General features: G+C 36.3%; 63 protein-coding genes and 1 tRNA gene (2 of these 64 cut by a window edge). 18 read left to right on the top strand and 46 right to left on the bottom strand.

Going from position 1 to position 57671, the window contains the following annotated elements; translation table 11 throughout:
• The 4 genes in view from OC533_RS04930 to OC533_RS04945 are tightly spaced (at most 12 nt apart) and all read right to left on the bottom strand, a layout consistent with a single transcriptional unit that may run on beyond the window.
• Positions 1 to 65: the start of a flagellar biosynthetic protein FliR gene (locus OC533_RS04930; protein ID WP_003724417.1), read on the bottom strand. It extends 697 nt beyond the left edge of the window; 65 of the gene's 762 nt are visible here — the first part of the coding sequence; it begins with the start codon at positions 63 to 65; its stop codon lies off the left edge, out of view.
• A 2-nt stretch (positions 66 to 67) separates the two neighbouring features.
• Positions 68 to 340, bottom strand: a complete 273-nt coding sequence (locus tag OC533_RS04935) for a flagellar biosynthetic protein FliQ (RefSeq protein ID WP_003718817.1) — start codon at positions 338 to 340, stop codon at positions 68 to 70.
• 12 nt (positions 341 to 352) lie between these two features.
• Positions 353 to 1120, bottom strand: coding sequence for a flagellar type III secretion system pore protein FliP (locus OC533_RS04940; protein WP_003760928.1), 768 nt, complete (start codon positions 1118 to 1120; stop codon positions 353 to 355).
• The gene (locus tag OC533_RS04945) at positions 1113 to 1427 is read right to left on the bottom strand and encodes a hypothetical protein (protein WP_003765560.1); all 315 of its coding nucleotides are present in this window, start codon (positions 1425 to 1427) and stop codon (positions 1113 to 1115) included. The genes OC533_RS04940 and OC533_RS04945 overlap by 8 nt, the downstream gene beginning before the upstream one ends.
• A 371-nt stretch (positions 1428 to 1798) precedes the next feature.
• On the opposite strand from OC533_RS04945, the gene mogR reads away from it, so the two are divergent.
• Both mogR and OC533_RS04955 read left to right on the top strand, forming a co-directional pair.
• Positions 1799 to 2719 carry a motility genes transcriptional repressor MogR gene (gene mogR, locus OC533_RS04950; protein ID WP_194319989.1) on the top strand — a complete coding sequence of 307 codons (921 nt, stop codon included), beginning with the start codon at positions 1799 to 1801 and terminating at the stop codon, positions 2717 to 2719.
• A gap of 20 nt (positions 2720 to 2739) precedes the next feature.
• Positions 2740 to 2949, top strand: a complete 210-nt coding sequence (locus OC533_RS04955; protein WP_003721793.1) for a lmo0673 family protein — start codon at positions 2740 to 2742, stop codon at positions 2947 to 2949.
• A gap of 40 nt (positions 2950 to 2989) precedes the next feature.
• Here OC533_RS04955 and OC533_RS04960 read toward each other — a convergent pair whose 3' ends face one another.
• The 11 genes from OC533_RS04960 to OC533_RS05010 form a co-directional block, all read right to left on the bottom strand.
• On the bottom strand, positions 2990 to 3412 hold the full coding sequence (locus tag OC533_RS04960) for a DUF805 domain-containing protein (RefSeq protein ID WP_194323271.1): 423 nt from the start codon (positions 3410 to 3412) through the stop codon (positions 2990 to 2992).
• 143 nt (positions 3413 to 3555) lie between these two features.
• Positions 3556 to 3966, bottom strand: coding sequence for a DUF805 domain-containing protein (locus OC533_RS04965; RefSeq protein ID WP_070753500.1), 411 nt, complete (start codon positions 3964 to 3966; stop codon positions 3556 to 3558).
• Positions 3967 to 5146: 1180 nt separating this feature from the next.
• Entirely contained in the window at positions 5147 to 5575 is a 429-nt protein-coding gene (locus OC533_RS04970) for a hypothetical protein (protein ID WP_185311508.1), read from the bottom strand.
• Positions 5576 to 5610: 35 nt separating this feature from the next.
• A complete protein-coding gene (locus OC533_RS04975; RefSeq protein WP_194323270.1) occupies positions 5611 to 6492 on the bottom strand; it encodes a hypothetical protein in 882 nt (293 codons plus the stop codon).
• 860 nt (positions 6493 to 7352) lie between these two features.
• Complete coding sequence (locus tag OC533_RS04980) at positions 7353 to 7529, bottom strand: DUF2188 domain-containing protein (RefSeq protein WP_003724412.1); 177 nt, start codon at positions 7527 to 7529, stop codon at positions 7353 to 7355.
• A 17-nt stretch (positions 7530 to 7546) separates the two neighbouring features.
• Entirely contained in the window at positions 7547 to 8431 is an 885-nt protein-coding gene (locus OC533_RS04985) for an SDR family oxidoreductase (protein WP_185481775.1), read from the bottom strand.
• 257 nt (positions 8432 to 8688) lie between these two features.
• Positions 8689 to 9459, bottom strand: a complete 771-nt coding sequence (locus OC533_RS04990) for an ABC transporter permease (RefSeq protein ID WP_003760909.1) — start codon at positions 9457 to 9459, stop codon at positions 8689 to 8691.
• Positions 9452 to 10387 carry an ABC transporter ATP-binding protein gene (locus OC533_RS04995; RefSeq protein ID WP_194323269.1) on the bottom strand — a complete coding sequence of 312 codons (936 nt, stop codon included), beginning with the start codon at positions 10385 to 10387 and terminating at the stop codon, positions 9452 to 9454. The genes OC533_RS04990 and OC533_RS04995 overlap by 8 nt, the downstream gene beginning before the upstream one ends.
• Before the next feature lie 112 nt (positions 10388 to 10499).
• Positions 10500 to 10877: a DUF423 domain-containing protein gene (locus tag OC533_RS05000; protein ID WP_033533299.1), complete on the bottom strand. Its 378-nt coding sequence runs from the start codon at positions 10875 to 10877 to the stop codon at positions 10500 to 10502.
• Positions 10878 to 10886: 9 nt separating this feature from the next.
• A complete protein-coding gene (locus OC533_RS05005) occupies positions 10887 to 11150 on the bottom strand; it encodes a DUF5327 family protein (RefSeq protein WP_194323268.1) in 264 nt (87 codons plus the stop codon).
• Positions 11147 to 11710, bottom strand: coding sequence for a maltose acetyltransferase domain-containing protein (locus OC533_RS05010; RefSeq protein WP_185561107.1), 564 nt, complete (start codon positions 11708 to 11710; stop codon positions 11147 to 11149). Before OC533_RS05010 ends, OC533_RS05005 begins: the two co-directional genes overlap by 4 nt.
• Positions 11711 to 11883: 173 nt before the next feature.
• Here OC533_RS05010 and OC533_RS05015 point away from each other — a divergent pair, with 173 nt between their 5' ends.
• From OC533_RS05015 to OC533_RS05025, 3 genes are all read left to right on the top strand, one after another.
• Entirely contained in the window at positions 11884 to 12750 is an 867-nt protein-coding gene (locus OC533_RS05015; RefSeq protein ID WP_194323267.1) for a Cof-type HAD-IIB family hydrolase, read from the top strand.
• Positions 12751 to 12775: 25 nt separating this feature from the next.
• Positions 12776 to 13591 carry a pyridoxine/pyridoxal/pyridoxamine kinase gene (gene pdxK, locus OC533_RS05020; protein WP_003760896.1) on the top strand — a complete coding sequence of 272 codons (816 nt, stop codon included), beginning with the start codon at positions 12776 to 12778 and terminating at the stop codon, positions 13589 to 13591.
• Positions 13592 to 13653: 62 nt separating this feature from the next.
• Positions 13654 to 13962 (top strand): carboxymuconolactone decarboxylase family protein, encoded by a 309-nt coding sequence (locus OC533_RS05025; protein WP_185505354.1) that lies wholly within the window; start codon positions 13654 to 13656, stop codon positions 13960 to 13962.
• A gap of 50 nt (positions 13963 to 14012) precedes the next feature.
• On the opposite strand, the gene OC533_RS05030 is transcribed toward OC533_RS05025, so the two are convergent.
• Together OC533_RS05030 and OC533_RS05035 are read right to left on the bottom strand one after the other, a co-directional pair.
• Positions 14013 to 16502: a LapB repeat-containing protein gene (locus OC533_RS05030; RefSeq protein ID WP_262265233.1), complete on the bottom strand. Its 2490-nt coding sequence runs from the start codon at positions 16500 to 16502 to the stop codon at positions 14013 to 14015.
• A 280-nt stretch (positions 16503 to 16782) separates the two neighbouring features.
• A complete protein-coding gene (locus tag OC533_RS05035; RefSeq protein ID WP_003770845.1) occupies positions 16783 to 17064 on the bottom strand; it encodes a transposase in 282 nt (93 codons plus the stop codon).
• 234 nt (positions 17065 to 17298) lie between these two features.
• Between OC533_RS05035 and OC533_RS05040 the strand changes: the two genes are divergently transcribed.
• Positions 17299 to 18195 carry an Rgg/GadR/MutR family transcriptional regulator gene (locus tag OC533_RS05040; RefSeq protein WP_033533301.1) on the top strand — a complete coding sequence of 299 codons (897 nt, stop codon included), beginning with the start codon at positions 17299 to 17301 and terminating at the stop codon, positions 18193 to 18195.
• On the opposite strand, the gene OC533_RS05045 is transcribed toward OC533_RS05040, so the two are convergent.
• Positions 18192 to 18821, bottom strand: a complete 630-nt coding sequence (locus OC533_RS05045; RefSeq protein WP_010990542.1) for an endonuclease III domain-containing protein — start codon at positions 18819 to 18821, stop codon at positions 18192 to 18194. The two genes, OC533_RS05040 and OC533_RS05045, sit on opposite strands and share 4 nt — an antisense overlap.
• A 161-nt stretch (positions 18822 to 18982) precedes the next feature.
• Positions 18983 to 19399 carry a hypothetical protein gene (locus OC533_RS05050; protein ID WP_070753510.1) on the bottom strand — a complete coding sequence of 139 codons (417 nt, stop codon included), beginning with the start codon at positions 19397 to 19399 and terminating at the stop codon, positions 18983 to 18985.
• A 120-nt stretch (positions 19400 to 19519) separates the two neighbouring features.
• Between OC533_RS05050 and OC533_RS05055 the strand changes: the two genes are divergently transcribed.
• On the top strand, positions 19520 to 20083 hold the full coding sequence (locus OC533_RS05055) for a DUF420 domain-containing protein (protein ID WP_003760875.1): 564 nt from the start codon (positions 19520 to 19522) through the stop codon (positions 20081 to 20083).
• 45 nt (positions 20084 to 20128) lie between these two features.
• Here the strand turns inward: OC533_RS05055 and OC533_RS05060 are convergent, their stop codons facing one another.
• Together OC533_RS05060 and OC533_RS05065 are read right to left on the bottom strand one after the other, a co-directional pair.
• Entirely contained in the window at positions 20129 to 20836 is a 708-nt protein-coding gene (locus OC533_RS05060) for a metallophosphoesterase family protein (RefSeq protein ID WP_003760874.1), read from the bottom strand.
• A gap of 73 nt (positions 20837 to 20909) precedes the next feature.
• Positions 20910 to 21119 carry an Lmo0654 family protein gene (locus OC533_RS05065; protein ID WP_003760873.1) on the bottom strand — a complete coding sequence of 70 codons (210 nt, stop codon included), beginning with the start codon at positions 21117 to 21119 and terminating at the stop codon, positions 20910 to 20912.
• 190 nt (positions 21120 to 21309) lie between these two features.
• On the opposite strand from OC533_RS05065, the gene OC533_RS05070 reads away from it, so the two are divergent.
• Together OC533_RS05070 and OC533_RS05075 are read left to right on the top strand one after the other, a co-directional pair.
• A complete protein-coding gene (locus OC533_RS05070; protein WP_194323543.1) occupies positions 21310 to 22347 on the top strand; it encodes a DUF975 family protein in 1038 nt (345 codons plus the stop codon).
• Positions 22334 to 22870, top strand: a complete 537-nt coding sequence (locus tag OC533_RS05075) for a GNAT family N-acetyltransferase (protein WP_194323265.1) — start codon at positions 22334 to 22336, stop codon at positions 22868 to 22870. The genes OC533_RS05070 and OC533_RS05075 overlap by 14 nt, the downstream gene beginning before the upstream one ends.
• An 8-nt stretch (positions 22871 to 22878) precedes the next feature.
• Here OC533_RS05075 and OC533_RS05080 read toward each other — a convergent pair whose 3' ends face one another.
• Genes OC533_RS05080 through OC533_RS05095 form a run of 4 tightly spaced genes read right to left on the bottom strand, consistent with a single transcriptional unit; the run spans position 22879 to position 27919 of the window.
• On the bottom strand, positions 22879 to 23526 hold the full coding sequence (locus OC533_RS05080; protein WP_010990538.1) for a GntR family transcriptional regulator: 648 nt from the start codon (positions 23524 to 23526) through the stop codon (positions 22879 to 22881).
• Positions 23527 to 23571: 45 nt separating this feature from the next.
• On the bottom strand, positions 23572 to 26262 hold the full coding sequence (locus tag OC533_RS05085; protein WP_033533303.1) for a YhgE/Pip domain-containing protein: 2691 nt from the start codon (positions 26260 to 26262) through the stop codon (positions 23572 to 23574).
• A 41-nt stretch (positions 26263 to 26303) separates the two neighbouring features.
• Positions 26304 to 26945, bottom strand: coding sequence for a GntR family transcriptional regulator (locus OC533_RS05090; RefSeq protein ID WP_003765783.1), 642 nt, complete (start codon positions 26943 to 26945; stop codon positions 26304 to 26306).
• Positions 26946 to 26968: 23 nt separating this feature from the next.
• The gene (locus OC533_RS05095) at positions 26969 to 27919 is read right to left on the bottom strand and encodes a magnesium transporter CorA family protein (protein ID WP_003760863.1); all 951 of its coding nucleotides are present in this window, start codon (positions 27917 to 27919) and stop codon (positions 26969 to 26971) included.
• 96 nt (positions 27920 to 28015) lie between these two features.
• Between OC533_RS05095 and OC533_RS05100 the strand changes: the two genes are divergently transcribed.
• A complete protein-coding gene (locus OC533_RS05100) occupies positions 28016 to 28300 on the top strand; it encodes a hypothetical protein (RefSeq protein ID WP_003765781.1) in 285 nt (94 codons plus the stop codon).
• Between the two features lie 82 nt (positions 28301 to 28382).
• Here the strand turns inward: OC533_RS05100 and OC533_RS05105 are convergent, their stop codons facing one another.
• The gene (locus OC533_RS05105) at positions 28383 to 29222 is read right to left on the bottom strand and encodes a VOC family protein (RefSeq protein WP_262265234.1); all 840 of its coding nucleotides are present in this window, start codon (positions 29220 to 29222) and stop codon (positions 28383 to 28385) included.
• Positions 29223 to 29311: 89 nt separating this feature from the next.
• Entirely contained in the window at positions 29312 to 30703 is a 1392-nt protein-coding gene (locus OC533_RS05110) for an amino acid permease (RefSeq protein WP_070753516.1), read from the bottom strand.
• A gap of 233 nt (positions 30704 to 30936) precedes the next feature.
• On the opposite strand from OC533_RS05110, the gene OC533_RS05115 reads away from it, so the two are divergent.
• Entirely contained in the window at positions 30937 to 32757 is a 1821-nt protein-coding gene (locus OC533_RS05115; protein ID WP_010990534.1) for an LTA synthase family protein, read from the top strand.
• 39 nt (positions 32758 to 32796) lie between these two features.
• Here OC533_RS05115 and OC533_RS05120 read toward each other — a convergent pair whose 3' ends face one another.
• From OC533_RS05120 to OC533_RS05140, 5 genes are all read right to left on the bottom strand, one after another.
• Entirely contained in the window at positions 32797 to 33447 is a 651-nt protein-coding gene (locus tag OC533_RS05120; RefSeq protein ID WP_194323263.1) for a transaldolase family protein, read from the bottom strand.
• A 143-nt stretch (positions 33448 to 33590) separates the two neighbouring features.
• Positions 33591 to 34319, bottom strand: coding sequence for a hypothetical protein (locus OC533_RS05125; RefSeq protein ID WP_003770816.1), 729 nt, complete (start codon positions 34317 to 34319; stop codon positions 33591 to 33593).
• 98 nt (positions 34320 to 34417) lie between these two features.
• On the bottom strand, positions 34418 to 36295 hold the full coding sequence (locus OC533_RS05130) for a heavy metal translocating P-type ATPase (protein ID WP_194323262.1): 1878 nt from the start codon (positions 36293 to 36295) through the stop codon (positions 34418 to 34420).
• Between the two features lie 265 nt (positions 36296 to 36560).
• Positions 36561 to 37478, bottom strand: coding sequence for an aldo/keto reductase family oxidoreductase (locus OC533_RS05135; protein ID WP_185484820.1), 918 nt, complete (start codon positions 37476 to 37478; stop codon positions 36561 to 36563).
• 64 nt (positions 37479 to 37542) lie between these two features.
• Positions 37543 to 38076, bottom strand: a complete 534-nt coding sequence (locus tag OC533_RS05140) for a DUF3267 domain-containing protein (RefSeq protein ID WP_185561098.1) — start codon at positions 38074 to 38076, stop codon at positions 37543 to 37545.
• Positions 38077 to 38160: 84 nt separating this feature from the next.
• Between OC533_RS05140 and OC533_RS05145 the strand changes: the two genes are divergently transcribed.
• Positions 38161 to 38250, top strand: a tRNA-Ser gene (locus OC533_RS05145).
• A 714-nt stretch (positions 38251 to 38964) separates the two neighbouring features.
• On the opposite strand, the gene OC533_RS05150 is transcribed toward OC533_RS05145, so the two are convergent.
• From OC533_RS05150 to OC533_RS05175, 6 genes are all read right to left on the bottom strand, one after another.
• On the bottom strand, positions 38965 to 39561 hold the full coding sequence (locus tag OC533_RS05150; protein WP_262265235.1) for a class I SAM-dependent methyltransferase: 597 nt from the start codon (positions 39559 to 39561) through the stop codon (positions 38965 to 38967).
• A 13-nt stretch (positions 39562 to 39574) separates the two neighbouring features.
• Complete coding sequence (locus OC533_RS05155; protein WP_194323260.1) at positions 39575 to 39991, bottom strand: Rrf2 family transcriptional regulator; 417 nt, start codon at positions 39989 to 39991, stop codon at positions 39575 to 39577.
• A gap of 111 nt (positions 39992 to 40102) precedes the next feature.
• Entirely contained in the window at positions 40103 to 40807 is a 705-nt protein-coding gene (locus tag OC533_RS05160) for an HAD family hydrolase (RefSeq protein WP_194323259.1), read from the bottom strand.
• A 75-nt stretch (positions 40808 to 40882) separates the two neighbouring features.
• Positions 40883 to 41419, bottom strand: coding sequence for a cysteine hydrolase family protein (locus tag OC533_RS05165; RefSeq protein WP_194323258.1), 537 nt, complete (start codon positions 41417 to 41419; stop codon positions 40883 to 40885).
• A 42-nt stretch (positions 41420 to 41461) separates the two neighbouring features.
• Positions 41462 to 41737: a hypothetical protein gene (locus OC533_RS05170; RefSeq protein WP_003724373.1), complete on the bottom strand. Its 276-nt coding sequence runs from the start codon at positions 41735 to 41737 to the stop codon at positions 41462 to 41464.
• A gap of 95 nt (positions 41738 to 41832) precedes the next feature.
• Positions 41833 to 46569 carry a Cna B-type domain-containing protein gene (locus OC533_RS05175; protein WP_194323257.1) on the bottom strand — a complete coding sequence of 1579 codons (4737 nt, stop codon included), beginning with the start codon at positions 46567 to 46569 and terminating at the stop codon, positions 41833 to 41835.
• Between the two features lie 302 nt (positions 46570 to 46871).
• Between OC533_RS05175 and OC533_RS05180 the strand changes: the two genes are divergently transcribed.
• The 3 genes from OC533_RS05180 (at position 46872) to OC533_RS05190 (ending at position 49803) form a co-directional block, all read left to right on the top strand.
• Complete coding sequence (locus OC533_RS05180) at positions 46872 to 48551, top strand: DUF6044 family protein (RefSeq protein WP_185512839.1); 1680 nt, start codon at positions 46872 to 46874, stop codon at positions 48549 to 48551.
• A gap of 82 nt (positions 48552 to 48633) precedes the next feature.
• Positions 48634 to 49335: an SGNH/GDSL hydrolase family protein gene (locus tag OC533_RS05185; protein WP_160464150.1), complete on the top strand. Its 702-nt coding sequence runs from the start codon at positions 48634 to 48636 to the stop codon at positions 49333 to 49335.
• Between the two features lie 18 nt (positions 49336 to 49353).
• Entirely contained in the window at positions 49354 to 49803 is a 450-nt protein-coding gene (locus tag OC533_RS05190) for a GNAT family N-acetyltransferase (RefSeq protein WP_373404523.1), read from the top strand.
• Positions 49804 to 49834: 31 nt separating this feature from the next.
• Here OC533_RS05190 and OC533_RS05195 read toward each other — a convergent pair whose 3' ends face one another.
• The 5 genes from OC533_RS05195 to OC533_RS05215 form a co-directional block, all read right to left on the bottom strand.
• Complete coding sequence (locus tag OC533_RS05195; protein ID WP_003760828.1) at positions 49835 to 50101, bottom strand: DUF3116 family protein; 267 nt, start codon at positions 50099 to 50101, stop codon at positions 49835 to 49837.
• Positions 50102 to 50116: 15 nt separating this feature from the next.
• Positions 50117 to 50395 (bottom strand): hypothetical protein, encoded by a 279-nt coding sequence (locus OC533_RS05200; protein WP_070753530.1) that lies wholly within the window; start codon positions 50393 to 50395, stop codon positions 50117 to 50119.
• An 83-nt stretch (positions 50396 to 50478) separates the two neighbouring features.
• Entirely contained in the window at positions 50479 to 51219 is a 741-nt protein-coding gene (locus OC533_RS05205; protein WP_194323256.1) for a sulfite exporter TauE/SafE family protein, read from the bottom strand.
• 95 nt (positions 51220 to 51314) lie between these two features.
• Positions 51315 to 51707, bottom strand: coding sequence for a DUF1398 domain-containing protein (locus OC533_RS05210; protein ID WP_003765748.1), 393 nt, complete (start codon positions 51705 to 51707; stop codon positions 51315 to 51317).
• Between the two features lie 55 nt (positions 51708 to 51762).
• Entirely contained in the window at positions 51763 to 52218 is a 456-nt protein-coding gene (locus tag OC533_RS05215; RefSeq protein ID WP_003765745.1) for a hypothetical protein, read from the bottom strand.
• 105 nt (positions 52219 to 52323) lie between these two features.
• Between OC533_RS05215 and OC533_RS05220 the strand changes: the two genes are divergently transcribed.
• The gene (locus OC533_RS05220; RefSeq protein WP_194323255.1) at positions 52324 to 53475 is read left to right on the top strand and encodes a serine/threonine-protein kinase; all 1152 of its coding nucleotides are present in this window, start codon (positions 52324 to 52326) and stop codon (positions 53473 to 53475) included.
• 79 nt (positions 53476 to 53554) lie between these two features.
• A complete protein-coding gene (locus tag OC533_RS05225; RefSeq protein ID WP_194323254.1) occupies positions 53555 to 54055 on the top strand; it encodes a DUF5067 domain-containing protein in 501 nt (166 codons plus the stop codon).
• A gap of 41 nt (positions 54056 to 54096) precedes the next feature.
• Here OC533_RS05225 and OC533_RS05230 read toward each other — a convergent pair whose 3' ends face one another.
• Entirely contained in the window at positions 54097 to 55848 is a 1752-nt protein-coding gene (locus tag OC533_RS05230) for a glycerophosphoryl diester phosphodiesterase membrane domain-containing protein (RefSeq protein WP_194323253.1), read from the bottom strand.
• 107 nt (positions 55849 to 55955) lie between these two features.
• Between OC533_RS05230 and OC533_RS05235 the strand changes: the two genes are divergently transcribed.
• Positions 55956 to 56198: a hypothetical protein gene (locus OC533_RS05235; protein ID WP_010990520.1), complete on the top strand. Its 243-nt coding sequence runs from the start codon at positions 55956 to 55958 to the stop codon at positions 56196 to 56198.
• On the opposite strand, the gene OC533_RS05240 is transcribed toward OC533_RS05235, so the two are convergent.
• On the bottom strand, positions 56195 to 56728 hold the full coding sequence (locus OC533_RS05240) for a GNAT family N-acetyltransferase (protein ID WP_194323252.1): 534 nt from the start codon (positions 56726 to 56728) through the stop codon (positions 56195 to 56197). The genes OC533_RS05235 and OC533_RS05240 overlap by 4 nt on opposite strands.
• Before the next feature lie 95 nt (positions 56729 to 56823).
• Positions 56824 to 57671 carry the 3' portion of an NADP-dependent oxidoreductase gene (locus tag OC533_RS05245; RefSeq protein ID WP_003760809.1) on the bottom strand. Its footprint extends 94 nt past the window's final position, so 848 of the gene's 942 nt are visible here — the last part of the coding sequence; its start codon lies off the right edge, out of view — the gene reads right to left on this strand; it ends in the stop codon at positions 56824 to 56826.

Raw genomic sequence — 57671 nt, forward strand, 5'->3', positions numbered from 1 at the left:
AAAAATAAAAAACTGGCAACTCGGCTGAAAACAATCACTACAGCAAGGAAAAATTCAAACTCCATGTTTACACCCTAATCATCAGGGGTAATTTGGAAAAGATTCCTACAAATAAATCCGTCATGTGTTCAAACATCCACGGTCCAAGAATAAAGAGCGCCACTACAAAAGCAATAATCTTCGGTAAAAACGTCAGCGATTGGTCTTGAATTTGCATCATCGCCATCAAAATCGCTACCACAATCACGACCACGATACAAATGAGCGACACCGGCAAAATAAGCGCCAGCCCACTATAGAAAAAATCTTGAAAAATTTGCGTAATCGGCGTTAAATTCATTTTGCTACTCCCTTAAAAGTGAATTGTTTGAAAAATCATGTTGGTAATCAGTCCGTATCCGCCAATGAAAATAAAAACAAGAATCTTAAACGGTAAGCTAATGGTCATCGGCGGCACCATCATCATCCCAAGATACATAAGTAGCGTACTAACAATTAAATCTATAAAAATAAACGCCAAGTATATAAACATCCCAGTTAAAAATCCTTGGGTAATCTGTGTCAAAATAAAAGCAGGCATTAAGGCCATAAGAGGTGCATCTTCTTTTTTTGTAACCGGGTCTTCTCCTTCTGCTTTCAACATCATGTTAATATCATGCTTATATGTATTTTCTGCAACATATTTTGTTAGAAGTGGTTGTGTTTCGTCCCAAACTTTTGACGCACTCCACTCTTCTTTTTGCGAGGGTTTATATACATCGTCATACCAAGCTGTAATTAAAGGTTGCATCATAAACAAAGATAAAAATAACGCCAGCCCTACAAGCACTTGATTGGGCGGTAAGTTAGTTGCACCAAGTCCTTGCCTGGTTAAGCCAAGGACAATAATACAGTAAGTAAAGTGTGTGAACATTAATACAATCGATGCAGACAACGAAAGAACCGTGACTAAAACAAAGAGGGCAACACTAGAATTAACCCCGTCTGTCCCATTTACACCAAGAGAATCAAGCCAACTCTCCGCATGAACATTCACGCCGGGCCAAAAGAAAACCAATGAAATTGCAAAAATAACAACAAAAGATACTTGAAACACTCGTCTAGAAGCTATTTTACGCATTTTCCTTAGTCTCCTCTTTCAAAAGTAATTCTCGGAAAAGTGCCTCATTTTGGATATTATTTCCTTTTAATGACACCGTTCGAATATCATTGTTAGAAATAATAGCCAGCACCTTTTCCCCGTCTGCCTCCAGAAGAACTGCACGTAACTGATGAGAGATTAAGAGAGTGTCTTTCAACTTTATTAGGTCATTTTCGCTTTTTCTCGTGCGATTCGCTTGCTTATTTTTCTTAACTAAAAAATAAGAAATTCCAGCAAGTACTGCTAAAAGTACAATAATTTTTAAAAGTGATAAAAAATATTCCATTCAAGTAAGGTAAATTCACCTTTCACTCCCTTCATCAGATTACAAAAATAAATCATTTTTTCAAAATATATATCAATAAAGTGTTTTTTGTAACTGCAATATAAAATTTTACACCAAATCCAGAAAAAATCTATACTTTTTTTAAAAAATGAAATTGTGTGTAAAAATAAAAAAACAGCCAGCGTAACAGCTGTATCAAAGGAAAACTTCTCATTATTCGATTTATATTTTTCTATTTAACTTAAAAAAAGGTTCTTCATACCCAATCCTTTTGACCTACTCGCGTTCCCTTTACACAACTAACATATATTGTTATTATAAAAATAAACAGAAAATCAATAATACTATAGGATAGAGAGGTATGTGATTGTATGCCTAAATCAGAAATAAGAAAATTACTTCAAGAAATCAAAAAACAAGTAGATGAGCCGGGGAATTCATCTGCTACTGAAATTAAAAAAATGGCTTCAGAAGCTGGCATTAACGAACAAACTGCCGAAGAAATCTACCAATTACTCACTGAATTTTATCAAGCCGTTGAAGAACACGGTGGAATCGAAAAATATATGCATTCCAATATTAGTTGGTTAAAAATCGAATTAGAACTACTTTCTGCATGTTACCAAATTGCTATTTTAGAAGATATGAAGGTCCTTGATATTTCTGAAATGCTTAGCCTAAACGACTTGCGGATTTTTCCAAAGACACCAAGCCAACTACAAAACACCTATTACAAACTAAAAAAAGAGCTTATCCAAGTAGAAGATATTCCGAAAAACAAGCCAGGGAGAAAAAGAAAAACACAAAAGAATACTAAAAAAGAAAAAACCAACATTTTCGGAAAAGTCGTTCCAGCTGAATTTAAAGCGCCAACCTCCATCAAAGAACAAATCAGCTACGACAAATCACGCGAAAAAAATCTAGTTGATCTACTTTCCGGCGTCAAAAGCAATGTTCAACTTTTAAGCGAAAATCAAGGTGAAGAAAATAACGTATATGACTTACTTAAAAGCATCTACTCACTCTCTTCCCTTGCAGTACAAAAAGAAGAACTCGACAAAAAATATCAAGATCTTCAAACAAAATATCAAGAGTTGGAACAAGAAAACTCCTACTTAAAACAACAAAATGAAACAATGACAGACTCGTTCCATACACTAGTATTACAAGTAGCTGATTTTGCTTATGCAAGCGACTTAGACCAGATCCAAGCGCTGCCACTTTTCAGTCAGCAACTCGTTGTAACACTTAACCAACTAGATGTTTTCAAAGAAAATTATAAGCAAATGTAAGTTATGAAAGGGGTGTTACGATGTATATCGAGATTTATACAGTAAATGGTGAATCAATTCGTCTTGATGACGACGCAAAAATTAATAACATCAGCATCCACGAATTATCCAAAGCAGACCTAAAAAACCTTTTTAACGAAAAATGTATCGAGTTAACGAAATATGACTTAACTTACTTTATCAATACAAATCAAGTGAATTGGTTCCTTGTAAGCGAAGGAATCCATTAAAAAAACGAGCTAGAATTAATTTCTAGCTCGTTTTTAATATTTAAATATCAAATTCACTATCTACATCACCGTATTGGTTTGGTCCATCACTTTCAAGACACATAAAGACAAACATAATAATGCTACCAACAAACGGAATTAAATCAAGCAATAAGTATAAACCACTTTTCCCTGAATCATGTAAACGCCGAACCATCAGGCTAATTGTCGGAAGTAATATTGCTAGTAAATATAGCCATACAAGAACCATCATAAAGAGCGCCCCACCGCTACTCGCAATACCCGTTCCCCCAAGAGCACTTTCCATAAATATAGAAATGCCAAAAATAAGAGCTAAAAAGTATAATACTGCAAAAATAATAACATTCCAAACTACCACATACCAATACGCTGACCGCGGAGCTCGCCCACTAAAGTTAACGTAATTTTTCCAAAATGACTTATAAGCTTCTAAAAATCCCATATTTCCTCCTATGTATAAAAATTTACTGTTCTTCTATGAATATACGTCCGCACTTACTTAAATAAACTTTTCATATATATATTCATAAAATCCACATATAAATCTATAAAAAAGTTAAGTGTTAGTTTTAGCTCGTTTTTCTTTTAAACCTCTGATTTATGATAGACATCTCCATATTGGTTTGGTCCATCACTTTCAAAACACATAAATATTATAATAATAATGGATCCAACGACTGGAATTAAAGCAAGGAAAGCAAGATAGCCACTTTTCCCAGTGTCATGTAGTCGTCTTACAATAAGGCTCGTTAGTGGGACTATAGTAGCCAACCAGTACAACCACCGTAGACCAACAAGAAAGAACATAACTACGATTCCAGCAAAGCCAATCCCATCTATCATTGATGAAGCGCCAAAAATAGCTGCCATAACACGAAGAGGTACAATAATCATCAGGTTCCAAACCACTACATACCAATATGCAGAACCTGGTGCACGACCACTAAAATTCACATAATTCTTCCAAAATGACTTATAAGCTTCTAAAAATCCCATATTTCCCCCTGTGTAATTAAATTTAGTTATAGCACTAAGGATATACGCCACTTGTATTTTACACAAGGTTAAAATTAAAAGATTCATAAAATAGACACATTTCAACTCACAAACAAAATTAGGACTAATGGCGCAGGCCTTAAAACTCACTAATGGCAAAAATCCATTTCTTAAAAATCCACGAAAAAAACACTTTTAAATTATAAAGTTTCTCGTAGTTCCTAAAAATTAATTAAAAAATAGATACAATTTAATCTTTCAAAGTAATTCGTGGTATGTATAAATGAACGCCGTTTTTATAAGAACGTCTTTTATTGTATGATTTATACTACATTGCAATTTAAACGCCTCTATCTGTGATAAATTCTGAAAGTGGATGCTTTCCCAAACATCCATATCTTTGTTCACTTAGAAAATCCCCAGTGGCATTTATAAATATCAGTAAATGCCGAACACCTCGAACTTTCCCTTGTTTGAGGTGTTTTTATTACTATCTTTTACTAAGTTGTTTTCTTTTCTTCTTTTGCATAAAAAAGGCTCACTAACAAAAGCACTTGTTTTATTTCAAAATATTTTAAGTATTCACTTGCTATAATAAACCCATTTATTTCCTCAACTGTGTACCTCTAACCTCTGTAACATCGCATGTTCCACAACTAAAAATAGCCTTCATCTAATAGTACATTTTTTTAAACATATATTCTTTTATTGAGTGGAAAAAGGACTAAAAAGTTAAAACAGCTATTAACATCAATGTTCCCAGTATGTTAAAATTACTCAAACTTAAATCACCTCTTTAAACTTAAATAAAAATCAATTATGCAAAAAATACATATAAATAACAAAAAATAGATAGGAATAATAAATACAAACATTCCCTCATTAAAATTAATTATGTTTTGGTTCTCCCATGCTAGAAACATAAACAAAATGTCTAATAAGGCTAAACTAGCAATTATTATTTTACGAAGCTGTATACGATTTACAAAATACGCATAAGTAAGTATACACAAACATAAACCAATAATTATATAGCCCGGTAATTGATTATCATCTAGTTTAATGCCAATCCCCCTACCTGTAGCGAAAATAAATGACAACAACCAGAGAATATTAAAACAAGATAAAATAACTAGGGTAGTATAATATCTTTTATTCATATTTTTCTTTCCTCCATTTCTCAGTAATATCCCCGGAAAAGTAAAAGTGGAACAAAGATAGATAATGCTAAAACGATATAAAACCACCACTTACTAAATAGTTTTAAAAACTCTCCCCCTCGAATAAGTGCTACTAATCCACCAATCAAGAGGAGTGGAAAAGCTAAATACATAATAAAAAACATATTTTGTGACAGTACTCCACCGATTGCAGCACCGAGCATTAAAACACCTCCAAGTAGATGGTGCTTACGAACAAACAAAGAACCTACTACTCCAGAAATGGAAAATATGCTCGTTAATAAAATGGATAATAACCAATAACTAAAATCTATATCACCTATATCTGGTATCGTAAATCCCAACATAGTAGTTGCCGCTAAAATTCCAAATATCCCCCCACATAAGCCTAAACAAAACTCTGCAGTTCTTCCTATATTTTTGTTCATTTTTATCACTCTTTCCAATTATTTACCTATGATATTTAATAGGTTCCAACTTTATAAGGTTTAAAATTATTCGTAAATAGATTAGGTAAAGCGTTTGGAAGAATACTTGTTAAAGCCGCAGAAAATCCTTGTATTACATTTGCAGATCCGCTTCCAAAGTAAAAGGATTGGAATACCATTTTCGAGCAGTAATTAGGACCCGTTGTGAGTATTCCAGAAGTAAGCCTATAAGTAATATGGCGATTTTTAGTATAACTATGTGTGCTACTCCAAAATTTGGCGTCTGCATAGTCTGCACACTGCTTAGCCATCGCTTGGTTTGGCATTCGCCATAATTGAATCCATTTCGCAATGTGTGGAGCAGATGAAGCACCTTGTTCATTGGATGTACCAAAAATCCAGTTTTGTTTAGTGAATTGGTGGTTATTATTTGAAATCCCACCTATGAACCAACTTGCGAAATTTTGGCTCCCAGACATTTCTAAAATATAATTATCAGTTGTTGCAATTGCTGCATGCCCAGCTCCACCGCCAACTATTAGTATGTCTCCTTTTTGGATTGCTGCTTTCAACCTGTTTCCGTTAGAAGTAGTACTTCGTTGTTCTATTTTCAACTCAGAATTCGCATGCCCCTCTCCATCAGGAAAAGCACCATAATTATAACTTTCAGAAAACCATTCGTCATAAGAATCACTTGTATTAAATTCACCTTTCAGTGCTGAATAGGTAACCTGGTTTGTTTCATAATTTTCTTTAAACGCATCATAAGGATATTGTTTACTCGCTATCTTTCCCTCTGCTATCCCTTTTTGGTATAAATAGGCAATCTTTTGATCAGACTCTTCCGCAAATACTGTTCTGCTTAAACATTGGCTAAGAAAACAAACACATAAAAAAACAAACAACCATTTCTTCATCTTTTCCCCTCGCTCTCTAGTTTATTTTGCTTACTTATAGAATAGAACCTACTTATTTTGTAATGAATTATGCACAAACGCATAGTAACATGGTATTTATGATTGGTTATTATTTAGTGTTATAAATGATACACTGCAAGAAATACAGAAATACATTTTATATCTAGTACATTTTGGAATAAAACGTATTTATTATTGATTCCGTTAAGGTTCTTTTAGTGTGTGATTTATACTACATTGCAGCCCATTAGATTCAAGCAATGATATATTTTTGAAGTGGTGATTTCCCAAACACCCATATGTTTTGTTTACTTGAATTCCCAGTGGCATTTACAAATATTAGTAAATGCAAAAACACCTCGAACTTTCCCTTGTCCGAGGTGTTTTTATTACTAGTTCTTATTAATTTGTTAGCAATTCTTAAAGCTTAAGTGTTCCATGTATTTTTGGTAAATAGTATTTAGATTAATATTCCGTTTTTCTATTCGTGTTCAATGTACTCTTAGTTCTTTATTCCACTCAATTCTGAGAAGATTTTATCTACTACACTTTTCTGCCCCTCAACATAGCAAATATATTTCCAAAAAAAATACTCCTAGTGGCTGCTAACAACCGCTAAAAGTATAAAAGGGAGTTTAAGGTAAGTAAAGACAATCCACTACAAAAAAGGGAGAAAAAGTAATGGCATTGTCATTGCTTATGGTTATATAATACCCGTCTCACCCAATCCAAACCCTTTTTTTGTATTAAAATTAGATGACGAATTTAACTAAAATGCAACAGAAACCAAACTTCTATCAATAAAAGATTACAACAAAAAAGCACTTGGATAAAAATTTCTTTCCAAGTACTTTTTTAATTTACGATTCCTTATGATTTTTATACCATTCTTCTGCTTTTGAAGTGGCAATTGGGATGGCGCGGCTTTCTGAGTAGCCATCTTTTAATAGCGCGTTGCCGATTTCAATTGCCTTTTCGCGTTCGGTCTTTCTTAGATTTTTCCACGAATCAGGATAATCATTTTTTGTCCACGGCACGACCTCTCACCTCGCTTTTAATTAATAGGAGCTCCGCCAGTAATTCCGTATACTTGCCCAGTCGTATAACTTGCTTCATCTGATGCTAGTAGTACATAAGCGCTCGCAAGTTCCGCGGGTTGACCTGCTCGTCCAAGTGGCTGATTTTGACCAAATTCTGGAATACTATCTTGTGGTTGTCCCCCAGAAATTTGTAGCGCTGTCCAAATTGGACCTGGTGCAACTGCATTAATGCGAATTCCTTTTTCACCTAGTTGAGCAGCTAAACTTTTCGTTAATGAAATCAAACTACTTTTTGTCATTGCATAGTCAACAAGGTGAGCACTTGGTTTAACGCCTTGAATGGAGGACGTTAAAATGATACTTGCTCCTGCTTTTAAGTAATTAAGTGCTTCTTGAATTGCGAACACAACAGAGAAAACATTCACTTCAAATGTGTCACGTAATTGTTCAGCTGGAAGTTTTTGAATATCTAATTGATATTGCTGTAGTCCAGCGTTTAGCACTAGAATATCTAGTCCACCTAACTCGTTATAAGCTTTTTTCACTAACTCTTTCGCTAAACCTTCTTTTCTTAAATCACCCGGTAATAAGACACATTTCTGTCCAGCTTCCTCAACAATCGCTTTAACTTCCTGTGCATCTACTTCTTCATCCGGATGATAATTTATCGCGACATCAGCACCTTCTCTAGCGTAGGCAATAACCGCAGCTCGACCAATTCCTGAGTCGCCCCCTGTTACAAAGGCTTTTTTCCCGGTTAATTTGTTCGCACCTTGATAACTTGATTCGCCCGTATCTGGCACAGGTGTCATTTTACTTTGAAGCCCTGGGTAATCTTGCCGTTGTTTTTCAAATTTTCCCGTATGGTATTTGTTTAATGGATTTTCTTTATTCATCATAAAACCTCCTATATTTTTGCAACGTAACCCATTACTAGATAGGCTACGAAAATTATTAAAATGGCTAATATAAGTATCCACCAAATATTAGCGCTAAGTTTTCGCTTCACTTTTTTATTTCCCATTTTCATTCCCCCCATTACTTTATGTTTTCCCTCCTGTTTTACGCTAAAACGTTTAACATCAAATTGAAAAAGAATTGTAGTAAACATGAAAAAAAGAGAACGGAAACCCGCTCTCTCTTTAAAAAATTTCTATTAACTTCTGAGCCCTCGTCCTTTATTGATTAAATACCAACAAATCGAGTACAGAACGACACTAAATACAACAAGAATGGATAAAGAAATTACTACTGGTACATCTGTAACGCCTAGGAAACCGTAGCGGAATCCGGAAATCATATAGACAATCGGGTTCACTTTAGAAATTGCTTGCCAGATTGGCGGTAACATCGAAATCGCGTAAAATACACCACCTAGATACGTTAACGGTTGTAATACAAAAGTTGGAACAATGGATACATCGTCAAATGATCTTGCGAAAATCCCATTAATAAGTCCCGCAAGTGAAAATAAAATTGCTGTCATTAAAAAGGTAATAATACCAATCGTCCAAGAATGAATGTGAATCGGCACAAACACCATCGAAATAAGCGTAACAAGTGCTCCAACTAGAACACTTCTACCAATCCCACCAATCAAAAAGCCCCAAATAATAATATGGGTTGGCACTGGCGCAACAAGAATTTCTTCAATATTTTTCTGAAACTTCTGCGAGAAAAAGGAAGACGATACATTGGCGTAAGAACTCGTAATAACAGACATCATAATCAGCCCAGGAACGATATATTCCATATAGGAAAAACCGTTCATATCACCAATCCGACTACCAATCATTTTCCCAAAAATAATAAAGTAAAGCGAAGTTGTAATGACTGGCGGCACAAGTGTCTGCACCCAAATTCGCATATAGCGGTTGGTTTCTTTCGCCGCTAAACTTTTTAACGCTGTAAAATATAGATTAAACATGTTTCTCCCCCACTTGATGTTTTTCTTCTGTAATTTTCAAAAACAGTTCTTCCAGGCGATTCGATTTATTACGCATCGAAAGCACTTTAATGCCGTGTTCGCTTAATTGTTCAAAGATATGATTGACCCCTTGATTTCGTTCGACCTCAACAGATAACGTTTGTTTATCTTCAAAAACATGATTATAGCCCGTAATTTCGAAAGTTCCTTCATACGGTTCTAAATCAAAAATAAACGTTTCAAACTGTAATTTAGAAAGTAGTGATTTCATGCTGGTATTTTCAATCAACTCCCCAGATTGAATAATACCGATATTACGACAAAGCATCTCTGCTTCTTCTAAATAATGCGTCGTCAAAATAATCGTCGTACCACTTTCATTCAACTCTCTTAAAAACATCCACATCTCACGTCTAAGCTCAATATCCACTCCAGCAGTTGGTTCATCTAAAATGAGCAACTTCGGTTCATGCATGAGAGCACGTGCAATCATCAAGCGACGTTTCATCCCACCTGAAAGCATCCGCGCACGTTCATTCCGTTTCTCCCACAAATTCGATTGCTTTAAATATTTCTCACTACGTTTAATGGCTTCCTTACGAGAAACACCGTAGTATCCAGCTTGGTTAACAACGATTTGCTGAACCGTTTCGAATGGATTGAAGTTGAATTCTTGCGGCACAAGCCCGATTTGTTGTTTTGCCCGAACAATATCTTTATCTAAATCATAGCCAAAAACGCTCACTTCACCTGATGTTTTATTGACAAGTGAGGTGATAATACCGATAGTCGTTGATTTTCCAGCACCATTAGGACCAAGCAGTGCATAAAAGTCCCCTTCTTCTACCGTTAAATCAACACCGCGCAACGCTTCGACCCCAGTGGAATAAATTTTTCTTAACCCTTTTATTTCAAGTGCATAAGTCATGTAATTGCTGTCTCCTTATAAATTATGATTCCTTTATTTTAGCACTTATTCGCCAATAAGAAAAAACAATCGTCTTCCACGTAAAATAGTGCGAAAAGACGATCATTTTTAATTAATATCTGCTCATCGTTCTTCTTGATACCCCTAAAATTAGCAAGAACCAACCGACGACAAAGCAAACGCCACCGATAGGCGTAATCGCACCTAAAACGGATACTTTGGAAATACTTAACACATATAAACTACCCGAGAAAAAGACAATTCCGATTGAAAATAAAATTGCTGCCCAAGCGTAAAGCCGGCTAGCTTGTTTTTCCATTAATATTCCAACGATTAAAATGCCAACTGCGTGAAACATTTGATACTGAACGCCGGTTTCCCAAGTACTCGCATAACTTCCAAGTACATCTTTTAAAGCATGCGCCCCAAAAGCTCCAAGTAAAACTGCTAACCCTGCAAAAATGGCTCCAGTAATAATTGTTTTCTTCATAGTTACCCCCTAAAAATCAAGCAACGAGTCTCCATTCGCGCCGTCTTCTAACTCTATTTTCTTCCCGTCCATACTTGCGATTTGCGCTGGTTCTGTTGGCTGAATAGCAATCGGTTCTACAGCCGCAGTTGTCTCATCACCTGTTTTTGCAAGTTGAACAAGAAGCATCAAGCCATGCAAATGCTTATCTTGACTTGCTTTTGTTGTTGCTGCTCGTGCTTTCGCTAATTCACTTTCCATTTGTTCAAAAATCTTTGAATCTGCAATAATCATTTTTCCTCAACCTCAATTGTTTTAATAACGCGCGCTGGGTTACCGGCAACGACGACATTATCGGGGAAGCTTTTCGTTACAACTGCGCCTGAAGCAACCACGACATTATTTCCAAGTGTAACCCCAGGATTAATAATTGCCCGACCACCAATCCAAACATTATCGCCAATTTCAACTGGTTTACCAAGCTCTAGCCCACTATTACGTTCTACTGGATCAAGCGGATGTGTTGCCGTATAGATATGAACACCTGGCGCCATCATACAATTATCACCAATATGTACTTCACAAACGTCTAAAATCACACAATCAAAATTAGCGTAGAAATTTTCGCCAACATAAATATTAGAACCATAATCTACGCGAAAATCTGGTTCGACGTAAACATTTTCTTTTGTTCCGCCGAATAGACGCTTAAGCACGCTTTTACGAGACTCAGAATCCATTGTATCGTTAATCTCTCTGCAGAACTTACGCGCACGACTTCTTCCGTGTACAAGCTCTCTGTCGCTAGGATTATACATTTCTCCTGCAATCATCTTTTCTAGTTCTGTCTTCATCCTGACACATCCAATCCACGTTTTATTCTTATCCATTATAACCAAATGAAAGACAGAAATATAGTAAAGTAATCGCATCTCCCAAAAAACTACGCGCAGCTACCTTTTGTGCATTTTTCTTAAAAAAATGATATTCTAGTGAGGTAGGTAAAATTGGGGAGGAATTTAATATTATGATTAAAGTTATTGCTTCAGACATGGATGGCACATTACTTAACTCTGATATCGAGATTGCACAAGAAAACGTCGAGGCAATCGAAAAAGCCCGCGCCAAAGGAATTCATTTCGTTCTTTGTACTGGGCGTATGTATGACGATGCAATGGGGTTAATTAATAAAGCTAATTTATATGCACCAGCTATTTGTATGAACGGTGCGGAAATTCGCGATGAACACGGCAAAATAATTTTGCAACATCCGATTGATAGAAACTTAGCGCGCAACACTTACAATACCTTGACAGAACTTGGAATGTATACTGAATTCTTTACTGACATGGGTCCGATCACAACAGATAAAGCTCGTGGCAAAGAATTTATGATTGAAATGCACAAACGCATCCACCCAGACGTTCCAGCAGAAACTATTATGGATAAAGTAGAAGAACGCTTTGAGTCAAAAGACGTACACGAAATTCCTGATGTAGAACGCATTTTAGGCAATGAAGATTTAACGATTCTTAAATTTATTTCCTTCTCTTCTGATAAAGACATTCTTGCAAAAGCCAAACAAAAATTAGAAAAAGATTCCGAACTATCCGTTACATCTTCTTTCTCTGATAATATTGAAATCACCCACCGTGAAGCACAAAAAGGTATTTCTTTACAATATTATGTAGAAAAATTAGGCGTTACACTTGATGAAACTTTTGCAATTGGAGATAATATGAATGATATTTCGATGTTAAAAATGGCTGGTTATAGTGTAGCCATGGGTAACGGCGAAGAAGAAGTCAAAGAATTAGCAGAACATGTAACACTTTCCAATGATGAACACGGCGTTGCAGCAGCCATTTATAAAATGTTAGAAACAAATGACTAAAGTTTATTTTTAGGAGGAAACACTAATGACAATCAAAAAAACATTAACTATTGCAGGATCTGATTCAAGTGGTGGAGCTGGCTTACAAGCAGACTTAAAAACGTTTGAAGAATACGGCACTTATGGTTTTAGCGCAATCACAACTATTGTTACAATGGATCCAGACAACAACTGGGCGCACGGCGTTACTCCGATTGATGCGCAACTTGTTCGTGAACAACTAAAAACAATCCTTTCTGGCGGCCCTGTTGACGCAATGAAAACAGGAATGCTTGGTTCAATCGATATCATTAAAGCAACTCGTGAAGCCATCGACAAATATGATTTAAAAAATGTCGTAATCGACCCTGTTATGGTTTGTAAAGGCGAAGACGAATTAATCCAACCAGAAAACGCCGAAGCTATCCGCGACCTACTGCTTCCAAAAGCAACAATCACTACACCAAATCTATTCGAAGCAGGCCAATTATCCGGTCTTGGCAAATTAACTACATTAGATGATATGAAAAAAGCAGCGAAAAAAATCATCGAATTAGGTGCTAAATACGTAGTTATCAAAGGCGGAAAAGCCCTAGAAAGCGATAAAGCAATTGATTTACTATACGACGGTAAAGAATTTACTGTTTATGAAGTAGAAAAAATCTCTCCAAGCCACAATCACGGCGCGGGTTGTACTTTCGCAGCCGCTATCACAGCTGGACTTGCAAAAGGTTTAACGGTTGAAGAAGCTGTCGCAAAAGCAAAAGACTTTGTCACAGCAGCTATCAAAGGTGGATTTGCCCTAAACGAATTCATCGGTCCTGTTTGGCATGGTGCTTATAATAAAGCCGAAAATAGATAATACAAAAACCGTCCATTGTTTGGACGGTTTTTTATTATAATAAAAGTTAGGAGATGAGTTCGATGAAAGTAAGTAAATCATTTGAGGTATTTGCAAAAGAAGCTCCTGAAGTACAATCAGCCTGGATGGAAACCGTACATAAGTTAGATGCCGCAAGCAAGCTCGATAAAAAAACAGAAGAACTAGCTTATATTGCCGTTATGGCCGCCACTCGCCTCGAAAGCGGGCTCCCTTTCCATGTGAAAATGGCAAAAACAAACGGTGCGACGCGTGATGAGATTATTAGCGCCATTCTCGTTGGTTTACCGGCTGTAGGAAATACTGTTATAAGCGCCCTGCCTGTTGCTCTGGAAGCATATGATGAAGTTTAATAAATAACTCAAAAAAACTTAAGTGAATTCACTTAAGTTTTTTGTTCTTGCTATTTCTTTCTAAATAGGAACCATGCTCCCAAACAAAGAACCCCACCTAAGATAGCTTTCGATTGTGTATCCCCTGTCCTTGGAAGTTTCGTTGTTTTCTTGATAACAATTTTCTCTTTGGGTTTATGCTTACTAGGCTTAGTAGGCGTCTCAGCTGGATTTTCTTCTATAACAATTGGCGCTTTTTTCGCTTCTACAATATGCACGATAAACGTTACTGGATCAGCTGGGATGCCATCTTCATTTACCGCATTCAGTGTCACAGTATAGCTTCCCGGCGTTTGCCATTTCACTTTATCTGGAGCATCGGAAGTAATAGCTGAGTTATCATTAGTCTCTGCGCGGACATCTTTTAATAGCTCTGTTTCATTTTTAATTATCGTGGAATCATAGGTTACTTCTGGATCCACAGTGATTATTGGCGCTGGACTTTTTAAAATACGGACGATAAATGTTTTCGCTTCCGCTGCCACGCCATCTTCATTTACCGCGTTCAACGTAACTTCATAATCGCCTGGCACACCCCATTTTACTTTATCATTCATATTAGAAACAAGCGGTGAACCATCATTTGTTTGCGCATTTACTGCTTGAAGGAGTTCAGCTTCCGTTTTAGTTACTGTTTTCGGATAGGTTATTTCGGGATCCACAGTGATTATTGGCGCTGGACTTTTTAAAATACGAACGATAAATGTTTTCGCTTCCGCTGCTACGCCGTCTTCATTTACCGCATTCAACGTAACTTCATAATCGCCTGGCACGCCCCATTTTACTTTGTCGTTTATATTAGAAGTAATCGTCGAATCGTCATTTGTTCGCGCATTTACTTCATTTAGTAATGTGCTCCCGTCTTTCGTTACTGTTTTATCATAGGTTATTTCTGGGTCTACCGTTATAACCGGTGCGGGATTTTTGGAAATCTTAATCGTTACAGGAACTGGGTCTGCTGCTTGATTATCCTCATTTACCGCGGTAATAAGAACTGGATAGTCGCCAGGAACACCCCATTTCACATTCGTTAAATCACATTTTATATCAGCTGGAATATCTGTTTTTGCTTCCACATCTTCCAAAAACTCTTCCATTGTCCGGTTCACTGTTTTACTATATTCGATTTCAGGAAGTGCGCTAATGACAGGTTTTTGGAGTGCTTTTATTTTGTATAAAACATCATTTTGGTAGCCTTGCTTTATTTGAATACTTAAATTATCCGCTGTTTCAGATAGTTTATTAGGAGAAGTTACCTCTAATAATTTATATTTATTAGTATTCAAAAGGGAATCATAGGCATGTTTATCCACGTTTTGCACGGAATTATGTAAAAAAGGTTCCGTTATTTCAAATTTACCATCTTGATTGACTTTTCCCGGTGTTGTTACAGTACTATAATCATCAAAAGTAACCGGATTGCCTAACTCATCCTCAAAACGCGTCGTTACTTTTCCAAAAAAAGCAGCTGTCATTTTCGTATCAGCATTATTCACCGGATAGAATTCTAATGACTTTGTAGCTGATGATACAGAAGAAAGACTAACCAAGTATGGATCTGTTGTTCCAGGTTTCCCGTCCACATTCGTATCAATATCAAAACTAACACGGGTTTTAGTAGAAATCCCTTTGAACGGAATAGTACAATTCATTTGGAAAATAGGACCGCCTACAAATGGAGTTCCAACATCATATGTAATCGTTCCGTAATCCACCCCTGCAACACCAACTCTATAAATCTCCTTCACTTCGTCCCAAACTTCAATTTTAATATTTTGCACATTTCCAAGCGGAATGCGTTTTCCAAAAAGCGGATACGATACTAAAATTTCTGTTTCGTAATTCACTTTACTACTCGGCTTTTCATATACTAAAATTGCATGGTATAAATCACCACTTTTTTTAGTAAAATCTTTTATTCCAACTGGTGGCCAGTCACTTGCCATATTTACGTTCAATTCTACACTGCTCGTCCCAATATTTTTAAAATTTTTCGCAGCTCCACTGTAAGAAAGGTTTATAACGTTTTTATCGCCATGAGCCGGCATCACCTGTATTTTAAAACTTGCATCAAAGCTTTTTATAAAAAAAGACTCTGAATCTTCTGTAAAAACAAAGTGCAATGTTGGCGACCCATTAATTTTTTCTACAGTAACTTTACCAACTACTTGTTCGTTAGTTACCGCTGTTGGGTCAACATCCACTTTCAAATCATAGGCTTTCTCTGTAGAGAGTAAAGCATCAGATGATAAAGTAATATTAAAGTAGTCCCCTTTTTGGAAAGAATTCCCTCCAAAAGCTACCTCTAAAAAATAATTGAGCTTTTCATTATAGTTTTCCTTCGCCGTTACGTTTTGACCATCTGATTTATAAAAACTGACAGATTTAATGAGATCATCTCTCTTATTATTACCGTCTGCTTTTGCGGACCAATCCACCGGCACTAAAATTATCGAACAAATTACACTAAGCGCGATAATAATATGTAAAATTTTCTTCAAATACATCTCCTCCTTTGTAGTATGGTTTTATCTGTCTCAATTTCCCCCGTTTTCTTGCGTATCCTTGTATCTAACTAAGAACAATTATACCTACAATGAGTCCCATTTCAGTCCATTAATATAAGCAATCCCATCTTAAATGTGACTAAAAATCAACAAAAAGTATCCCAAAGACAACATTTTCTATTTAAATATAAAAAAACAGCTATTCTCTATTTAAAATTAAGAGAATAACTGCTTTTCTTGATTTCGGTATAACCATTTCATCTCAACACAAAATTCAATCGTTACTAGAAGGATTTTCAAAAACCGCAATCGCTTCTGTCAAAATAGATAACTCTTCCTCAAGTAGTACTCGTTGTTTTTTAAGTTCCTGCGCTTGCAAGATATTTAAGATTTCGTTCGATTCAATATTATCATCATTATTAAATTTTTTTACCCATTTTCCAAAAGTTGAATTAGGGACACTAAATTCCTGACAGATACTATGCTTCGTTTTCCCTCTGCGATATAAAGCAACCAAACTTTTTTTAAAATTCTCGTCATATTTTGCTTTAGCCATAAACCTTCCTTCTTTCTCTTGTTAAATATCATAAAAAAAGATGCAAATAGATCTGTTTTTTTCATTTCTAATATATCAAGTTTTCCTAACATTTTTTCATAAAGTCCTAAAAATAGGACTTCTTCCGCCCAATTTTCTATGCTACGATTTAAAAGTAAAATGGCTGTTAAACTCCTTGGCACACCTCTTAGATGCAGCCCTCATCTAAATTTTTAAACAGAAGGAGTAACTTGAATGGTCGGGTATGGAAAAACAGTGAGAGATATTCGCACTTCTAAAGGAATACATCAAAAAGATTTATACGATAATATCATTTCCAAATCCTTCGCTATCGAATTTGAAAAAGGAAAGCACGACATCACACTAACGTTATTTGAAAAAATTTTAAAACGGATGAATATGGACTTGGATGAGTTCTTTTATATCCACAGAGAATTGTCGGTATCAGCTGAGAATAATTATTTATGCATGAATCAAGAGCGAGGAAATATATACGACCTTGCGAGTTTGGAACTATTATATAGCGAGCTTTCTAAACATAATGGCGAATTAGTTGAGGTATGGAAAGCATTTGTTCGTTCGCAAATTAAATTAGTCAAACATCTTTTTAAATATCATGAATTTACAGTAGACGTCATTACACCTAAAGATAAATGCACCATTCAAAAGTATTTGTTCTCGATTGACACGTGGACACTTGAAGAACTCAAGATTTGCGCTAACTCCATCTATTTTTTTGAAGAAGATTTACAAATTCAATTTTTAAATCAGGTTATTAAGGCGATTCATCCTTATAAAAACTACGACCGGGCCAGACGTGTTTTATGTACACTTTTAATTAATACGATTGAAATGTTTATTTCGCGCGGTCAACTATCCTCTGCTAGTAAACTCATCATCCTGCTAGACTCTTTATGCCTTTATAACGAAAGCGCCTTTTACCGAAATATCTCCCATTTTTTAAAAGGCTTAATCAAAATGCAAAACAATCATATCCAAGAAGGTTACAATCAAGCAAAAAAAGCCATTCAAATTATGAATGACCTTCGTTTTGAAGAAATTGCTTATTTATATGAAATTTTATTAGATCAGTTTATCAGGTTAAAAGGTATAGATATTGTTAAGAGCTAGCTTTCTAGCAACCACGATTCATTCATACTTTTGTCTTTCCCAAAATGCTTCCCGTGAACATCAATGACTGAGTGCCATTCTTTACATAATTTATGTGGAATATTTTCGGTTATCGGCATAAATTCTTCCCGCATTTGCTCGTACGTCTTATATTCACCAAAGCCCAATCTAGTAAATAGTCGTCTGGCATATAAATCAGCAATAAAAACATTACGTTCAAAAATATACAGCAACATTGCATCGGCCGTTTCTTCCCCAACGCCTTTAATACCTAGTAGTTCTTTGCGCAAATCTTCTGTTGAATAAGACTTAAATTTATCCAAACTAGCACCGTGACCAACAAACCACTCGATAAGCGCTTTAATATAAAGACTTTTTTGTTTATAAAAACCTGCTGGATAGATTAACTCTTCAAGTTGCACCGTATCCATCTTGGTTAGACTATCTAAATCTAAATAAGGTGCGAGATTGGCTAAAGCTTGGTTGGCATTTTTCTCTGTCGTACGCTGAATTAATATCATCGAAAGCCAGTCAGCAAGACGATTGTCATCTTCCCACCAATCTTGATAACCATAAAGCTCAACTAAATTATTTAAAACCTGCACTTTTTGCTTATTTATATTCAACCGTTATCACCTCTCACTAAAACTAGCCTATTAATTCTTTCACTGTAGCATAATATTTTGCTAATATCTATTATCGCTAATCTTTCAAATTGAACAAAAAAAGAGAAAGCATTCACATGTTTTCTCTTTAAGTAATCTGTTTTAATAACGTACCTGTTCCATCATCCAATAACCCGGAATCCGTCCTTATTCCCTATCATATCGGGCATTAATTCAAACAATTTCTTACTATTATCAGGTTTATTTCGAACAATTACTTGCATAAAATAATCATGCGCCATCAATGTATAACCATGTTCTTTTGATGTAATTGCGTACCCTTCCACATCATTTTCAGAAATAAACAGCCATCTCCACTGATACTTTTCACGGACAGCTTCTCCATACAGAGACCCTAAAATATAACCAAGTTCCTCCGCCAAATCGAAGTCCGGTGAGGTATCTTTTAAATATTTGGCAATTTTTTCGATTCGCTCTTCTGGAGTTCCGTCAGTTTCGAGCATCACTTCGCCCTCTTCTTTTAAACGGATAATTTCTGCTTCTTCCGCTTTTGTTAGTTCTCGCGCAATAATCGACATTAGAAACACCCTTTCCTAACCCATTATAACTCAAAAGTTCAATCTTTCGCATCCGATATGTTCGTCATGTATAATGAAAGAAGTACAGCAATTTTTTATATTTAGGGGGCTATTTTTTTCATGGAACACAATAAAGAAAAACTTACAAAACCGACATCAGACAAAAACTATTTTTGGCCGATAATGATCATTTCATTTGTTGCGGTTGTAGTGATTTTACTACTCTTCTTCTCACCGATTGGGTATCAAGGAGCAGTACATTTCGACATTACTATCTTCCCGCGAATGAACGCCATCTTTAATAGTTTTACCTTTGTATTTTTAGTTATTGCACTTTGGGCGATTATAAAAAAGAAAAACATTAAAATGCACCGTGGCTTCATTTTAGCAGCATTTACATCAACTTTATTCTTCTTAGTAACTTACTTAACGTTCCATTATCTCTCAGCAGAAACTTCTACGTTTGGCGGAACTGGGATTATCCGTCCAATCTACTTTTTCATTTTAATTACACATAGTTTCTTAGCGGCAATCGTTGTTCCACTAGCACTATTTGCACTTGTGTGGGGCTGGACAATGCAAATTGAGAAACACAAAAAAATCGTTCGTTGGACTATGCCAATTTGGCTATATGTCAGCTTAACTGGCGTACTCGTTTACTTATTTATGGCACCGTATTATTAAATAAAAAAGCATCAAATGAGCTCTTAAAAACAGCCCATTCGATGCTTATTTTTTTACGGAAAAACTTTTTGTAATTACATTCTCTTCAACGACGACTCCGTGAAGTTCTCCGCCAAAAACGGCGCCACCATCAATATCAAGCCGGGTTCTATCTTCAGAGACCCATATTCTTGCACTTCCATCGCTATGTAAATTTTGCACCGGAGTATGTCCAAAAATAAAGACTTTCCCAGTTTTATTTTTCCCGAATAAAAATGGTTCGCGAATCCAGAAGAAATCGCGCTCCTCGGTATCATGCCAGTTTGGTTTAGAAAAATCTACTCCCGCATGGACAAATACATATTTACCTTCTTCATAATAAAGTGGCAAATGGCGGATGAAATCAATGAGTTCAGAAGCTTCTTCCTGTACGCGTTTAGCTAATCCTTCTGGCGTCATTTTTTTATCTAACGAGTCAGCGATTAGAGATTGGATTGTTTCCATCCCACCTTGGCTCAAATAATAATGCATTTTTTCAGAAGGGTTATCTAAAAAATCGAGCAACATTTGCTCATGATTGCCTTTTAAGACTATCACTTCGGTTTCGTCTGCGAGCTCTTTCACACGCCTAAGTACCGCCGCTGGATTTTCACCGCGATCAATTAAATCACCTACAAACAAAAGCCGTTCTTGCTCTTTATTCCAGTTTTCTAACAACTCATCTAAAAGCGTAATTTCCCCGTGCACATCTCCTACAGCAAAAATTGGCTTCATCGTTATACCTCCAAACCTACGTAAAAGAAACGCCCTTTCGCTAACATGACATTAGCAAAAGGACGTCTTTTCCTTATTTGGTATTGCCTTCTACTTTTTTAATTTTCTTCTCTACTTCAGCGATTTCGTGACGTAATGCACTTAATCTTACTTCAGCAGCATTAATTGGTCCATTTTGAAGTTGCGGGTCTTCAAACTCCCGTGTTTCGCTTAACGCTTCTTGATATTGTTGTCGCAATTCAATTAATCGATCTTCTAATTCTCTTAAACTCTCATGGGCCATATGCGCCACCTCCAAATTATTCATATCATATAACGTTACTTTTCCCCTATTGCTAGAAAATTAATCCTATTTTAAACATTTTTTTATCCCGCTCCATATTGCTGTATTAGTGCCTAAAAGTATGCTATTTTAAAAGTAGGTATTTTTGCTATTATACTTAAAAATAAATTAAAAAGGAGTTTTCATTATGATGACTATTTCACAAGTAAAACAGACAGCTAAAGAGTCGCTACGTGGCAACTGGGGTATTGCCATTGGGATATTTGTTCTTGCATGGTTAATTGAAACCGTTGGCGGAGGGGTACTTGGTTGGATTCCTGTTGTTGGCTGGATTGCCCTATTTCTATTAACTGGACCACTTTATACGGGGGTTGCTTGGGTATACTTAGCAATTAGCCGCCGTGAACAACCAGATGTTGCTTATATGTTTAGTGGTTTTAAACAATTTGGACGTACGTTTTTAGCTTACTTGCTCATTTCTATTTTCACATTCTTATGGAGCTTATTACTAATCGTACCAGGAATTATTAAAACATATTCCTATTCACAAACATTCTTTATTTTACGCGATAATCCTAATATTTCAGCACTTGATGCTATTACAGAAAGCCGCCATATGATGAACGGGCATAAAGGTAGACTATTTGGTCTTTCCCTTACATTCCTACTTTGGTATTTAATTCCTTTAGCAGTAGCAATTGCAGGTACTGTAATCGTTGCTGGTGGTATGGCTACTACTTCTTATACTGCTGATCCTGCTGAAGTAATTACAGCACTTGCTGCTGGAGCTACATTTGGTGGACTGGTATTAATACTAGCTTCATGGTTACTTACACTTGGTATTTCACTTTATGTTTATCCGTATCTAATCACTTCTATCGCTGTATTCTATGATGATTTATATGCAGCAAGCGAAGGAACTTACACCCAAGAAACAGTTATTGTAGAAGAAGAAATTGATCCATTTGGTACAAGAGAAACTGATCCTTTTGTAGAAGATACTCATCCAGAGGGATTTGGACCTGAAACAAAGGTAGAACCTGAAACACCAGAAGTTCCGAAAGCACCTGAAACAAAAGTAGAACCTGAAGCTCCAGTAGCTCCTGAAACAACGGTAGAACCCGAAACACCAGAAGTTCCAGAAGCTCCTGAAACGAAAGAAGCACCAGAAACTCCTGAGACTCCAGAAGCTCCTGAGGCTCCAAAAGACAATAATGAACCAAAATAAAGTAACAGCTGGCGGACTGGAATTTCTAGTCCGCTTTGCTTTGCCAAATGATCGTTCAACAATAAATGAATTAATGGTAAATACTGCGCGCTGGCTAAAAGAATCGGGTTCGACCCAGTGGAGCGATATTTTACATGGATTTGATGTTCATAATATTGAACAACGGATTGAGCTTAGCGAAGTTGCACTTTTTGAAGCGGCTGATGGAAAACTAGCTGGAGTAATGATTATTAGGAAAACGCCGAGTGACTGGGATACGGATTTATGGGGTGATAGGCATGAACAATCAGCTTATTACTTACACCGAATAATGGTATCAAGGGATTTTAGTGGCATTTCTTTAAGTAAACAAATGATTAGTTTTGCTGAACAATTGGCACTTAACATGTCTGTTCCGTTTGTTCGGTTAGACTGCATCAAAACAAACGAAGCCCTTAATCAAATGTATCTGCGTTATGGATTTATGTTTTCTGGTGAGAAGAATGGGTTTAATTTATATCAAAAAGAGCTGTCACAAAAGTGACAGCTCTTTTAACGATACGCTTGAATTGTAAGTTCAGCAAACATTGATTTAATTGTCTTCCTAGCCATTTCGGTTTTATCTTGTGCGAGTAGCTCATATATTTGGCTGCTTTTTTTATTGGTCCATTCTCTAATTTCGACTGATTTAAAAATATTAATACCATCCGAAAAATGAACCATTTGAAAGAAAATATCCTTTGCGATCTTCACTTGATATGGATTTTCAGCAAAACTAATTAAACAAAGAATGAAACGATGATGGGCATCAAAATAACTTTCAACATCCGTTAAATAAGAAAATCGTTCCATCTCTTGTAAACGTTCGTGTAGTTTTTCTATATCCATTACTAAACTGAAGTGCCCTACTTTTGCTATTGCTGCATCAACTAAAATATCGATGGTATCCATTAATTGCACGTAACGATCTGACCCAATGAGCACATCGTTTAACACTGCTCCACTATTTTCGTGATAGCTCACAATGCCTTGAGCTGTAAGAGTAGCAATCGCTTTTCGAAGCGGGGACCGGCTAACTCCGAATTCAGCGGCAAGTTTTTCTTCAGCGAGATGCTCATTACGGACTAAATCGCCTTTTTTAATCTTTTCAAGAAGTAAATTATAGACCATTTTATCCAACGTTTTATATTTATTTACCATCAAGTCTGCCCCCTATTCGCTAGTAATTATATCATAGAAATATTTTTAGTGAATAAGCTTGCTTCGTTTTGCTTTTTCGGATAGTTTTGGTACTACTTTGTCGAGCGGTTTTTTGAGTAGCAAACCTAATGCAATGAACAAAATGGCAAATCCAGCAAGAACACTCATGTCAATCCAAACAGTTGGCATATAAAGTCCGCCTACACTTTCCCGGATTAAACTAACGGCATAAGTGAACGGCAAGAACGGATAAATCGCTTGGAAAAATGGCGGTGAGACTTGAATTGGGAAGTTCCCGCCCGCTCCTGAAATTTGTAGTACTAACAAGATGATCGCAATCCCTTTTCCGACGTTATTAAATAAAGAAACGAGTGTGTAGACAATCGTCATAAAGACCACGCTGATAAACATGCTAAAGAGCACGTGGAGTAAAGGTTCGGCGATGGAAACACCGAGCAAGAAGATGTTCCCGAGCGTAACAATAAGGGCTTGCATTAACCCGATGGATAAGAACGTTAATAATCGGCCGAAATAACGATGGTAATGGCTGAAAATCCCCGCTGGCACCTCTACATCAACACGTAGTAATGAAATAAGTAAGAGTGCCCCAACCCATAAACAAAGTGCTGTATAAAATGGCGAGCTTGCCGAGCCGTAGTTTGGAATCGGGTAGTAACTTGTTTCTTTTAAATTAACCGGGTTCGCAATAAAGGAACTATCTTTATCGGCATCATTTCTTAGCATTTTAATAATACTTTGCAAATCGTAATTTTTATCGAAATCGGTAATTTTATTGGCGGCATTATTAATTGCTTTTTCAAATTCTGGCAGTTCTTCTCTGGAAAGATTTGCTGCGATTTTAACGGCTTTTTCGAACTCCGGCATTTTTTCTTGGATAAGATTGGATGCTTGATTTATTTCTTTTTCGAGTCCTGGTAAATCATCGCGAATGAAGTTAGCTGCTTTTTTGATGTTAGCTTTTACGTTTGGATAATCATTTTGATAAAAATCAGCTGCTTCATTAATACCTGCGATAATTGTATCTAGTTTCGTATTGATAACCTTGGTTGCTTCATCCAAAGTTTTCTGGATTTCTGGCAGTCGCTCTTGAAATTCTTTTAAATACGTTTGCCCAGTTTGCAGTGTTTCTCTGGAATCTTTCAATACTTGAGTGATTTCTGGGATTTTTGCTTGCAAGTTTTGTAGTAATTTTTGGCTGTCTTTTAAGTCTCCTTGAATTTGATTTAAGCCGGTTTTGATTGCTGGAACAATTTCCGAATCATAGTTTGCTAAAATTTGATCTAATTTTGCGCTAACATTTTTGGCTTGTTCATTCAATTGATTTAAAAGTTCCTCAGCTGGTTGTTCACCATTTTCTAGTGCTGTGCGTACTTTTGTGATTGTTTCCTTTTGTGCGCCTAGTTGGCTATTAATCGTTTTTAAGTTTGCGATTAAATCGGTAAACGGCTTATTCGGTAAAGTTTCATTTAAGCTTTCTAAAGTTGCAGTTTGTTTTGTAATCATTTGTTGTAAGGAATCAATATCATTCTCCATTTTCTTCAGTTCGGAAATCGCCTGTTCAGAGTTGATAGAACCATTTTTGATTGCTTCAGTTACTTGGTAAATATTATCTGCCATTTGCTTCATTAGCGTTAAGTTTTGTTTAATAGCAGGCGCTAACGTATCAAACGACTTATTAATTTCGTCTGCAAAATCGGATACTTTATCGACATATCCACTACCATTTTGGGCGATTTTTTCAACTGTTGGAATCGCTGCTGTCGCTGTATCAATCACATCAAGCGCCTTACCAGATTCATTCACCGCGTCATTGACTGTTTTTTTGATCGTTCCGAAGTTTTCATCTACTTCTTTTACTGACTGCGCGATTTGTTTGATTTCTGGGATTTTCTTTTGGAGCACAAGAATATCTTGACCAAGTTGATCGATTTTTGGTAGCTGTTCTTCTACTAATAAAACGTTTTCTGTCGCTTTATTTAGTTCTGGGATTTTTTCATTTAGTTCGACAACCTGATTTGCTTTCGTTTTTAGTTCAGGTAATTTGGCTTCAATTTTGACGGCCTCAGCACCCATTTTTTTAAGTTCTGGTAAAGCATCTTGTACTTGGAATACTTTGGTTTTTAAACGTCTAATTGTCGGTAACTCGTTTTCAAGATCAATTCCTGCTTTATTAAACTCTTCTAAAACAGCCTTACTCACCGTGCCCACAAACTCGGAACTAATTTGATTTACAATAGTTGTTGCTCCGCTTTCTGTCATTTTCGGCGCGATAGCATTGATTTTTTCATTAACCGAGTAATCAATTGTTGGTTTTTTGACGTTATCACTTACAACCGAAACCATATCCTCTGAGAAATTTTTCGGAATATGAATCGAAGCATAATATTTTCCGCTTTTTACGCCTTTTTTCGCTTCTTCTTCACTAACAAAAGTCCAACCAAGTTTTTTATTTTTCTCAAGGGTTTTCTTAAGCTGATCCCCAACGTTCACTTGTTGAGGCTTTTTTCCCGGTACGTCTACTTCTGCGCCTTCATCATCAATTGAAACAGCTACTTTGATTCCTGATGTATTGGAATAAGGATCCCAAAGTGCTTCAATATTAAACCATGCATATAATGATGGCAAAATAATTAATGCAATAACTAATAATAAAGCTAAAGGCGCTTTAAAGAGACGGCGCCAGTCTAAAACAAATATTTCGTATACTTTCCGCATCAAAAGCACCTCCTGTATTTAAGCAAATCATTTTAGAAATACTATCTAAATGTACGGATAATATACAAATTCACTAATTTTTGCATTACCTCTTTTGCTAAGTCATATTTCTTTTCTACCATATAAAAAGTTAGTTGTTCTAATGTATCCATCGTTTCTTCTTCCAAAAGCACTGGTATTATTTTAATATCTTTTTGTGCTTTATTAAAGAAATCACGCTTCATTTTCCTTACAATATCTTCTGCATAACTATTAGCTAGTTGCGCGACAAATTGTAACAACCATTTACTCAGCAAAGATAGATAAGCATCGACATTTTCTTCTTTTTGAATGATTCTCATCTCTTTTAGTAATTCATTGCCTTGTTCTGGTTTATAAGTTAAATTTTTACTTTTACATTTTTCAATTGTTTGCACGACGAGAATTTCTGCCATTTCAAGGAGTTCGATAAAACGTCCAGCGCTCATGCTACTTTCGATAACAATTGCCCCCCGGTTCAGTTCGTATTCGATTAATTCTTCGGATACTAAAACCGCAATTGCTTTTCTGACAGGAGTTCGACTAATAGATAATTCTTTTGCAATACCCGCTTCTGAAATATGTTGACCAACATGAAGCTTTCCGCTGAGAATTTTTTCTTTGATTGTATAGTATGCTAATTTTTCGTATGTTTGTTTTTCCATGCTCATCCCTCGTTTTCTATATATTAAAAGTATTTTCTACGCCAAAAAATCACTGTTACCCCCGTTGTAATTAATAGCGTAAATAAAAGAATTAATGCAAACGCGTGCTCATTGTGCATAAATGGCAACTTAATATTCATCCCGTAAACACTCGCCACAATAGTTGGTAAAGATAAAATAATGGTAAAAGATGTTAAAAACTTCATCACGATATTCAAATTATTCGAAATGACAGAAGAAAACACATCTGACATGCCACTAATAATTTGCGTGTATGTATCTGTCATTGCTATTGCTTGTTTATTTTCAATAATAACATCTCTAAGCAAGTCATGGTTATCTTCCTGTTGCATAAAATGTTCCACATCTTCCATTTTATCGAGTATTGCTTTGTTCGATTGAAGTGCAGTTGCAAAAAATACTAAACTTTTCTGAACCGCCATAAACGCATACAGTTGTTCATTTTTCATCGACTGTTTAATCTGTATTTCTAAATTATTTGTTTGTTTGATGATTTGATTTAAGTATTTGAGGTAATAATAAGATACAGCATACAATAATTTTAACAAAAATTGTTTATGATTCGTCGTATCGTATGTTTCTAGTTTCATCGTACGAACATCTTCTAATATTAGTAAGTCGCGTAAAGAGATAGTGACTAGATACTTTCTCGTTAATACGATACCAATTGGCAGTGTTTCGTACATCGTGTAACCAAGTTCATCCTCCGATTCATACGGATAGTCGACAATCACTAAGGAGTGTCTTACATCTTGTTCTGCTCGTTTTAATTCTATTCTCGAGCGCTCCTCTGAATCAAGTGCATCTAAGATATAAGGTTTTGGCACATCCATTTCTTTACTTAATTGCTCAATTTCATCTTCTGTCGGAGCGGTTACTTTCACCCAGCAACCATCTTCTAACTCGGATAATTGCTCCATTTTTTCATTTGTTGTTTTAAAAAATTCAATCATCTGTGTATCTCCTTTCTTCTAACTTCTTTACAAAATATTTCATTTATGTTACATTATTATTAATAATAATTCATTTATGACAAAGGAGCGATGAAAATGGAATTTATGTCAATGATACTTACAGGAATTGTTTTAGCAGCAATAATCTCAGGACTTTCTTTTGTAGTTGGTAAACTTAGTGGTTTATCTTGGTTTTGGATTGCGTTTTGTGCAAACAGCGGTTTCTTTATTATTTTCATCACTGTGCAAAATTCATTTCCAGATAACGCAGCCGTAGCCCTTTCGTATTTAAATCTTGGAATTGGCGTCGTTTTAATTGCTTTAACGCTTTTCCAATCAAGCAACTGGCTTTTCAAGAAAACAATGCAACGTAAACATTAAAATAATTAATCTAATCTACCTTTCCCTTATTATCGCATCAAAAAACTGTTTAAGCTCATTTTTCGCTTAAACAGTTCTTTTTTTATTTAAAGTGTATCATAATTCCATTTGAATCGGTAACTGAAATCGTTTCGTCAAATCGTTTTACTTCATAACCTTGCTGCTCTAGATTCGTTGTTATCGCTTCTTTGTCTGGTGTGATAATTGTAAACCAAGCTAGCCCGACTTCATTCTCACGACGATTTTCCAAATTGCGTCCAGCCCACATATTTGAACCGATATGATGGTGATAATCGCCTGCTGCAAAAAATCTTGCTGATGGTATTGCTGTCGTTAAATTCATACCAAGCGCTTCTTTATAAAATTGCTCTGCCTTGTCTGCATCAGCTACCTGTAAATGTACATGCCCGATAATTGTCCCACTTGGCATTCCAGTGAAAGGTTTTCCAGTTGCGCTTTTTAATAAATCATCCACATCGACTTGCTCTGTCACCATTGGTAAGTTTCCAGCGCTATCACGCATCCAACTATTTTTCGGCCGATCTGCGTAGATTTCAATGCCGTTCCCTTCAATATCATGTAAGTAAAGCGCCTCACTATAAGCATGGTCCCCCGCTCCGTCAATCGGATAACCTGACTGAGCTAAATGCACGAGTACATTTGCTAAACTTTCTCGATTTGGTAATAAAAATGCTGTATGAAACAATCCAATCCGCGGCACTTCTGGAACAACTGCATGGTCTATTTTTTTAAGAACAAGCAACGCCTCATCCGAACCTGGCACTCCAAGCCTTACAATCCGATCATTTTCTTCTAATAAAGTTAAACCAATTACTTCTTGATAAAAACCTGCCATCTCTTTTAAATGACCTACATTTAAGACAACTTCGCCTAATCGTAATTTTTCACTAATTTCCACCATGTAAAAAACGCTCCTTTTATTGTAATACATTCATTACAACACAAGGAGCGTCCAAATACCAATAAAACGACTTACAAAAAGTAAGTTAATTATTTTTTAAGTAATTCACTATGTTTCCTACCATATGCAAAGTACACAATTAATCCGATTACAAACCAAATCCCGCAAAGAATCCAGGTGTGAACAGATAAGCGACTTATGAGAAATGCGCATAATAAAAACGAAATTATCGGTAACACAGGATAAAATGGCACTTTGAAGCCTGATTGTTGAATAGATTTATTTTTACGTAAGAAGATAATCCCGATGGACACCATCATAAATGCTAGGAGTGTTCCAATATTGACTAATTCAGCCAATCTATCAAGCGGTACAAGTCCACTAATAATCGCCACAATAACTGCAAAAATCCAGGTGTTTTTGACTGGTGTTTGATATTTTTGATTAATTTCTGCCAGTACTTTTGGTAATAAACCATCACGACCCATCGCAAAAATCAATCTTGTAGCCCCGTAGCTCATTACTAAAATAACAGTAATCATACCAACTACAGCTCCGAGTGATACGATACCAGCCACCCAATCTTGATTAATCACTTGCAAAGCATAAGCCACTGGATCAGTAACATTTAAATCCGTGTATGGTACCATTCCTGTTAAGACAGCAGAAACCGCTACATATAAAATAGTACAAATAAGTAACGACCCTATTATCCCAATCGGCATAGTTCGTTGCGGGTTTTTCACTTCTTCTGCGGCCGAGGAAACTGCATCAAAGCCTAAATAAGCAAAGAATACGAGTGCAGCACCGTTCATCACACCACTAATCCCAAACGGCATAAATGGTTGCCAATTATCTGGTTTCACATAAAACACGCCAACTACTAAGAAAAGTAAAATAACGCCTACTTTGATGGCTACCATAATTGTATTCACACGCGTTGACTCTTTTATTCCGAGTGTTAATAAGAAAGCAATCACGAGAACGATAATAATTGCAGGTAAATTAATAAATGTACCTACTTCTGGATTAAAAGGCCCAGATACTGCTTCAGGAATGGAAATATGAAAACCTGAAAGTAACGCATTTAAATAAGAAGACCAGCCACTTGCAACAGATGCCACAGCTAGCCCGTATTCTAAAATAAGTGCCCAGCCAAGCAACCAACCGATTAACTCGCCAAAAACGACATAGCCATACGTATAGGCGCTCCCTGCAACCGGAACACTGGATGCAAACTCTGAATAACACATCGCAGCAATCGCGCAAACAATCGCGGCAATGACGAAAGAAAATATAATCGCTGGTCCAGCATTTTTCGCAGCTACAGTCCCAGGTAAAATAAAAATCCCAGTTCCAACAATCGCTCCAACCCCTAGTAAAGTTAAATCAAGCGGTCCAAGCGTTTGTTTTAAATGTGTACTTCCGCTTTTATTATGCATTAAATCTTCTATCGGTTTTCTTCTAAATAATGAATTCATTTTGTCGCCTACCTTTTTACGATCTTCTAAAATAGTATACTTTTGCGCTTTAAAGGTCAATAGAATTGTGAAAAAAAATACAAAACTAATTATAACTTCCTAAAATAGCACCTATTACCCAAATATATCTGAATCATCTTTCATGATTTGCACTGTAAGCATGATTAGGCTAAAATTAGAGAGAATGGATTTGTGCGTATTCGGCACAAAGCATGCTAGAAAGAGGAATTCAATTGATTTTATTTTATTTTTTATTAATTATTAGTAAGTTCACTTTTGCCTATTTCCAGATTTTTAAAGATCCCAATTTCTTGGCGCTAGGAATGGACCTGCTGTTTATCGTATTATTACTTGGGCTAATTCATTTATTTGCTCCGGTTCGTTCTCACGTTTATTGGTATGCTGGAATGTCTTTATTTATCGGCATTCTTATGTTAGTTTGCGTACTTTATGCCCGCTTCTATAATGAAGTTCCTACGTATCATAGTTTCTCACTTATCGGAGAAGTCGGTGTCGTAAAAACAAGCGCTACTAGTTTACTTAGTGGAACTGATTGGCTTTACATCATGGATATTATTTTACTTCCATTTATCCTCTACTTTAGCATAAAAAAAGGCCATGTTTTTCCATCATTCCGCCTAACTAAACGTATTTATGGCGTATCGTTTTTAAGTACTTTACTTGTGCTTAGCGGATTTACTTATTTTATGATGCAACAAAATATCATTAGCGATTCGAAACGAGCAAAGCGGATGGGAATTTTTACATTTAATATTAGTACTGCTCTTGCTGGAACTGATCATGTTAAAGCCGCAGACATTACCGCCAAAAACGTTCGTGATATTAAAGGCGTGGATTTAAAAGAAAAACCGGATTACTTTGGAGCTGCGAAAGGGAAAAACCTGATTATCGTGCAATTAGAATCGTTTCAGCGGAACTTAACAAATATTAAAATTGATGGACAGTCAATCACTCCAACGCTAGATAGTTTACAAAACGAAACAATGTATTCCAATAAGTTTTTCCAAACAGTTTCTAAATCCAATACAGCCGACGCAGAATGGTCTGTTTATACATCCACTTTCCCAAGCGGATACTACACTAATACCCAAACTTACGGTGACCGGGTCATTCCATCTATGCCTCGACTACTTGGTAAAAATGATTATACAACGTCCACTTTCCATACAAATGACGCTAGTTTTTATAATCGAGATGAGTTTTATCCGGCAGTTGGTTTTGATAAATTTTATGATCGTAAATTCTTTGGCGATGAAGACGTAATTGGCTTCTCTCCTAGTGATGAAGTATTATACAACAAAGCGTTCCCTATCCTAGAAAAACAATATAAAAACAATCAAAAATTTTATGCGCAATTAATTAGTGTAAGTAGTCATATGCCGTTTAATATCCCCGAAGAAAAGCAAGAAATCAACTTACCGAGTGATTTAAAAGATACAGAACTTGGTAATTATTTTGAAGCGGTTCATTACGCGGATAAACAACTCGGCGCTTTCATTCAAAAATTAAAAGATAGTGGCATTTGGGAGGATTCAGTAGTCGTTTTCTACGGAGACCACCATATTATCAAAACCGATCAACTTCCAGAAGAACAGAAAAAATACGTCAATCGTTCTACTGAGCTTAAAGCAGATCCAGCAGACGATTACCGTATCCCTTTCTTCCTACATTATCCAGGAATGAAAAACCCTGGCGAAATCAAAAATGTTGGCGGTGAGATTGATATTATGCCAACTGTGATGAATTTATTAGGTATTAATACAGGCAATCAAATAATGTTTGGTACTGATATTCTCAATTCAACAAACAATTATGTTCCTGAACGATATACTATGCCTGAAGGAAGCTATTTCACTGATTCTTACATGTATCAGCCAGACGAAAGCTTTGAAACCGGAGCAGCAACGAATTATAACGGAACAAATAAAGAACTGTCAGATGAAGTGAAGAAGCGATTCGAAACAAGTCGCAAACTCTTGCAGTATTCTGATAGCTACGTAAATAATCTACCGTTACGCGACGAAGACAAATAAAAAAAGGAAGTATCCAATATCATGGATACTTCCTTTTTTTCATTTAGGTAAAGCTGCATTATGTTCGTTAAATTTTTCAATGCTTTCGAGTGCGAGTGGTTTATTCATCATTTGTAAGAATAAATCATAACCAATCGTTACCGTGTCCGCCCCACTCGCTAATGCTTGCATAATTTGGCGGCTGTTTTTAAAACTTGCCCCCATGATTTTTACATCTTCAAGACCTTGTAAATCTAGAATATAGCGCAATTCTTCTATCGTTTTTGCTGCATCTAAACCACTTACTTCCATGCGATTGTAATACGGCGCTAAATAGTCTGCCCCAGAAAGAGCCGCAATATAACCTTGCTCAGATGAAAAAATGGCCGTTGCTAAAATAATCGCATCTGGAAACTTAGCGCGAACTGTAGCAATAACTTTTATCCCGGCTTCATGGGCAGGGATTTTCAAGCCAATAACAGTCCCTTCAGCTGGCTTAATTTCTTGAATTCTCAGCACGTCTTCCCAAATTTCTTCTTCTGTTAATCCCGCTGCTTGGACAAATACTAATTTTGCTGGAATGTGAGCAATATGGGTTTTTCTGGGCTGATTTTCTTTCAGTAAAATGGTTGGGTTCGTAGTTACACCCTCAAAAAACGTAAATTGAAGCGCTTTCTTTATTTCCTCTAAATTCCCCGTATCTAAAAACATTTCCTCACTCCTTTAAAAGTTTCCTTCTCAATTTAAGTGTAGAAAAGTTCTAAGATGCAGTCAATCATTTCATGGACCCAAAGTTGTCGGCGTTTTTGTGCAACTAAAAAAGCATCTGAGTCAGCTCAAATGCTTTTTGGATTTTACTTAGTCTTTGGTTCTTTTTTCCAGTTTTTTCGTTTGAATTCAAAGCGTTCCATCCAAGGCCGACCTTTTTTCAGTGCGAAATAGCCTACAATGACGATGAATAAGGCGCCAATAATATCAACAATTATGTCTGTCATCGTATCTTCTAGAGCCGCTCGTCCAGTTAGTGGTGTACCATTTGATAGGTTGTAGCGTTGCATATTTAAGTTCATAATCCCGTCAAAAGTATATTCATACACTTCCCAGAAAGCGCCCATCGTTACAGCAAAACAAAATGCAAAGACAGCGATAAAACCAGGCTTCAGTTTCATGACTACTTTATCATTCGCGTTTAACAAGCTAACGAACGAAAAGCCAATTGCTCCGAGCATCGCCCCACTAAAAGTATGTAAAATTTTATCCCAGTGTGGCACGGTTGAATAGAATTTTTGAACGGTTCCAAGATAAATCGAGCCATACAAAAAAACAATAAACAAAATATAAACAAGTCCGGGTATTTCAAATTTGAAGCGTCGTGCGATAATGGAAGGCAATAACAAAATAAAAATTCCTAGTAAAATTTCAAATAGTAAAAAGATATAATCCCCTCGTAATGTCACATGCGGTCCAGTTGCTGGTTGCTTTATTGGTGCGTTAAAAATTTCATAGATAGTAAAAACGACTGAAATTCCCATTGATGCGAAAACAAACAGCGCTATCCATTGTGTCCAGTTAATCTTTCTCATGCACTCATCTCCAATCTATCATGCAATACCCCTTTTTTTCTAAAAAGAAACTGCTCATCTATCTTAGACTAGAGATAGACGGGCAGTCAAATGAATCACTATTTCCGGTTGGACTTAAGTAGTCTAAGTCCGTTTAAAATAACTAAAATCGTGCTTCCTTCATGTCCCACAACCCCAAACGGTAGATTGATTACTTGAAAAACGTTCGCTGTTATTAAGAGCAGAATCACAGCAATGGCAAAACAAATATTTTGCCAACTAATCCAGTGAAGTCGTTCGGATAACGTGTAGGCATACGGGATTTTTTCTAAGTCATTTTTCATTAAAACAACATCTGCTGTTTCCATTGCAATATCCGTTCCCTCGCCCATCGCAATGCCAACAGCCGCATGAGCAAGCGCTGGAGCATCATTGATCCCGTCACCAACCATTGCCACGCTTCCATAAGTCACCGATAGTTCTTTTAAAACATCTACTTTTTTCTCAGGCAAACATCCAGAAACAACCCTATCCATACCAAGTTCAGCTTGGATTGCAGCGCCAGTTTGTGCATTATCTCCAGTCACCATAATTGTTTTAATACCTTTTGCTTTTAGAGCTTGAATGGTCCGAATCGCCTCAGGTCGGCAAGTGTCTTTGAGCGCAAACATCGCAACGATTTCGCCTTCTTTAGCGACATATACAATCGTTTTCCCTTCGCTGGCAAGCCTTTCAAACGCGCCATTTGAAAACTTGACAGCATTTTCCGCCCCAACGTAACCGGCTTTACCGACTTGCCAAGTTTCGCCTTTGTAGCTAGTTTGCACTCCCCAACCTGGCACATCCGTTACTTCTATTTCTGTTAATTTATCCGTTACTTCGATATCTAATGCTTTGGTGATTGCTGCGGCTAATGGGTGCAAAGACTGCCGCTCCATTGCTGCCGCCACATTTATTACTTGCTGTTTATCGATGTGTTCTTTAAATATTTGGTCTGTTAGTTCAGGTGTTCCGTTTGTCAAAGTTCCCGTTTTATCAAATGCAATTGCTTTTACACTGCGCAAATTTTCCAAGTGTACGCCGCCTTTGAATAAAATTCCGTGACGCGCTCCATTAGAAATAGCTGCTAAAGTCGCTGGAGTCACCGAAGCAACTAGCGCACAAGGAGAAGCTACAGTAAGTAAAACCATTGCGCGATAAAAAGTTTCATTCCAAGACCAACCTAGTGCAAAATGCGGTAAAAACATCATCACTAAAACAAACAATAATACTGCTTTAACATACGCATCCTCAAATCGCTCAATAAAACGAGCGGTTTTTGAAGGTTCACTTTGGGCGGTTTCTACTAAACGAATAATCTTGCTAAAAATCGTATTATCAAAAGTTTGCGTTACTTTAATGGTGATAGCACTGCTGACATTAACTGTCCCACCAAATACTTCAGCATCAACAGTTTTCTCAACTGGAACCGATTCACCATTGATTGCTGCTTCATTCAAAGTTGTTGAACCACGAACAATCACACCATCAATTGGAACACTTTCCCCAGGTCGAACGAGTACTTTATCATCTAATTGCAAATCTTTTGCAGCTACTTCTTCAACATCACCATTTGGAAGAAAACGAAAAGCTCGTTCCGGTTGAAAAGCCATTAATTTCGTGATTTCGCGCTTACTTTTATTCGTCGTATACGTTTCTAATGCCCCACTAACTGAGAAAATAAAAATAAGTATGGCGCCTTCAAACCAATAACCAATAATCGAGGCCCCTGTAGCCGCTAATATCATCAAAAGCTCTACATTAAGTTTTTTCGTTTTAATAGTCGCCGCTATCCCTTCCTTAGCTTGTTCAAACCCGCCAATAACAAAGGCACTCAAGAAAATCACCGCTGTCCAAAAATCACCGACATCATTCCCGATTAAACAACCGACAATAATTAAAACCCCACTAATACCAGTCGTAACAAACTGCCAATTCCGCTCCATCCAGTCTTTCATAATGCTCATCCTCTCCAAATGATAATGATTCCCATTACCCTAAAAAACACAAAAATCTGCTTTCGCAACTGCGAAAAACAGACTAAACAATAATTATTATAATTAAATTTTAAAGGAAACATCCTTAACTCACTTGTTATTATAGCACTTTTTAAAAATCATATCAAACTAATTGATAAAATTCATTTCTAATTGAGAATGAATTTCACTATCATTATTACACATAAAAAAACACTTGAGCAAAAAGCCCAAGTGTCTGTTTACATTAAGGTAATTGGTTTCCAGCCGCACGGTAAATTTCGTACCATTCTTCGCGACTAAGTGTTACGTTAGAAGCTTTTGCAATATCAGCGATTCTTCCTGGGTTCATTGTACCAACCACTGTTTGGAAGCTTGCTGGGTGACGCTGTATCCACGCAACCGCAATTGCCGAATTAGTCACGCCTTTGTATGCAGCAATTTTATCGATTGTTTTGTTTAATTCAGGGAATTTATCGTTATCTAAGAAAACTCCTTCAAAGAAACCATATTGGAACGGAGACCAAGCTTGGATAGTCATATTATGTAAGCGACTATATTCCAAAATCCCGCCATCACGATCCAGTGAAGGATCAATCGTCATATTTACGTTAAAACCAGTATCAATCATTCCTGTATGCATAATACTAAATTGCAGTTGATTAGCAATTAATTCTTGGTCTACGTATTTTTTTAGTAATTCGATTTGACCTGGGTTTTGATTACTTACGCCGAAATGACGAACTTTCCCGCTTTTTTCAAGCTCTGTGAACGCCGCTGCTACCTCTTCTGGTTCAAAAAGTGTATCCGGACGATGAAGTAATAGTGTATCTAAATAATCTGTTTTCAGGCGTTTCAAGCTACCTTCCACAGAAGAAATAATGTGCTCTTTTGAAAAATCAAAGAATCCTTGACGAATTCCGCATTTTGATTGAAGAATCATTTTTTCACGAACTGTTGCATTCATATCAATTGCATCAGCAAAGACTTCCTCTGATTTACCGCCGCCATAAATATCAGCATGATCAAAAAAATCAATACCGTTTTCGAGTGCTGTGTTAATTACTTTGTTCGCCTCTTCTTTACTAAGATCCGCCATTCTCATACATCCTAGCGAAATTTCTGAAGCGGTTAAATCGCTATTACCAATTGTTATTCGTTTCAAAATCAAGCACCTCTTTCTAAAAGTATATCCTTATTTTAACACTTTGTTGAAATCGTTACCAAGCTTAACCTTCTGAATAAAAACTAATTCCCTTATCCGTATCCTCTACAACGATTCCAGCTGGTTGATTAATCAAAAGAATGCAGTAATAAAAATCACCGACGCAACCTGATGTATGTAGGGCAAAAATTAAATATAGAACAGCTTCATTTACTCCAAGAAAGCGCAGAAAAATGAACAATCCCGTAAGAACGATAAATGGCGCAATCGAAATAATAAAGAATTGCGCTCTCGAATAAAATGCTCCGGGGCTTCCAGCATAAGCCATCCCATTTTTAAAACCAAATTTCACTTTTGATTCTGGGCGAAAAGCTTTGAAGAAAATCCCGTGTACGGCTTCGTGAATAACAATTGCTACTAAATAACCTACGCCAAGCCACATAACCCCCGCCAAACCATTTGTAATCTGGAAACCGCCTGAAAAAACAATTCCTAAAACAGTTAACACAAGCACAATAACAATCGCAGCAATATTCAAATTCATAACCAATTTTTTATTTTCTAGTAAATTAATTTCTTGAACTAATTTTCTTTCCATTTAGCACGCTCCTTTTATAAAAAACACTGGTATTTTTGTTAATATTATTATACAATACTTCTTGTCGGCATTCTATGTCACAGTGGAGAAATACCCAAGTCCGGCTGAAGGGGACAGACTCGAAATCTGTTAGGCGGTGTATGCCGCGCCGGGGTTCGAATCCCCGTTTCTCCGTAAAAATAAAAAGGTTGACTACTGCTCAAGAAACTATTTGAACAGTAGTCAACCTTTTTTATTTGTTTTCTCCTAATTAAGTATTCAAAAAATAGTTGATTATATCCTATCACCTATTCTTAAAAACATCTTTTAAATTTGAAAATTATTATAAACTAACGACTATGCTAACTAAGAAAAATAACACAAGGCTCCCCGTTAAACCACTTAGTATAAACTTCTTACATTTATAAAAATATAAACATGAAGCTAAAAAGCAAAATACTGCAATTATTTGAAACCAAACAGAAAAGAATGATCCTTCTTGATATTTAATTACATTAAATATCACATTACAGTACACTACTGCATATATTATTAATAAAAACCATATAACTAACTTTTTCATTATTCTCCCCTTTTATTACTTAATATGGCGAAGAGTTAAAGAACCATTTGCCTGCTCTTTTTAGCTGTTTATTCATATCTTTCTTTTTAACTGAACCAACACTTCTTATATCTTGATATCTGAACGCGTATAATTTTTTACTTCCATAGCCAGTTGGCACAAGCCCACTAGTCCTATATTGCTTAAATGTCACAGCATGGTTATTCCCTTTTTCATACTCAAATTTATGCTCTTCATCCTCTGTTGAACTAGTTAACACAGCTGTATAACATGTTATATTTATTCAATTTACTCTTCAAATTTCATCTATTTATACTTCTCGAAATTCAAGCTTTTTTCTCCGCAAAACTCACATACATTCCCTCATCAAGCTCCCAGTTCTGCAATACTTCAAACCCAAATCCTGCAAGCTCTTCCTTCAATTTCTCAGCTGAAATTTGAATTTCCATTGGAGGACCTTTCAAATCTGTTCCTTGTGTATCAAATTCTATGGTAGCAAAGTAGCCACCAGATTTCACGACTCTACTTACTTCACGCAAAACATCTAGAAGTGAACCCGCTTCATGTAACACGAGCGATGCCAGCACAACATCCACCGAACTAGCTTCAAGCGGAATATCATCCATGCTTGCTTCTAATGTTTTTACATTGGTTAATTCAGCGGTTTTCGCTTTCGCCTCAATTAATTCCAACATTTTCGTATCTAAATCTAATGCAAAAACGGTATTTTCAACCTTTTTCGCGGCCGGAATCGTCAAAAATCCTGTTCCTGCTCCTAAATCTAAAATGCTCGCTGTTTTTTCCATTGGGACCCTCTGTAAAAATTCCTCTGGCGATAAAACTTCGCTCCGTTCAGGTCGATCCAAATAATCTACTTTCCTCTTAAAACCAGCTTCCCCGTGGTGATGATGGTGATGATTCATTTTCAGCACTCCTTTAATGTTGATGTTTTTCAATTTCTACGACAATACTACCTATAGTCTGCTTGCTTAGATAGTCTTCCATTTGTTGCTCTGCTTTATTCATTACTTCGCCGATTAAGCAGTGCGGCTGACTTTCGCTATGATTTTTAGGGTCACAGTGAAAGAAAGCAGCTTTTCCTTCGATAGCTTGAATAACATCTAAAAAACTAATACTATTTGCGGGTTCAGCTAATTTATAACCGCCATTTACACCTGTTACTGACTCAACGAAACCAGCTTTTACTAGCATTGTTAACACTTTAGAAAGATATGTCGGCGAAACATTTTGCTTGGTTGCAAGTTCTTTCACTCCTACAGATTTTTCCGGAGACAAATTTGCTAAATAAACCATCGTATGTAGCGCATAATTGGTTGCTTTTGAAAATTTCATACTTTCACCTTCTTAATTAAAGACTTAATGACTCTATAATATCCTTATTAAACAAATTTGTCAATTTACAACAAAAAAACCTTCTCCTAATAAAGGAAAAGATTTTAGTATTTATAATAAATCTCGCAACAAAGCAGCTAGTTCTTGTTCATTTTTAATACAATAATCTGGCTGGTAAGTGGTATTGTTAGGTTGTATGTGTTGTCGTCTGTTTAGCCAAATTGATTTCCAGCCGGCACTTTTTGAACCAATTACATCATTTTCGAAAGAATCGCCAATATAATAGGTTTCCGCGCTCTTAATACCGATTTGTTCCTCTACTAGCTTAAATATTTTCTTGTCTGGTTTTTCGATACCTACTCCGCCAGAAATAAAAGTGTGTTCAGCTGGAATCCAGTCGTTTATTTGTAAATCATTTATTTTATGTTGTTGATGGTCTTTTGGTCCGTTTGTAATAATTCCCATCGTTATATTTTTCTTTTTAGCCCAGGTGAGGATTTCTTTAATTCCCGATGAAAGTTCAATTTTGCGTTGGTTTTGTTCATAAGTATGTTGAAATGCTTCTGCTTCTTTTTTCGTAATTTGGTAATCAAAATCGCTTAATGCCTGCGTAATCCGGTAAACGTGCATTTCTGCTTTCGGCATTTCGCCTCGGACAACGCGGTGATACACTTCATCACTATAAAATCGACTTTTAATATATAAATTTTCGATTTTCAGGTGGTCCGCTTTGCCAAAAGTAGCTTTAAATGCATTTTCAAAGGGTTTTAGTTGGTCATAAACTGTGTCGTCAATATCAAAAATCAAGTTAATCATCATTTCCTCCTGCAAAATTCGCTTCTTTTACTCTACCATTAAATCAGAAAAGTAGGAAGAGCCTATGCATGATGCTTAGACTCTCTTAGCTATTTTCATTTCATTAATTGTTTCTTCTATAGATATGCAAGTCGCGTAACGCTCAGGCCACATCCATTCATTATAATACTTATAACTATTCTCCCCCGACATAAAGTGGTTTTCTTCCGTCGAATTAGCATGGGCGGGAACGATTATCTGGAAACCATGTTCAAAACCACATTTCACCGTGGCGTCGATGCAAAAATCGGTTTGCAACCCGGCTACTACAATTTTTTTCGTTCCTTTTTCTTTGAGATAAGCAAGTAAACCTGTTCCTTTAAAAGCGCTATTTACGGTTTTATCAAAGATTCTTTCGTCTTTAGTTGGTTGGAATTTTTCGTAAATATCGAAGCCTTCTTTTCCATTTGTAAGTTCTGTATCAGGGCCGTCGTCATGTCGCACATAAATTATTTCTATTTTATTTTTCCGAGCGTTGGTGATTAATCGTTCTATATTGGATACCAGTGAATCGAAATTGTAAAGATTATTTGTCATAATTAATTTTTGTGTATCAACAACTAATAATATCATTCGTTCAGACCTCCGTATGTGCTGTTTATATTATAGCATAGCTTAACCAGCTGTAGGCGCCACATATGCCTTCCAGCCGCCAATCATTTCATCTTTCTCCGACTTACTTAATAGTTGCATACCGATGACTTGATTGACATTCACAGCTAAGCCTCGGCTGAAACGGTTTACTCTACTGGCTGAAACACAATTGATATACACATCGTTTAAGCGAATGAGCTCTCCTTTTGTTTCTACAATTCCTACAATATACCCGATTGCCGTTACAAGTAAAACTGGCTCACCGACTTCGATTGCTTGCAGTAGCTCTTCTTTCATCATGAAGCCCCCTTATTTCATTTTTATTTGTATACCCGATTTTACTTTATTCAAAAGAACAGCCGAACCAAGCTTACTCGGATCGGCTGTTTTCTTTATTTGGTACTTTTTCTTCTAAGGTGTAGTCCTAAGAATAATAGTACTAATCCACCAGCAAATAGCAACATTCCATTCGTATCACCAGTTCCAGGTAATTTTTTCGTTTTACTTGGTTTATTGGTAGAATGTGTAACTTTTGGTGTCGTTTTTGTTACTTTTGTATTCGTTAAGTCCATGCCTTTTACTTTTACACTATAGCCAGATACTTGTTTTTCAGATACGGTATAGCTGTATTTTTCACCTGTTTTGTCTTTCTCTGGAAGGTTGGTAAAGTTGTATTTCCAATTCGATTTTGCTGTTACTTTGATTGGTGTTCCGTAAGCTTTACCGTTTTGTAAAAGTTGTACTTCGATGGATGCAGGACGTATTTTTTCATTGTCTCCCACCCAAATTTTTGTACCGCTCGCTGTAGTTACATTTTTCTCATCGGTTACTTTTGTATTGGTTAAGTTCATTCCATCTGTGGTTGTTTTGTAGCCTGGAACTGCTATTTCAGCAACAGAGTAACGATAATCGTTGTTGTTAGCATCGCCTTTAGGTAAATCTTTGAAGCTATACTTCCAATCGCTCTCTTTCGTTACTTTGACTGGATCACCATAAGTTTGTCCATTTTGTAAAAGTTGTACTTCGATATAGTCTGGACGGTCGTTGGCTGTGTCGTTTTTCCATGTTTTTTCACCAGAGACAGTGGTTTTTGGTGCATCTATTTTTGTGTTGATGACGTTCATTCCGTCGACTTTAGTTTCATAGCCTGGAACTGCTTTTTCGACAATTGTGTAGTTGTAAGCCGCTCCATCATTGGTTGTTTCTGGTAGGTTTTTAAATTCGTATTTCCAATCGTTATCTTTTGTAACTGTTACTGGGAAACCGTAATCTTGCCCATTTTGTTGTAATTGAATTTCGATGGATGCGGGACGATCGTTTTCTGTATCATTTTCCCACGTTTTTTGACCGTCAAGATTAATCATTTTTACATCTGGTTTGATTAATGTGTTGTTAATATCAAGACCAGTGACAGCACTTGTGTAGTTAGCTACTGTATTTTCTAAAACTGTATACGTGTATTTAGTTCCATCTGCATTTGTTTCTGGAACATTTTTGAATTCGTATTTCCAGTCGTCCGCTTTTGTTACAGTAATTGGGCTACCGTATGCTACACCGTCTTGTAAAAGTTGTACTTCGATGGATGCGGGACGATCTGCTTCTTTGTCACCGGTCCAAGTTTTCGCGCCATTCACATCAATCATTTTCAGGTCTGCATGGTTGTCAATAGTCGCTGTTGTTGCACCGTGATCATCATTGGTGATTTCAAGGCCTGTTTCTGTGCTAGTTGGGATGGATAAATTACCATTCGCATCGCTCTTCACTGTAACTGGATACTCTTTATTTTCATTTGATTCATAACCAGTTGGTGTCTTTGTTTCAACAAGAACTACATTCCAGTCTTGATTTTTAGAAGTTGTTTTATAACCTGTCGGGATGAAATTTGCTGCGCCAGAAGAGTCTGTCATAACAATTTCGTTATTATCTGTATCTTTGACCGGTTTCGTTAAATCTGCTTTTCCGTTTTCGTCCGCATAATAAGCTTTGAATTCATAGCCTGTCAATGCTGTTTTGCTTATATCGTCTTGTTTCAAAAGGTTTAAGTTTAGCGGGACAACCGTAGCAACTTCTGATCCAGCTGCTTGGTTAACTAGTTTCGCGCCATATTTCACTTTTTGATAATTTACTTTGAAAAGAACGTTATATAGTTGCATTTGCGGAATGTCAGCCGGATTTGTGATAGCTAATGTGTTTGCAGTTGCTTTTGCTTCTACCGCATACTTATCCGTAGCAAGTGGTACAGGATTTTCAAGTTCCCCGTCAATTTGGAAGCCCGTGTTTGGACTTGCCTCATAACCATTTACTTCCACATTAGAGATAGATTTAAAATTATCTGCAGCAATAACATCCCCAATATTTATAGATGATTTATCAAATTCATACGCACTTCTTACTCGTATTTTATAGCCAACTGATAAATTACCGTCTGCATCAGGAGTAGCCACATTATATTGGCTTCCACTTATATATGCATTTGTTTTATTGTCTAAAACATATTTTTTCGCATAAGCAGTACCGCCACCAGCATCCCAGTACATTTCGCTATTTTCATAAGAGGTAATAACTTTATCGTTGTAAGTGTATGTTGCTTTATTTTGCATGATGCTGCTGTAGTCAATTTCGTCTGGATCAATAACTACAATCATGTACACTTTGTATGCTGCTTTTGTTTCACTATACATCGGGTCTGCTGCCGGTTGTCCAAAATTAAGGGTTAGTGTACGTGCATCTTTTGTTACGGAACCAGTTACACCCATTTTATCCGCGTTATTTCCGAAATATCTTACTCCAACATCATTTAAAGTGGAGTTTGCGATACAAACTTGTTTCTCGGAATATAAGCCTTTTTGATAAACAATAACGTCTTGTCCGTCTGCATTTGTGAATTTCGGTGTACCTTCAAATTTGTTTGTTGTAAAACCATAAATGTGTTTATTGCTAGAATTTAAACCAGCAATATCATATTCAAGCATTTTCAATCCTTTTGGAAGTGTATCTGTGAACGAAGAATTTAGTGTGTCTTCTACTCCAGATGGGTTAATGTTCATTTCATAGACCATATATGTTTTTGGTGAAGTAATTCTACCATCGTCTGCAAGAGGCGTATAGTCTTTCAAGGCAGAACCCATGATGTCGCTACCTATCATATTGCGCGCTGTTTTTTCTGCATCAGCTGCTGATAGACGTGTTTTTTCAAACACTTTTCCTTCTGATGGAATTACTTCTGGTGTTTTAATGAATGTGACATAATCAAAATCGAAATCATCTTCATCTTGTAAAGTCGCTGTTGATTTAGCATTTTCTTTTACAACATGTGGTTTTTCTTTTTGGAAGCCATCAATAGGTTTTACAGTAGAACCATCAACATTACTAATCAGATCATTGCCTGGATCCATATCTGGCGTCGAATCTACATCGGTAATTGCTCCGTCTAAAGTAGAATCACCATTAAAGTTAGAAAATGAACCGATTTCTCCAGCCATGTAAAAGTCTACTGCGCTATAAGTCCCATCATCTGGCATACCGATAGCTTTCATATACATGGTCGCAGTTGCAGTTGCACCTGATGCCATGCCTCCAGAAAGTGTCATGGAGTAAACTTTGATATCACTCCACACACCACCACCACTAGGCACGGTTGTTTCGTATTTCCATTTATCATTCGTATTTTTGAAATCAGATGTATCATTATTTAGTTCATAACCTGCTGGTACATAGGCATAAACGACAACATCTTTTGTATAATTCCCTTGGTTAATCGCGGTATATGTTACGCCAACTGTGCTTCCTTCTGATATAGAAACGGGCGTAGATGTGCTACTAACAGCACCAATATATTTATTGTTTTTATCGTAAGTGGAGCTAATTTTTGTCGTAATTGCCATGTCATAAACATCTTTCCCACTTGGCGTTACAGAACCAGATTTACCTTCGCCGCCTTTAGTCGGGCTTTTAGTAACGTTAGTCAAATCTTTCGTTGGATCTGTTACTTTTGCTGCAAATGTTCTATAAATACCTCCACCATTTTTGGAGATAGTCTGAGCTGGGGAAAATGGTAATTCATATCTAGTTGCGCCAGGGGCAAGGTTTGTTTGGTCTACTGAAGCAACCCAACCGCGTTGAAGCGAAGAGCCAGATGTAGTTGATAAAGCCTGCCATTCTGGTGAACCTTCCGTAATAATTGAAAAACCAGCTGGTAATTCATCTACCATTTTTTCTAAAACGGCATTTTCCCCTGAATTGTTTGTGGCATAAACATAATAGAAAACTAGATCATCTTTTTCAGGTGTATAATTTGTGGACGATGTAGCGACTTTAACATATTTTCCAGTGTCTTTATCTAACCGCCAAGCCGAATCGATTGCTTTAGAGGCGGTGAGTACGCCATTATCTGTATCTGGAGTTGGAGGTGTTACAGGGACCTCAATTTTGCTAATATCTACATCTTTATCATCTTCAATTACAATGGCTTGATAGTCTTCTTTTGTTGTAATAGTCGTATTTATGGTTGCAAACATATCAAATTTAGCGTTAGTAAGCGGCTCATCTTCATATTTTGCCAATGCTTCCGGGCTCTGATTAAATTTGAGTGTGTAACCAATATACTGGACACCATTAATAGTTTTTGTGCCAATCGAGTTTTTCATGGAATCATCTGTAAAAACATTTTGTCTCGGCGTTAACCCATCAATTGCTGGATTAACAAATGTCACTTTGTCTCCTTGGAAGAAGTCTTTTTGTATCCAAAATGTATAAGTTTCATCCAAGACTGCTTCTGAATAGGATGGGATTGCCAAACTTAATGAAAACTTGAGTGAGTCTCCTGGTGCATAAGTTTCTTTCGTATTCCCGTTTGCGTCTGTTACTTTATTTGTAAAATTCCAATCAACAGAACCTTTTAGTAATTGCTTTCCATTAACTAGATTTTTAGTTGTCTCTTTATTGTCAGGTATTACGGTTGTTTTGTTTTCATCCGCTACTTTTTGATTATCTGGTTGAGTTATTTGTTGGGTTGTTTTTGTTTGATTTTCTTCTGCTCCGGCGAAGATATTAGACCATGGAACCAGTTGAAAAACAAGCGCAACCGCAACCATTACAACGAACACTTTTTGCCAGTTGTGTTTTAGCATGATAATTCTCCTTTTACTACTCATTATTGAAATTACTCAAAATAGACCTATGCGTTCTACTTGAATAGTTTTCTTAAACGTATCATACTAGCCAGAATGGCTTTCTGGAACAAGCCAATCATACAAAACTTCCTATATAGCAGAGAGAATTGTGACGTTTCCGCCATATTTAAAGTGTGATTATGTATAAAAAAGTGATAAAAATATACCCTTTTTGATGAACAAAACCTGATCTCCTTTGGTATAATTGAAACTAGTTTTCTCGGGTACATATATATTAGAGATAATGAAGGAGGAGAACTATGTGGAAAAAGCATAAGTGGCTAATTGTTGCAGTACTCTTATTGGTAATTTATGTCGCTCCATTGTTTATTCTTGGTGGGAATAGTCACGTGAGGATACATGATAATTTAGATTCCAATGTGACGTGGTACAAAATGGTTTTGGATAGCGGGGATTATACAGCAAAAGTTGGGACAGCAAATATTGATCAAATAATGGATGATAGTGTCCCAAGAGATTCATTTGATTCAGAATTTGTTGGAATTGATTGGCTTTATATGATTTTCAGTACACCTATTGCGTTTGCGGTGAGCCAGTTGATCACACGTGTATTTGCATTTTTAGGATTGTTTTTATGGGCAAGGGATTATCTCATTAAAGATAAAAAATATCTCGTACCGCTTTATTTTGTTTCTTTAGCTTTTGCACTGACGCCTTTTTGGCCATCAGGTATGCTCAGTACGCTAGGGATGCCACTTGCTTTGTGGGCGTTTTTAAACATTAGAAATAACAAGCGGCGAATCTGGAATGTAGTTATACTGACACTGCTCCCATTTTATTCTAGTTTAATATTAGGATTTTGTTTCTTTTTAGTAATGGTTGGCTGTATCTGGTTATATGATGTTATTAAGAAAAAACAAGTCAATATTCGCTTTTTACTCAGTATGGTTTACATGGGGTTGTTATACGCGCTAGTAAATTATCGTTTTATTTATGCAATGTTCATAAACCCAACACCAGATTCAAGAAGCGAATTTAGTTTGCCAGATTTATCATTTTTAAGTTCGATTCGACTTAGTTTTAAAAATTTCATTGTAGGTCACACGCACGATCAGGCACTCGCTGGATTTGTTATTTTGCCAGTATTACTGCTTGTGCTAGCGTTAATCATTATTAAACGAGAATGGGTCAAGGAAAAACTGTTTTTATGGCTATTCGGGTTTAATTTGTTTTTATCATTTTGGTACGGTTTTTGGTGGTATCGTGGCTGGAACTGGATCAAAGAAAATGTAGAAATTATGCGGACTTTTAATTTTTCACGATTTCACTTTTTACAACCGTTTTTATTTTATGGTTTATTCGCAATTGCAATCGTTTATTTAATAAAAAAAGGAAATTGGTGGCGAAAATTAGCTTATTTAGCAATTGTGTTGCAACTTGTCGTTGTTTTCGCGAATAATTCGGAGATCTACTACCGGACTGGAAATGGCTCACCTAGCATCAATCAATTTTATGCGACGGAGCAATTTACAGAAATTAAAAATTACATTGGTAAACCGCAATCAAGTTACCGCGTTGGTAGCATTGGCCTGCATCCGTCTGTTTCCCAAGAAAATGGCTTTTACACTGTGGATGGCTACGTTAATTCTTATCCACTTGCTTATAAAAGAGCCTTTCGAAAAATCATCGCTGGCGAACTAGACAAAAGCCCCGTTCTAAAAGATTATTATGATAACTGGGGAAATCGTTGTTATTTATTTTCTGCCGAGTTAGGGAAAAATTACGATTTCGGCAAAGATTCGAAAAAGCATATTAAAAAACTAGACTTTAATATAGATGCATTTAAAGCAGTTGGTGGCGAATATATCTTGTCTGCCGTTCCAATTGACAACGCTTCTGAGATTGGGCTAACCTTCGAAAAAGCATTTAATAACAAAGCATCTTACTGGAAAATTTATTTATACAAAGCTACAAATTAAAAAGTAAAAGACGCGTTTTTTAGAGATACAAAGCGCGTCTTTTACTTTTTTTATGGTATGATAAATGAAAGGAGTGATGTTTATGAAGAAAACCATTCAGTCAGTTGGTGTTTGGGGCGATAGTATTATGAAAGGCGTTCTTTTCAATCCAGAAAAAAACCGCTATACTTTGCTTAAAAACAACTGCATTAAACGAGCATCTGAAAAACTTGGCCTGACTTTTCAAAATCATTCCACAATGGGTCGGACGATAACAAAAGGCCACGAAATTTTAACAAAAGACTTGGAAAAAGACGCAACAAACGACATTGCCATCATCGAATTTGGCGGAAATGACTGTGATTTCAATTGGGCAGAAGTGTCTGAAGATCCAGATAAAGAACACATTCCAAGCACGCCTTTAGACATTTTTGAAACGCAACTACTTGAAATGATTGAACGCCTTAAAAAATTAGATATTAAACCGATTTTAATGACACTGCCTCCCCTTCACGCCAAACGTTATTTTGATTTCATTACGCGTAGTGGTCTAAGCAAAGAAAATATTCTCCACTTTTTGGGTGGCGATGTCGAGATGATTTATCGCTGGCAGGAAAGGTACAGCAATGCTATTTCGCGGATTGCAGCAGAAACAGGTAGCCATCTTATCGATATTCGTGATAGTTTTCTTGCCGAGTTCCACTATGAGAATTTACTTTGCGCTGATGGCATTCATCCAAACGAAGCGGGCCATATTAAAATGTCACGTAAATTCATCCAATATGCAAGTTTGCACCGAGCATAAATAAAAGGAGGAAACCCTATCTTACATTTACAAAAAATGACTACTTCTGATTTAGAAGATTTTTTAACTACCGCAATTCCAGACTATGCCGCAGAAAAAATAGCAGCCGGCACATGGTCTAAAGAGGAAGCATTAACCAATTCAAAAGCTTCTTTCCACAAATTACTTTATGACGGAATTACTACACCAAATGAGCATCTCTATAATATTTTCACTGACCAAAAAATCGGTTATTTATGGTTCCATGTCGATGAAAAACATGCCTTCATTTATGATTTTGTGATTTTCGAAACATTTCGAGGTAAAGGTTTTGGTACGAAAACACTTGAAGCGCTAGATGTTCTTGCAAAAGAAATGGGCATCACTAAAATCGAACTCCACGTTTTCGCCCATAACCAAACCGCCATTAAATTGTATGATAAAGTTGGTTTCAAAAACACCGACATTACTATGGCAAAATATATATAAAGAAAGGCTTGAATACCTATTTTTTAGGAATTCAAGCCTTTCTTTTTTTAAGTTCTAATTCTGCTAATTTTTCGTGGCCTTTTGTTGTTCGAAAATATCTTGTCGTATGATCTTCTGTGCTCCGAAAAATATAATTAAATGTTTCTAACCAGTAGACGCCAAGAAGTAATTCATTTTTCGTAAATGCGGCGGCTCCCGGAAATTGCATCATTTCAAAAACTAAGTGATCCATCGTCGCGTTTTTTTCTTCTGTTTTAGATAAAATTTGATAGATTACCGCTTCCGTTGGCTCATCCATCCTATCAACCCCCGCTTACAACATCCCTATTTCCCCAATATGGTATACAAAATAAATTAAAATAAGTAATAAAATATTAAAACCGAGCAAAATCCATTTCACCAATTTTTCTTTCACAAAAAAGACACTGATTGTCGAAATAACTCCTAAAAAAAGTGGAATTAATTGATAAAAGATGCCTTTTTCTCCTCCCGGTACAATATCTGAAATATGTAATCCCCAAGTTAAAATTATCCAAGTTACAGTTAGGATTGTTAGTAAAAATGCAACAAAGTCTTGCCAGTTCCTTTTCATCATAACCCCTCCTACTCCTTCTAAGCTTAACATAAAATAGCGTCACAACAAAAAACAAGCTAATTTTCATAGCTTGTAATTCGTTAAATTCTAATTAAATTTAAAACAAAAAGGGCTATTAGCAAAATATTAAACAGAATAGCAATCCATTTTTCATCCAAAAGTTTATTTAATCTTGTCCCAATAAGCGCGCCGATTATTGCTCCAGGTATCATATAAACACCAATCGAAAAGTCACTTTCACCAACAATCGCGTAGGAGCCGATACTTGCAAGAGAAGTAAGTAGCGTCACATAACTTGATGTCGCAGAGGCAGTCTTTTGACTTAGCATAAAAATAAGTAATAAAATTGGTATAACAATTGGCCCGCCACCGATTCCAAATAAACCAGCTAAAAACCCAATAATTACCCCAAATAAATAAGGCATTATCCGATATTTGCTTAAAAAATGAGGTTTTTCATTATTGCGTTTCTTTTTCCAAACCATCAGAAGTAATAAAATCACGATTAAGGCACCATACATAAAACGATAAACCGCTTCCGGCAGCATTTGGTTCACGATTGCACCAAGAAAAGTAGTTGGAATACTCGTTATAGCAATTTTTAGTGCTAATCCTACGTTTCCTTGCTTCCGTTTATAATAAATACTACAAGTAAAAATCGCCATCGTGAAAACCGTCAGCGCAGAACTAAAAGCCGCAGTTCCTCGAGAAACGCCCATTAGTAGTAAAATTGGCAAAAGTATTACTCCGCCACCAATACCTAAAAAGCTTCCCACAACACTCGTACTAAGCGCTATTAGAAAGTATGTTATCATATCCATTTTCCGTACCTCTCTTCTTTCACCTTTTTCAGCTTAACATATTTCCCAATTTTTAAAAGTACTAAAAAAAGACAATAAATTATTGTCTTTTGAATTCAAATGCTAGGAATGGGTTCAATCACCAAATTCTCACTAGCCTTATCTATATACGTCACTTTCATTGCAGTTAAATCGGCTTCCCACAGTTCGATTCCTGCCAAACCTGCTAATTCAATAAATTTCTCAAAATCTATCCGTCCCGCTTGTGCTTGTTTTATTGCCTCACGTAATTTTTCTGCTGAACTTTCCTTAGAAACAGGCATAGCAACTCCATTTAACTGGGCTTCTACCATATTATCCTGTTCATCCCAAAATACATAAACGCCTTTTTGAACTAAAAACTGATATTTTATAATACCTAATTCCTTAAAACCTTGTATAACTTTCGGGAAATCACCAGCGTTTTTTTCACTAGTTGCTGCTTGTAAAATCAATTGTTTATTTATCATAACTAGTCTCCAATCAAGTATGTCTTTCTTTATTATACCTGATTTCTAGATTAATCTAAATAAGCGGTTTTTCCTCTTTGAAAGTTTCAATAAGTGCCTCTTCCAAATCATATAAAGAATCGTTGGTTTGATCTAAAGTATAGCCATGATCCAGTGCAAAAATAATAATAGCATCTCGGCGGTTTTTCGCATATAAAGGTGGATATTCCGTATATTTTAGTAATCGACTCGCTTCATGACCTGAAAGCTTAAAACCAAAAGAAAGCGCGATAGTCCGGTCGCGAGAAGGTCTTCTAACTCCACTAAAAATCTGATAGCCATATGTTTCATGGAGTCTTGCCGCACGAATGACGCTAGCTTTTGTTAATTTTTTCTCTACTAATAACTCTTTTAAATATGTAACCATTTCACTTGATTTAAATTCCGCCTCGTTTTCATCTAAAACCTGGCGTAGATTTGTCGCTTTTTTTAATTCATGAAGTAATTTACTTGTCTCTTTTTCACCATCCATAAGGCACACCCCCGATTGTTTTTTTTATTATATCACGAAATAAGTACCCGACTACTATGCTTCATGCTATAATTTCACTATAAAGTGTAGAAGGGATTTTAGAAAATGGGAGAAATGACGCTTGCTTTTATAGAAGAACAATATAAAGAATTAGATAATCTAAATAACAAAGAAAATCCTGCCGTACTAACGCGTAATACCGCAACAGGCGAATTATTAGTTCGTAAAATAATCCCTATTAGTTTCGCTCCAGTACTAGAGGAACTTAAAAAATTATCAAGTAACTATTTACCCAAAATTGAAATGATGATTCCAAATGGCAGCGAGCTGATTGTATATGAAGAATATATCAACGGGAAAAACTTAGCTGACTTAATGAAAGTAAATGCGCCCTTTGATGCTGATGAGGTGACACGACTGATGTTGATGCTTTCTGACGCACTGACGGAACTTCATACAAACGCAATTATCCATCGTGATATAAAACCGTCCAATATTATGATTTCCAGTGATGGCGTTTTAAAATTAATTGATTTTGATGCATCTCGTGTTTTTGAAGTAGGAAAAAATCAAGATACAGTCAATCTCGGGACGATCGGGTACGCTGCTCCTGAGCAATATGGCTACTCGCAAACCGACGCTCGTTCAGATATTTATAGCATCGGCGTCCTTATGCTTGAACTTTTACGTGGAAAAAATAATTTACCTGACAAAGAAACAGCTACTTCTCTAGAAAAAATCGCCATGCAAGCAGCATCCTTCGACCCAGAGCAACGTTTCCAAACTATCCAAGAATTCCGAACCGCTATTAAAAATGATTCGCTTGGACCTACCTTTGTTTCCGAATTAACAGACTTAGGCGACTTCACTACGATAGAAGACAGCGCGGACGAAATAAACTGGGCAACTTCAACAGATGAATACGAAAAAGATTTTATTCCCTGGTATAAACATATTCCCGGCTTTAGAACTGGTCATACTTGGAAAATGGTAGTTGCAGTATTAGGCTATATTTTCATGGCATTTGGATTATTTACCCCACCAACAGAAGGCGTTAAAATGAATAACATCGAAAACTTTTTCGCTAATTTTTTCTTGATATTCCCTGCTTTCATTATATTTACTAATTTATGCGGCATCTGGTCCAAATTACCTTTACTTAAGTCCTCTTCTAAAGGAACAAGAAAAGCTGGTATTGTCGTATATATTTTTGTTTGTATTATAATTTATGGAATTTATACAGAAATCTTTTCTTAGTCCTATGCCCGTTGCATAGGACTTTTCTTATCTCCGCATGGTGTAATAGATACAGATAAATTAAGAAGGAGAGAAGAAAATGAAAAATTTAAAACGCGTTTTACTATTAATGGGGATTATAACTTTTGCCCTAGCCCTAACTGCATGTGGTGGGACAGAAGATAAAGCAAGTACAGAGAAAACAAAGACAGAAACAGCTAAAGCGGAAACGAAAGAAAAATCAGATCCAAATAAACTTGGAGATTACAAAGTAGAAATTCTTAGTTCAGAAGTAGTTAAGGATTTATCAGGTAGAGATGCTATTGCAATCAAAACAAAATTCACGAACAACAGCAAAGAAAATATTTCTTTCATGGTAGCAATTGACCAACAAGCGTTCCAAAATAGTACCCAATTAGATACTGCCGTTGCAGCAGATGGTGGCTTAGGTGGCTCTGATAAAGATGTACAACCTGGAGGCACTTTAGAAGTAACAAGTACTTACACACTACAAGATACGCAAAATAAAGTAGACGTAGAAGCTAAAGAATTAATCAGCTTTAGCAAAAACACAGTCAAAAAAACATTTGAATTAAAATAAAAAATCGGCCGCAAACAATCACTGTTTGCGGCTCTTTTTATTTAAAATCCTAACCTGTTCTCGATACGACTTCGCAAAGAATCATTTTCATTAAAAGATTCTCTAAGTTCGATTGCTTTTTTAGGATAGTTTGTAATAATCCCATCTACATTTTTCCGTAAATACATTTGCATTAATTTTTCTTTATTAACAGTCCAAACAAACACCATTTTATCATTTTGTTTGGCTTGCGTTAGTAGTCGCTTATTAATAGAGAAATCCTCTAAGACAATAAAATCAGCTGATGTCTTTGGCAAATTCCCGATATTAAGTGCTAGGATGATTCCAGTTTTTAGTGACGGATCTGCTTTTTCGATTTCCTCTATAACAGGCTGGTTGAGCGACTGAACTAAATACTTGTCAGTTACTTTTTCTTTCTTTAACAATGTGACAAGTCGTTCTACCATATCGCTCGATTCCCCGCCGTGCAACTTCACTTCCACGAGTAAATCTATCTTATTCTTTTTCGCTGTCTTGATAATTTCATCAAAAGAAGCTATATGAGATGAATAGTCGCCACTCTTCACTTTAGTTTGTTGCAACTCTTTTAAAGTCATATCTGCTACTCGCTTAGAACTGCCAGCAAGTCTTCTCAGTGTCATATCATGGAAAACAACAAATTGATGATCTTTAGTTTCTTGAATATCAATTTCACTGTAATCTGCCCCGGACTTTGCAGCTGATTCAATGGCTTCCACCGTATTTTCAACAGCATTCATTGTATCACCACGATGGGCTATTATTTTCGTATTAGGTTCATATAAAGTCGCATTTACTGTATAAATATTAAAACCACTAAAAATAATGAAAACGATTATCGCAACAATAATAAACCGCTTTTTATGCGGAAACTGGCTGTGCGTCATTGGAGCTGGTTTTCCTTCGATAGCAAAGGCATTCTTCACTAATAATTGGGCAATAATTCCTTGAAAAATCCCGGCAGCAAAGAAACCTATCACTTGTAGTATGGTTAAAGTAATACCAGCTATAACTATCGCAATTCCTGGAGTTATTTTTTCTACTAAGAGAAGCGGTAACATAATAATCGTCGCGATAATCGATACTAAAAAGCCAATCACAACAATTATTAAAACCCATTTTAGTAACATAAAAAATAAATGCTTTTGTGGGTATTTCCAACTTTTCCGGATAGCTCCACTTATTTTGAGTGATTTATCTTCAATAAAATATGGTAATGCGAATACGAGTCTCGCGCTAATATAGAAAATAATCGCAATTGCAATAACATATAGCCACGTGCCTGTCGTCGTTTTCATTAATTCATCTGTAATAAAATGCGGCAAATAGAGGTTTTCTGTTATCGTAATTGGTAAAGATAATCCTGCAATTGGCAAAAGTAAAAAGAAATATAGCAGAAAGTAAATCGCTTGATAACTAAGAAAGTATTTCGCTTTTACATTGAGTCTTTGTATGATTTTGAATACGGTATAGCTTTCTCCCCGCAATTGATAAATGGCCATCATTATAAAGAAACCCAGTTCATAATATACAAACAGTAAAATGAGTAAAGCTAAAATCAGTAGCATAATAACGGCAACAGGACTCGAAAAAACTTCTCCGAGATTGGCGTCTGTAATCCCTGGCACTCCGATAACTCGAAGAATAAAGAAAAAGAAATAATAAATAAAAGGCCCAATCACAAATGCCTGCAAGATCGTCAACAACAATGTTACTTTTAGGTAATCTGTCTTAAATTGATATAAAATTTTCAAACTGTCTTTTAAATCTTTCATTTGCTTCTCCCTTTTTTGTTCAATTTTCAAGGCTTTATAGTTTATCAACGAAGCAAATTTAGTTATAATTAATTCATAAAGTTAACTATTCGAAAAGAGGTGATATGATGCATCCGATTGAACAATTGTTAGCAAATAAACATATTACTACCAATGATATTGAATCAAATACTCGCTTAAAAGAAGGTACTTTGCAAAAACTTATTGATAAAGATATTCGCACTTCTGATATTAGCCTTCGCGTCCTTAGTCAAATGGCTATTTTTCTTAATACTGGAGCGGATATTGTTGCTAAACAACTTAGCGATATAGAAGTAGCTAATGACCTCGCCTTTCTTGTAGAGGATTAAAGAACTAAGTACATCATTGTTACGTCCAAATACCGTCCTTCCACTTGCATTAATGCTGGAATCTCACCAGCTTCAATAAATCCGAATTTTTTGTACAAATTAATTGCTCGCTTGTTTTCAGAAACAGCTTCTAAGTAAACGAGTCTTAATCGCTCGGTTTTTTTAGCATGTTTTATTAATTCTTCCATAATAAGTGTCCCTATCCCTAAACCCCAAAATTTCTTTCGGGTAGAAATAGTCAGCTCAGAAGTATGTAATTCTCGTTTTTTTGTATGACCAATAAGTTGAGAAACACTTGCAAGTTCATCTTCAATAAAACTTAATAACATAATAGAGCCCGGGTTTTTAACCCCTTCTTCTATGTATTCCGCTTCTTCTTCTACGCTAAATGAAAACTCGCCTTGCCCAAAGGATAAATAATCAGTCTCACCTGCTACTTCATTCAGATAAGTAACAATATTGCCCGCATCCTCTTTCGTAGCCTCTCTAATCGTCATTATTTGTCCGTTCTTAAGCTCTCTAGTTTCCATTTAGACACCACCTTTTTTTGCTATTATAGCCTATACATTCTACGCACGCAAACAGCAAAAAAAGCTAGATGACAGCATCTAGCTTTCCGAAAATCTTATTTATTAAAAGAAATTACTATTTTTCCAACTGCATGGTGAGTTTCACTTAATGCATGTGCATCGAAAACACCTTTTTCAGAGAATGGGAAAGTTGCGCCAACGATTGGTTTCACTGTTTTATTTGCAAGTAGTTCACCTAATTTTTTCAGTTGTTCGCCGTTTGGTTGAAGCCAAATTCCATTCGCAGTTACGTTTTTTTCTTTCGCACGGTCTTCATTTGAAATACCAACGATACTTACTAAACGACCAGTTCCTTCTTTTAATACATCATAGCTATCAGTTTCGATTTGACCACCCATTGTATCAAAAACAACATCGATGTCTGAAAGTACGTCTTTAAAATTCACTTCTTTATAATCAATGACTTGGTCTGCTCCAAGTGATTTAAGTAGTTCATGATTTTTCGCACTAGCTGTTGTGATAACTTCTGCTCCAGCATATTTTGCAAGTTGAATCGCAAGTGTTCCAACGCCACCAGCACCAGCATGAATCAAGACTTTTTCACCTTTTTGAAGTTTTGCGTGATCAAATAAAGCTTGCCATGCTGTTAAACCTGCAAGTGGAATAGATGCAGCTTCTTCAAAACTAATACCTTCTGGAAGAGGTGCAAGTAAGTGATCATCTACTGCTGTATATTCAGCATACGTACCAAAACGCGTTGTTTCAGGACGAGCAAATACTTCATCGCCGACTTTCCAATCAGTCACGCCTTCACCAACTTCAGAAATAACACCTGCTACATCCCAACCTAAAATAATTGGGAATTCCCAGTCCATCATTTGTTTTAAGTATCCTTCACGAAGCTTCCAATCAATCGGATTAATGGATGTTGCTGCTTCTTTTA

It is taken from the genome of Listeria sp. Marseille-Q6474, from assembly GCF_946902005.1.
Lineage (GTDB): Bacteria > Bacillota > Bacilli > Lactobacillales > Listeriaceae > Listeria > Listeria innocua.

Coding starts and splice junctions, on each gene's coding strand:
- OC533_RS04935 (WP_003718817.1), bottom strand. CDS start 340: ATGAATTTAACGCCGATTACGCAAATTTTTCAAGATTTTTTCTATAGT.
- OC533_RS04940 (WP_003760928.1), bottom strand. CDS start 1,120: ATGCGTAAAATAGCTTCTAGACGAGTGTTTCAAGTATCTTTTGTTGTT.
- OC533_RS04945 (WP_003765560.1), bottom strand. CDS start 1,427: ATGGAATATTTTTTATCACTTTTAAAAATTATTGTACTTTTAGCAGTA.
- mogR (WP_194319989.1), top strand. CDS start 1,799: ATGCCTAAATCAGAAATAAGAAAATTACTTCAAGAAATCAAAAAACAA.
- OC533_RS04955 (WP_003721793.1), top strand. CDS start 2,740: ATGTATATCGAGATTTATACAGTAAATGGTGAATCAATTCGTCTTGAT.
- OC533_RS04960 (WP_194323271.1), bottom strand. CDS start 3,412: ATGGGATTTTTAGAAGCTTATAAGTCATTTTGGAAAAATTACGTTAAC.
- OC533_RS04965 (WP_070753500.1), bottom strand. CDS start 3,966: ATGGGATTTTTAGAAGCTTATAAGTCATTTTGGAAGAATTATGTGAAT.
- OC533_RS04970 (WP_185311508.1), bottom strand. CDS start 5,575: ATGAACAAAAATATAGGAAGAACTGCAGAGTTTTGTTTAGGCTTATGT.
- OC533_RS04975 (WP_194323270.1), bottom strand. CDS start 6,492: ATGAAGAAATGGTTGTTTGTTTTTTTATGTGTTTGTTTTCTTAGCCAA.
- OC533_RS04985 (WP_185481775.1), bottom strand. CDS start 8,431: ATGATGAATAAAGAAAATCCATTAAACAAATACCATACGGGAAAATTT.
- OC533_RS04990 (WP_003760909.1), bottom strand. CDS start 9,459: ATGTTTAATCTATATTTTACAGCGTTAAAAAGTTTAGCGGCGAAAGAA.
- OC533_RS04995 (WP_194323269.1), bottom strand. CDS start 10,387: ATGACTTATGCACTTGAAATAAAAGGGTTAAGAAAAATTTATTCCACT.
- OC533_RS05000 (WP_033533299.1), bottom strand. CDS start 10,877: ATGAAGAAAACAATTATTACTGGAGCCATTTTTGCAGGGTTAGCAGTT.
- OC533_RS05005 (WP_194323268.1), bottom strand. CDS start 11,150: ATGATTATTGCAGATTCAAAGATTTTTGAACAAATGGAAAGTGAATTA.
- OC533_RS05010 (WP_185561107.1), bottom strand. CDS start 11,710: ATGAAGACAGAACTAGAAAAGATGATTGCAGGAGAAATGTATAATCCT.
- OC533_RS05015 (WP_194323267.1), top strand. CDS start 11,884: ATGATTAAAGTTATTGCTTCAGACATGGATGGCACATTACTTAACTCT.
- pdxK (WP_003760896.1), top strand. CDS start 12,776: ATGACAATCAAAAAAACATTAACTATTGCAGGATCTGATTCAAGTGGT.
- OC533_RS05025 (WP_185505354.1), top strand. CDS start 13,654: ATGAAAGTAAGTAAATCATTTGAGGTATTTGCAAAAGAAGCTCCTGAA.
- OC533_RS05035 (WP_003770845.1), bottom strand. CDS start 17,064: ATGGCTAAAGCAAAATATGACGAGAATTTTAAAAAAAGTTTGGTTGCT.
- OC533_RS05040 (WP_033533301.1), top strand. CDS start 17,299: ATGGTCGGGTATGGAAAAACAGTGAGAGATATTCGCACTTCTAAAGGA.
- OC533_RS05050 (WP_070753510.1), bottom strand. CDS start 19,399: ATGTCGATTATTGCGCGAGAACTAACAAAAGCGGAAGAAGCAGAAATT.
- OC533_RS05055 (WP_003760875.1), top strand. CDS start 19,520: ATGGAACACAATAAAGAAAAACTTACAAAACCGACATCAGACAAAAAC.
- OC533_RS05060 (WP_003760874.1), bottom strand. CDS start 20,836: ATGAAGCCAATTTTTGCTGTAGGAGATGTGCACGGGGAAATTACGCTT.
- OC533_RS05065 (WP_003760873.1), bottom strand. CDS start 21,119: ATGGCCCATGAGAGTTTAAGAGAATTAGAAGATCGATTAATTGAATTG.
- OC533_RS05070 (WP_194323543.1), top strand. CDS start 21,310: ATGACTATTTCACAAGTAAAACAGACAGCTAAAGAGTCGCTACGTGGC.
- OC533_RS05075 (WP_194323265.1), top strand. CDS start 22,334: ATGAACCAAAATAAAGTAACAGCTGGCGGACTGGAATTTCTAGTCCGC.
- OC533_RS05080 (WP_010990538.1), bottom strand. CDS start 23,526: ATGGTAAATAAATATAAAACGTTGGATAAAATGGTCTATAATTTACTT.
- OC533_RS05085 (WP_033533303.1), bottom strand. CDS start 26,262: ATGCGGAAAGTATACGAAATATTTGTTTTAGACTGGCGCCGTCTCTTT.
- OC533_RS05090 (WP_003765783.1), bottom strand. CDS start 26,945: ATGGAAAAACAAACATACGAAAAATTAGCATACTATACAATCAAAGAA.
- OC533_RS05095 (WP_003760863.1), bottom strand. CDS start 27,919: ATGATTGAATTTTTTAAAACAACAAATGAAAAAATGGAGCAATTATCC.
- OC533_RS05100 (WP_003765781.1), top strand. CDS start 28,016: ATGGAATTTATGTCAATGATACTTACAGGAATTGTTTTAGCAGCAATA.
- OC533_RS05105 (WP_262265234.1), bottom strand. CDS start 29,222: ATGGTGGAAATTAGTGAAAAATTACGATTAGGCGAAGTTGTCTTAAAT.
- OC533_RS05110 (WP_070753516.1), bottom strand. CDS start 30,703: ATGAATTCATTATTTAGAAGAAAACCGATAGAAGATTTAATGCATAAT.
- OC533_RS05120 (WP_194323263.1), bottom strand. CDS start 33,447: ATGTTTTTAGATACGGGGAATTTAGAGGAAATAAAGAAAGCGCTTCAA.
- OC533_RS05125 (WP_003770816.1), bottom strand. CDS start 34,319: ATGAGAAAGATTAACTGGACACAATGGATAGCGCTGTTTGTTTTCGCA.
- OC533_RS05130 (WP_194323262.1), bottom strand. CDS start 36,295: ATGAAAGACTGGATGGAGCGGAATTGGCAGTTTGTTACGACTGGTATT.
- OC533_RS05140 (WP_185561098.1), bottom strand. CDS start 38,076: ATGGAAAGAAAATTAGTTCAAGAAATTAATTTACTAGAAAATAAAAAA.
- OC533_RS05150 (WP_262265235.1), bottom strand. CDS start 39,561: ATGAATCATCACCATCATCACCACGGGGAAGCTGGTTTTAAGAGGAAA.
- OC533_RS05155 (WP_194323260.1), bottom strand. CDS start 39,991: ATGAAATTTTCAAAAGCAACCAATTATGCGCTACATACGATGGTTTAT.
- OC533_RS05160 (WP_194323259.1), bottom strand. CDS start 40,807: ATGATTAACTTGATTTTTGATATTGACGACACAGTTTATGACCAACTA.
- OC533_RS05165 (WP_194323258.1), bottom strand. CDS start 41,419: ATGATATTATTAGTTGTTGATACACAAAAATTAATTATGACAAATAAT.
- OC533_RS05170 (WP_003724373.1), bottom strand. CDS start 41,737: ATGAAAGAAGAGCTACTGCAAGCAATCGAAGTCGGTGAGCCAGTTTTA.
- OC533_RS05175 (WP_194323257.1), bottom strand. CDS start 46,569: ATGCTAAAACACAACTGGCAAAAAGTGTTCGTTGTAATGGTTGCGGTT.
- OC533_RS05180 (WP_185512839.1), top strand. CDS start 46,872: ATGTGGAAAAAGCATAAGTGGCTAATTGTTGCAGTACTCTTATTGGTA.
- OC533_RS05185 (WP_160464150.1), top strand. CDS start 48,634: ATGAAGAAAACCATTCAGTCAGTTGGTGTTTGGGGCGATAGTATTATG.
- OC533_RS05195 (WP_003760828.1), bottom strand. CDS start 50,101: ATGGATGAGCCAACGGAAGCGGTAATCTATCAAATTTTATCTAAAACA.
- OC533_RS05200 (WP_070753530.1), bottom strand. CDS start 50,395: ATGAAAAGGAACTGGCAAGACTTTGTTGCATTTTTACTAACAATCCTA.
- OC533_RS05205 (WP_194323256.1), bottom strand. CDS start 51,219: ATGGATATGATAACATACTTTCTAATAGCGCTTAGTACGAGTGTTGTG.
- OC533_RS05210 (WP_003765748.1), bottom strand. CDS start 51,707: ATGATAAATAAACAATTGATTTTACAAGCAGCAACTAGTGAAAAAAAC.
- OC533_RS05215 (WP_003765745.1), bottom strand. CDS start 52,218: ATGGATGGTGAAAAAGAGACAAGTAAATTACTTCATGAATTAAAAAAA.
- OC533_RS05220 (WP_194323255.1), top strand. CDS start 52,324: ATGGGAGAAATGACGCTTGCTTTTATAGAAGAACAATATAAAGAATTA.
- OC533_RS05225 (WP_194323254.1), top strand. CDS start 53,555: ATGAAAAATTTAAAACGCGTTTTACTATTAATGGGGATTATAACTTTT.
- OC533_RS05230 (WP_194323253.1), bottom strand. CDS start 55,848: ATGAAAGATTTAAAAGACAGTTTGAAAATTTTATATCAATTTAAGACA.
- OC533_RS05235 (WP_010990520.1), top strand. CDS start 55,956: ATGCATCCGATTGAACAATTGTTAGCAAATAAACATATTACTACCAAT.
- OC533_RS05240 (WP_194323252.1), bottom strand. CDS start 56,728: ATGGAAACTAGAGAGCTTAAGAACGGACAAATAATGACGATTAGAGAG.